Raw genomic sequence first — 55589 nt, forward strand, 5'->3', positions numbered from 1 at the left:
GTAATCAACGGTTTCACCTTCCAGCACCCGACGCCAGATGCGGGTGAATTCCACCGAGGCCTGATAGCGCTCCTCGTGACTGAGGAACAGACCGTCGCCGGCCAACTCTTCCGGGTCACCGCCGGTCACCAGATTGAACAGCGCACGGCCGCCGGACAGGCGATCCAGCGTGGCCGCCTGCCGCGCCGCGACCGTCGGGGAAATGATCCCGGGGCGCAGGGCAACGAGGAACTTCAGACGCTGAGTCACCGGGATCAACGACGCGGCCACCAGCCACGAGTCTTCGCAGGAACGCCCGGTGGGAATCAGCACACCGCCGAAACCCAGACGATCCGCCGCTTGCGCGACCTGTTGCAGATAACCGTGGTCGACGGCGCGAGCGCCTTCGGCGGTGCCAAGGTAATGGCCATCGCCGTGTGTAGGCAGGAACCAGAAGATGTTGAGGCTCATGGAGTGGTCTCCTTGGGAATTCGAATTACTGGGCTTGGGTAACCGAGCTTTGGGCCACAGCGGCTGGTGGTGTCCAGATCACATCCTTGATGCTCAGCGGCTTGGGGATCAGCTTGAGCTGGAAGAACGTGTCAGCGATTTTCTGTTGCGCGGCGACCACTTCCGGGGTCAGGAACAGCGCACCGTAGCCTTGGCGTTTCACCGAGGTCAGGGTGATATCCGCCGGCAGGCCGAGCAGCGGCGCGACCTGTTGAGTCACGTCTTCAGGGTTGGCTTTGGACCACTCGCCGACCGCGCGCACTTCCTCCACGAGGGTCTTGATCACCTGAGGATTTTTCTCTGCGTAAGGTTTGGTCGCGAGATAGAACTGGTGGTTGTCGACGATGCCTTTGCCGTCGCGCAGGGTGCGCGCTTGCAGCTGTTGCTCGGCGGCGGCCTGGTACGGGTCCCAGATCACCCAGGCGTCGACGCTGCCACGTTCGAATGCGGCGCGGGCATCGGCCGGCGGCAGGAACACGGTCTGGATGTCGGTGTATTTGAGGCCGGCATCTTCCAGCGCGCGCACCAGCAGGTAGTGGACGTTGGAGCCTTTGTTCAGGGCGACTTTCTTGCCTTTCAGATCCGCCACCGATTTGATCGGCGAGTCTTTCGGCACGAGGATCGCTTCGCTGTTCGGCGCGGGTGGCTCGTAAGCGACGTACAGCAGATCGGCGCCAGCGGCCTGGGCGAACACTGGCGGGGTTTCGCCAGTGACACCGAAGTCGATCGAGCCGACATTCAGGCCTTCAAGCAGTTGCGGGCCACCGGGGAATTCGGTCCATTGCACGTCGACGCCTTGAGCGGCCAGACGCTTTTCCAGGGTGCCTTTGGCTTTGAGCAGCACCAGCGTGCCGTATTTCTGATAACCGATCCGCAGCACGCCTTCATGGGTAGAAAGCGCTTGAGCTTGAGTGATGGCGCCGAAGGTGACAGCCGCAGCAAACAGAGCGACCAGACCACGACGCAAAAGTACAGTGCGCATAGCGCTCTCCTTTTTGCTGTTGGGTTGTGGCTGCACCTGCTTGCCCGTTGGCGGGCGAGTAAGGCCAGTACTTCAATTTCGATGAGGCTTAAATGCTCCAGCGAGCACTCAACAAACGTTCATTCAACAAGCCCGGCTCCAGCGGTTTCGGCCGGCGGGCCATGGCACTGACAAACTGGTCCAGCGCTTCATGCAGACGCTGCTCCAGCGCCGGCGCCAGTTGCGCCTGGGCACTGCCTTCGCCGTACGCGATCTGGCTGTCCTCGGCGAAAATGCCTTGCAGCATTTCCTGCGCTTTCAACGCCGACAGCACCGGTTTGAGGGCGTAATCGACCACCAGCATGTGGGCGATGCTGCCGCCGGTGGCCATCGGCAAAACAATCTTGTGGTTCAGGGCGCGCTCGGGCAGCAGGTCCAGCACGGTCTTCAGCGCGCCGGAAAACGACGCTTTGTAGACCGGGGTGGCAATCAGCAGACCGTCGGCGCTTTCAATCTGGGCCAGCAGGTCGAGCACCTTCGGGCTGTCGAAGCGGGCGTGGAGCAGGTCTTCGGCCGGGAAGTCCCTGACCTGATAACTCACCACTTCCACCCCCTGCTCCTGCAACCAGCGTTGCGAGCGCTCCAGCAACACTCCAGAGCGGGAGCGTTGGCTGGGACTGCCACCGAGCGAGACGACCAGCATTCAGACGATTCCTTGCGCGTTACAGGCGATTCGCAGGTTGCGATCTCGCTTCGATGGGGTGACCTTACCAGCTGATTTATATATCCATAAATCATATTTATTCATTTGGTTATGCATTTAAGCGATATAGGATTTGCTTTTCAGCGGGCAAAAAAACAGGCCGTGGAAACGGCCTGAAATCCCCTGCTTTGTAGTTCTGAATTCTGGATTGCCTGGACTGACGTCTTCGCGAGCAGGCTCGCTCCCACATTTGAAATGCAACCCCCTGTGGGAGCGAGCCTGCTCGCGAAAGCGCTGGCGGCTACACCGCAAATCTCACTGCCTTACTTGTTCGGCTGTGGCGTCAGGCGCAGATACGGTTTCACCGCACGATAGCCTTTCGGGAAGCGTCGCTTGATCTCGTCTTCATCCTTGAGCGACGGCACGATCACCACCTCTTCACCGTCCTGCCAGTTGGCGGGTGTAGCCACCTTGTAGTTGTCGGTGAGCTGCAACGAATCGATTACCCGCAAGATCTCGTGGAAGTTGCGCCCGGTGCTCGCCGGGTAGGTGATGGTCAGGCGGATCTTCTTGTTCGGATCAATCACGAACAGCGAACGCACGGTCAGCGTGTCGCTGGCGTTCGGGTGGATCAGGTCATAGAGATCGGAGACCTTGCGGTCGGCATCGGCCAGGATCGGGAAGTTGACGATCGTATTCTGGGTTTCGTTGATGTCCTCGATCCACTTGTGGTGCGAGTCCACCGGATCGACCGACAGCGCAATGGCTTTGACGCCGCGCTTGCTGAACTCATCCTTGAGCTTGGCGGTGAAACCCAGCTCGGTGGTGCACACCGGGGTGAAGTCGGCCGGGTGGGAGAACAGCACGCCCCAGCTATCGCCCAGCCACTCGTGGAAACGAATCTTGCCGGCGCTGGAATCCTGTTCGAAGTCGGGGGCGATGTCGCCGAGTCTGAGGCTCATGGTGCTGCTCCTGATGAGTTGTTGGAGAACTCAACTGTAGCTCGGGATTCGCCATCATGAAAAAGAATAAATAACTAGATATCTAGAACCCAAAGGAATATTAAACATCGTTCACTGGACGCTCGCCGGCATCGCGACGAACATCGCTCTCAAGGTTCGAGAAGGCCTTGAGTAGCTGCAAAGAGGGGAATTTCGGGAAGGGCTTACGGGGGTGAGTCTGACTCGAAAATGCAAAAGCCCCGCCCGGCACGGTGCCGGACGGGGCTTTTTTACATCAGCAGCTTGAACGCGCTATTACAGCAGCGGGATCGAGTAGCTGACGATCAGGCGGTTTTCGTCCTGGGAACGGGTGTTCGCCAGGTCGGTACGCCACATAGCGTTTTTCCAGGCTACGCCGAGGTTTTTCAGCGGGCCTTCAGGGATCACGTAACCAACGGTCAGGTCACGTTCCCACTCGGTTTTTTCGCCCAGCGGGGTGTCGATGTTGTTGCCACGCAGGTAGATCAGGTTGGCGGTCAGACCAGGAACGCCGATCTTGGCGAAATCGTAGCCGTAGCGAGCCTGCCAGGTACGCTCGCCAGCACGGGCGAACTTCTGGATCTGCATGTCGGTGATGGTGCTGTTGGACGAGCCGTCACCCTGGTTCAGCCAAGGGAAGTCGCTGTCGCCCTTGGTGTACTGGTAGCCGGCACCGAAGGTGTGACCTTCAACCGAGTACAGTGCCAGGTAGCTGTACAGGTCGTTGTCGACCTTGCCCTTGACGGTTTTGCCACCGTAGTAACCGCTGGTGTAGTAGGCAGAAGTATCGCCGTTGGCACCGTTGTCACGGCTGCGGTAGTAACGCAGGTCGCTTTTCAGTACGCCCGGGCCGATGCCCCAGTTGTGTACCAGACCCAGGAAGTTCTGCGAGTAGAAGTCTTTCAGCTCGCCGTAGTAGTAAGAAGCGGTCAGATCTTTGTTGATCTTGTAGTCAGCACCACCGTAGTAGAACTTGTTGCTGAACACGCCCTTGTCGTAGTTCGAACCAGCGTTCGCGCCGGCAATCGACATGTTCTCGTTGTTGCTGGAGTTACGACCTTTCACGGCCTCAACCTGACCGGCAGTCAGAGTCAGGTCCTTGAATTCGTTCGAGGTGATCGCTTCGCCCTGGAAAGTTTGCGGCAGCAGACGACCGTCGTTGTACTTGATGACCGGGTTGTTCGGCATCAGCGTACCGACCTTCAGCTCGGTCTGGGAGATCTTGACCTTGCCGGTCACGCCCAGGCTGGCGAAGTCATTCACAGCTCTGTTGCCGTTGCTTGGGAACACAGTGCCACCCGACGACGTACCAGCAGCGTTGCCGCTCTTGTCCGGGCTGGAATCCAGACGCACGCCGTACAGGCCGATCGCGTCAACACCGAACTGCACGGTGCCTTGGGTGTAACCCGAGATGAAACGCAGATCGAAGCCTTGGCCCCACTCTTCGTTCTTGTTCGGGCCAGTGCCGTCACGGTTGTCGGTGTTGATGTAGAAGTTGCGCAGGCCCAGAGTGGCCTTGCTGTCTTCGATGAAACCGGCGGCGCCTGCCTGCTGCGCCAAAACCCCTACGGCCACAGCCAGGGCCAAGGTGGACTTGTTCATGTAAAGCTCCTCTCGTTTCTAATTCTTGTGTTCCTGGTCCTGGTCGAATGCCCGGATCCGTAGGTTCGCGATTAGCGCCAGAGCGTGACTGACAAGTCAATCGTAACCTTGTGTGTCTACGACCAAGGTCTAATCGCAGTATTTGGGTCCCTGCACAGTACTGACTTTCCTGATAACCCCAAAAAGAATTATTTCATTCTTTTTTATATCATCTGAGTATATGGCCCAGTAGTGGCCACCTGCAGCGCAACACAGGATATCGGCTACTAAGCTAATTACTAAATGGTATTTGTTCGCCTATTTTTAGATCGATTAGCGTTGACGTTTCCAAATCACGTCAAACCCTATCCAAAAGGCGACGCCATCATGGCCAAACGGGCACTATCTAGTCAATTTGTTACAGTTTGTGTGTCGGTAATAATTTCTTTCTCCGCCCAAGCCGCCAACCTCACTGTTGGCTATCAAACCGGTATCGACCCGAGCAAAGTTCCTCAGGCTGATGGCACCTACGAGAAAACCATCGGCCAGCAGATCGACTGGCGACGCTTCAATAGTGGCCCGGAAGTTGTGACAGCCATTGCATCGGGCGATGTGCAGATCGGCAATCTTGGCTCCAGCCCTTTGGCAGCGGCTGCTTCGCGCAATCTGCCGATCGTCGCGTTCATTGTTTCAGCGCAGATCAATGCCGCCGAAGCCTTGGTGGTACGCAATGGCAGCGGGATCAACACCCCGCAGGATCTGGTCGGCAAGACCATCGCCACACCCTTTGTCTCCACCTCCCACTACAGCCTGCTCGGCGCACTCAAGCACTGGGGCCTGGACACCAGCAAAGTCAAAGTGGTGAACCTGCAGCCCGCGGAAATCGCCGCGGCGTGGAAGCGCGGCGACATTGACGGCGCGTTTGTCTGGTCGCCGGCATTGGGAGAAATCCGCAAGACCGGCAAGACCCTGACCGATGCTGCACAAGTCGGCCAATGGGGCGCGCCGACCTTTGAAGTCTGGGTCGCACGCAAGGACTACGCCGAGAAACATCCTGAGGTGGTGGCCAAATTTGCCAAGGTCACTCTAGACGCGTTTGCCGATTACGCCAGCCATAAAGACAGCTGGACGGCAGACTCGGAACCGGTGCAGAAAATCGCCAAACTGACCGGCGCCAATGCCGCAGACGTGCCGGAGTTGCTGGCCGGTTCGGCCTTCCCGGATGCCAAGGCGCAGCAAACTGACGCGCTGCTGGATGGCGGCACGGCGAAGGCGATTGGTGAAACGGCGAAGTTTTTGAAGGAACAGGGCAAGGTTGAGACGGTGCTGCCGGATTACTCGCCTTACGTGAGTGCAAAGTTTGTAACCGAAAACGATTGAATATGTGGTGAGGGGATTCATCCCCTCGCCACAAAAGTCCTCACATGCTGTCAGAGGGTCTTTTCGAAGATTTTCGAGTTGCGCTGATAGTTGTAAAGCGACGCCCGCGCCGCTGGCAGGCGCTCGACGCTGCTCGGCTCGAAACCGCGTTCGCGGAACCAGTGCGCGGTGCGAGTGGTGAGGACGAACAGGGTTTTCAGGCCTTGTGCCCGGGCCCGGGTTTCGATGCGTTCCAGCAACTCATCACCGCGACCGCCATGCCGGTACTCAGGGTTTACCGCCAGGCACGCCAGCTCGCCGGCATCCGAATCGGCAATCTGATACAGCGCCGCACAGGCGATGATCATGCCTTCACGCTCGACCACGCTGAACTGCTCGATCTCACGCTCCAGCACCTCACGCGAGCGACGCACCAGAATCCCCTGCTCTTCCAGCGGGCTGATCAAGTCGAGCAAACCGCCGACGTCTTCAATCGCCGCCTCGCGCACCCGTTCGAATTGCTCTTGCGCAACCAGCGTACCGCCACCGTCACGGGTAAACAGTTCGGTCAGCAGCGCGCCGTCTTCGGCATAGCTGACGATATGGCTGCGCGCGACACCGCCACGACAGGCCTCGGCGGCAGCATCCAACAGTTCTGCCTGATAGTTGCTGCTGCCCAGACGCTGCAGATGCGCCGGCACCTGTTGCGGACGCAGTTCGCGCACCAGTTTGCCGTTCTCGTCGATCAGACCGAGGTCGGCACCAAACAGCAGCAATTTGTCAGCGCCCAGGTCGATGGCGGCGCGGGTGGCGACGTCTTCGCAGGCCAGGTTGAAGATTTCACCGGTCGGCGAATAGCCCAACGGCGAGAGCAGCACGATCGAGCGCTCGTCGAGCAGACGATTGATGCCTTTGCGGTCGACCCGGCGCACCTCGCCGGTGTGGTGATAGTCGACACCTTCCAGCACGCCGATCGGCCGCGCCGTGACCAGGTTGCCGCTGGCTACCCGCAGGCGCGAGCCCTGCATTGGCGACGAGGCCATGTCCATCGACAGCCGCGCTTCGATGGCGATGCGCAACTGGCCAACCGCGTCGATCACGCACTCCAGCGTCGCCGCATCGGTGATGCGCATGCCGTGGTGGTAGTGCGGGGTCAGGCCACGGGCGGCGAGGCGGGTTTCAATCTGCGGGCGCGAACCATGGACCAGCACCAGACGCACGCCAAGGCTGTGCAACAGCACGAGGTCGTGGACGATGTTGCCGAAGTTCGGGTGCTCCACGCCGTCGCCGGGCAGCATGACGACGAAGGTGCAATCGCGGTGGGCATTGATGTAAGGGGACGCGTGACGAAGCCAATTGACGTATTCGGGCATGAACCTGGGCCTGTAATAAATAGCAGCCGGAAAAAGGGCGAAACGGAAAACGCACAGCGGGCTGATGGTTATCGTCGGAACAGGCTTGGCGACACGCGCGCTCTCCTCATGAATACGGGTTGGGGTGCTGGCAATTTACAGCGTTTGGTCAGGCAAAACACAGTCCTCCTGTGGGAGCGGGCTTGCTCGCGAAGGCGTCGTGTCAATCGACATGGATGGACCTGACACTCCGTCTTCGCGAGCAAGCCCGCTCCCACAGGGGGCATCATCGTTCGTCAGTCGTGAGGCAGTAATGTTCAATCAACTGCCGCAATAGCTGCACGGTAGGCTGCAAACGTGACATTTCAAGGTACTCGCCGGGCTGATGTGCACAGGCGATGTCGCCGGGGCCGAGCACGATGGTTTCGCAGCCAAGGCGCTGAAGATAAGGCGCTTCGGTGCCAAACGCTACTGCTTCGGCGCGGTGACCGGTGAGCTTTTCAGCGATGCGCACCAATTCGGCGTCTTCGGCCTGCTCAAACGACGGCACTTCCGGGAACAACGGTTTGTAATCGATCTTCACCTGATGCCGCTCGGCCACCGGATTGAGCTTGCGCAGAATCTCCGCACGCAGGACTTTGGGGTCCATGCCCGGCAACGGGCGCAGGTCAAACTCCAGCGAACACTGGCCGCAAATGCGGTTGGGGTTGTCACCGCCATGGATGCAGCCGAAGTTCATGGTCGGTTGCGGCACGCTGAATTGCGGGTTGTTGAACTCGCGCTGCCACAACAGGCGCAGGCCGCGCAGTTCGCCGATGGCGTCGTGCATCGCTTCGAGGGCGCTGTGGCCCAGGCGCGGATCCGACGAATGGCCGCTCTGCCCGAGAATGTCGATGCGCTCCATCATGATGCCTTTGTGCATGCGGATCGGCTTGAGCCCGGTCGGCTCGCCGATCACCGCCGCGCGCCCAATCGGACGACCGGCCTCGGCCAGCGCCCGGGCACCGGACATCGAGCTTTCTTCATCACAGGTGGCGAGGATCAGCAGCGGTTGCTTGAATGGCTGGTCAAGCAGTGGCCGCACGGCTTCGATGATCAGGGCAAAAAAGCCCTTCATGTCGCAACTGCCCAGCCCGACCCAGCGGCCGTCGACTTCGGTGAGCTTCAGCGGATCGGTCTGCCACAGCGCATCGTCATAAGGAACGGTATCGCTGTGCCCGGCCAGGACCAGGCCGCCGGGGCCGCTGCCGAAACTGGCGAGGAGGTTGAATTTACCGGGGCTGACCTGCTGGATATCGCAGCTGAAGCCCAGATCACCCAGCCAACCGGCGAGCAAATCGATCACCGCCCGGTTGGACTGATCCAGGCTCGGTTGGGTGCAACTGACCGACGGTGAGGCGATCAGTGCAGCGAACTGGTCTTGCATGGATGGCAAAGGCATCGCTGACTCCAACTCCCGATTTGAAGTCCATCATAGAGCCATCCGGCGCCAGGAATAAACCGCCGCAGGGCGTAGGACGTATCAGTCCTGTACACTGCACGGCCTTGGCAGCCACACATTCCCCCGGCTGCGCTCCCGATCCTGGATTTTCCGGCCATGCAGAAAGAAACCGAAATCAAACTCCGCGTCAGCCGCGAAACCCTCGCCGCCCTGCGCGAGCACCCGTTACTGAAAAAACGCAACAAAAATGGCTGGGAACGCCGTGAGTTGATGAACCAGTACTTCGACACCCCCGAGCGCGATCTGGCCCAGGCCAAAGTCGCCCTGCGTCTGCGCAAGGACGGTGACGAAGTGATTCAGACCCTCAAGACCCGCGGCCAGAGCGTTGCCGGCCTGTCCGAGCGTAACGAGTACGACTGGAAGTTGCCCAAAGCCAAGCTCGACGTGAAGAAACTCGACGGCGAATGCTGGCCCGAGTCGCTGGCCGAGCTCGACAAGAAAACCCTGAAGCCGATCTTCACCACCGACTTCGTCCGCGAGCGCGCCGAAATCGCCTGGGGCCGCGGCAAGGCCAAGGTGGTCATCGAAGCCGCACTGGACCTCGGCCACGTAGTGGTCGGCAAACAGAAAGAAGAAATCTGCGAGCTGGAACTGGAACTGCGTGAGGGTGAGCCGGCGGCACTGCTGGAACTGGCCGCTGAACTGGCCGAAACCCTGGCCCTGATGCCGTGCGACATCAGTAAGGCCGAACGCGGCTACCGTCTGTACGACGCCAACAGCTATTCGCTGAGCCTGCCAGCGCCGCAGCTGACGCCGGAAACCCAACTGGACGACGCCTTCGCCGCGCTCTGCTGGCACCTGCTCGGCAGCAGCCAGCGTCTGGCTGAACAATACCGTTTCAACGGCCACTGGCGCCTGCTGCTGGACTGGGTCGAGAACCTCGCGGAAATGCGCGCCCTGCTCAGCAGCCTCGGTCAGGCTGCACCGCGTCCTGCGACGCACGACTTGCGTGTGGCACTCGATGCATTGCTCGAAGACTGGCGCCCGCTGGTTCAGGTCGGCATCGAAGACGAAGACGTGCGCAAGGCGGCGCCGGAGCAGTTCCTCGAAGAACTGGAAGACCCGCGCTGGGGCCTGTTCTCGCTGACTGCGTCGCGCTGGCTGCTGGCCCGCACCTGGACCGCCGAGCGCAACACCCGTGGCAATCGTCAGGGCGCCGCGCAACTGCACAGCTGGTTGCCACGTCTGTTGGGCGAAGAGGCTACGTCCCTGCAATTGCAGCGTTATCAGCAGCAACCGGAAGATCTGGCCGAGCAACTGCCGCGCATCGAGCGCATCCAGGTCTGGCTGCACCACGCGCGCAACGTGCTGGAGATCCCGGAAATGGATCGCCTGTACGGCGAGCTGAACAAACTGGCGCAACTGGCCAACGAGCCGACGATCACTGACGAACTGCTCGATGCGCGCAAGCAGCAGGCGATTGCGGTTTACCAGAATCGTGCCTGGAAAATGCTGCTGCGCATGTAACACAGCTTTCGCGAGCAGGCTCGCGCCCACAGGGGATTGCATTCCAACGGTGGGAGCGCGCCGGCTCCGGGCGGCGATCCGACGAAGCGGCCTGCACAATCAACGCATGACTGGCAGGCTGGTTGTCGACTTGATCTCCGACAGCGCCACAATCGAGTTCACTTCCTGTATCCCCGGCACCAGCGACAGCTTCTCGAAGAAGAACCGCTCATACGCCTCGATGTCCGCCGCGACAATGCGCAACAGAAAATCCACCGCCCCCATCAGCACATAACACTCCAAAACCTCCGGAAAGCCACGAATCGCCTCGGTGAATTCGGTGAAGTTCGAACGCCCGTGGGCGTTGAGTTTGATCTCGGCGAAGATCTGCGTGTTCAGGCCGATCTTCTTGCGATCAAGCAAAGTCACCTGACCGCGAATGATCCCCTCCTCCTTCATCCGCTGAATCCGCCGCCAGCACGGCGACTGCGACAGGCCCACCTGTTCGGCGATCTGTGCGCTGGACAGCGAAGCGTCCTCTTGCAGCAGAGCGAGTATCCTGCGGTCGTAACTGTCCAGCTCGCTGTGCATAGAAAAACCTCAAATGCCAGATATTACGAATTGATCTTTTCGATCGCTCGCCAATAACACCGATTTTAGCCAAGAAATACCCGACACCGAATGTAAAAATTTCTCCAGTGATTTTGGAGACTTGCCATGCCGCACCTTGAAGCCGTGAACAGCACCCCGACCCGCGCCGACGTCTGGAACGTGAGCAATGCCCATTGCCTGGCGCAATATCAGATTCTTGCCGAGGCTGAACCGGATCTTTTGGTGCGGGTGCTGAATCTGTTTGCGCTGCAATTTCTGACGCCCGTCCAGGTCAACGCCGAGCGCCTGGACGATCTGCTGTCGATCGATATGACTATCGACGGACTGAGCTGGCATCGCGCCGAAGTGATTGCGGAAAAACTTCGTAACCTGATCAGCGTCTGCTCGGTGAACCTGCAAAACGCCGACGCGGCGTGGAATACGCCCGCGCAAGCGGCGGGCTGACAAATCCGGCAACGGCTTTGTCGGGTAGTGGCCCAACGGTCTGCGAGGCCACGACTATCCTTTGCGAACTGTCGTTCAAAAGGAGCCCGCATGTCCGTTCAACTTGCCACTCAGGACCGCTGGCTGGATCTCAACGATGTACTGCGTGAACTGGTCGCCCAGGGTTTCATCAGCCAGGACTCGGCGGAGCAGGCGCTCAACGCCCGCCGCCGCCACGCGACCCACGGCCAGCCACATCCGCTGGAGTTCATCGCCAGCCAGCAGCTGGACGACCTCAGCCGTCCGGGCAAACACCTGGACCTGGAAAGCCTGACCCTGTGGCTGGCCCAACAGGCCGGCCAGCCGTATCTGCGCATCGACCCGTTGAAGATCAACGTTGCCGCGATCACTCCGCTGATGTCTTACGCGTTTGCCCAGCGGCACAAGATCCTTGCCGTGGCGGTCGACCGCGATGCCGTGGTCGTCGCCAGCGCCCAGCCCTACGTCACCGGCTGGGAGGCCGACCTGACCCACGTGCTGAAGCTGCCGATCAAACGGGTGGTCGCCAACCCGGTGGACATCCAGCGCTTCAGCGTCGAGTTCTTCCGCCTCGCCAAATCGGTCAGCGGCGCCAACAGTGCCGACCAGCACAGCGGCAACCTCGGCAACTTCGAGCAACTGCTCAACCTCGGTGCCAGCGATCAGGAGCCGGACGCCAACGATGCGCACATCGTCAACATCGTCGACTGGCTGTTCCAGTACGCCTTCCAGCAGCGCGCCAGCGATATCCACATCGAACCGCGCCGCGAACAGGGCACGGTGCGTTTTCGCATCGACGGCGTGCTGCACAACGTCTATCAATTCCCGCCGCAGGTGACGATGGCGATCGTCAGCCGCCTGAAAAGCCTCGGGCGGATGAATGTCGCCGAGAAGCGCAAACCCCAGGACGGCCGGGTCAAGACCAAGACTCCGGACGGTGGCGAGGTCGAGTTGCGTCTGTCGACCCTGCCCACCGCGTTCGGCGAAAAAATGGTCATGCGGATTTTTGACCCGGAAGTGCTGCTCAAGGACTTCGATCAGTTGGGCTTCTCCGCCGACGACCTGCGCCGCTGGCAGGACATGACCCGTCAGCCCAACGGCATCATTCTGGTCACCGGGCCGACCGGTTCAGGCAAGACCACCACGCTCTACACCACGCTGAAGAAGCTGGCGACGCCGGAGATCAACCTCTGCACCATCGAAGACCCGATCGAAATGGTCGAGCCGGCGTTCAACCAGATGCAGGTGCAGCACAACATCGACCTGAGCTTCGCCGCCGGGGTACGCGCGTTGATGCGACAGGACCCGGACATCATCATGATCGGCGAGATCCGCGATCTGGAGACTGCCGAAATGGCGATTCAGGCCGCGCTCACCGGACACCTGGTGTTGTCGACCCTGCACACCAACGATGCGCCCAGCGCGATCAGCCGCCTGCTCGAACTAGGCGTGCCGCATTATCTGATCAAGGCCACGGTGCTCGGGGTCATGGCCCAGCGGCTGGTGCGCACTTTGTGCCCGCACTGCAAGGCGCCGCTGACGCTGGAAGAGGAAGGCTGGCAAACCCTGACCCGCCCGTGGCAAGCTCCCTTGCCGGGCAATGCGCAACGCGCGATCGGTTGCCTGGAGTGCCGCGACACCGGTTATCGCGGGCGCGCCGGGGTCTACGAAATCATGCAACTGAGCGACAGCCTCAAAGCACTCATCACCCCGGACACCGACCTCACCGCCATCCGCCGGCAAGCCTTCAAGGAAGGCATGCGCAGCCTGCGCCTGTCGGGTGCACAGAAGGTCGCGGCGGGGCTGACTACCCTTGAAGAAGTGCTGCGGGTCACACCGCAGAGCGAGCAGAAATAGGCCACGACGGAACCGGATCGGGGAAATCGCAATCCAACGCCGTAGTTAACCCCCCAGGAGTCACTCAATCATGCGTCTGAAACTTGCTGTCGCCACCCTTGCCTTGCTGTCCCTTCCCGTTGGTTCAGCGATGGCCGACAGCTTTTGGCGTAACGTCATTTCGTCCGGCGCCACCACCGGTTCGACCTACCTGACCTTCAAGGATCACAAGCTGATCGTTGCCGCGCAGGACGATGCCGGCAGCTTCGTCGCCAGCGACGGCGGCATCCGTGGGCCGTACCTGGAAGCAGCGATGCAGAAAGTCCGCGCCGACAACCCGGGCCTGCAGGCCACGGACATGGAACTGGCGAATGCGATTCTGGCGAAGAACGCGGTGGAAACCGAGTAAGCCTGGCGTCGATAAAAATGCCGCTCAGATGAGCGGCATTTTTTTGCCCGGAATGTCGAATTCACCACATCACCCTGTGGGAGCGAGCCTGCTCGCGAACACGGCGGGTCAGATACAGGTATGTCTTCTGACACGACGCCTTCGCGAGCAGGCTCGCTCCCACTCAACCTGGAAATCAGCGGTAATCATCCACCGGAACACACGCGCAAAACAGATTGCGATCCCCATAGACATTGTCGACCCGGTTCACCGCCGGCCAGTATTTATGCGCCTTGGTGTGCGCATCCGGGGTAACGCCCTGCTCGATGCTGTAAGGCCGCTCCCAGACCCCGGTAACATCCGCCAGCGTATGCGGAGCACGCTTGAGCGGATTGTCTTCCGCCGGCCAGTTGCCGTTCTGCACCTCGGTGATTTCCGCACGAATACTCAACATGGCGCCGATAAACCGGTCCAGCTCAGCCTTGGACTCGCTCTCGGTCGGCTCGACCATCAGCGTCCCCGGCACCGGGAATGACATGGTTGGCGCATGGAAGCCGTAGTCCATCAGACGCTTGGCGACGTCCTCTTCGCTGATCCCGGTCTGCGCCTTCAACGGCCGTAGATCGAGAATGCACTCATGGGCCACCCGTCCGTTGCGCCCGGTGTACAGCACCGGGAAAGCGCCGGATAAGTGTTGCGCCAGATAATTCGCCGCCAGGATCGCCACTTCGCTGGCGTCCGCCAATTGCGGCCCCATCATCGCGATGTACATCCAGCTGATCGGCAAAATGCTCGCGCTGCCCCACGGCGCCGCGCTGACCGCGCCGTTCTGCGGCAGCGGGCCGTCGATCGGCACCACCGGGTGATTGGCGACGAACGGCGCCAGATGCGCACGAATGCCGATCGGCCCCATGCCAGGCCCGCCGCCGCCATGCGGAATGCAAAAGGTCTTGTGCAGATTCATGTGTGACACGTCGGCGCCGATGTCCGCCGGCCGCGCCAGCCCGACCTGCGCATTGAGGTTGGCGCCGTCCATGTACACCTGCCCGCCGTGCTTGTGGATAACTTCGCAGATTTCGCTGATGCCTTCCTCGTACACGCCGTGGGTCGAAGGATAGGTCGCCATCAGGCACGACAACTTGTCCCCCGCCTCGGCAGCCTTGGTTTTCAGGTCATCCAGATCGACGTTGCCGGCCTCGTCGCACTCGACGATCACCACGCGCATCCCCGCCATCTGTGCCGAAGCCGGGTTGGTGCCATGGGCCGAAGACGGAATCAGGCAGATGTCCCGTGCGCCCTGATGCCGGCTCTCGTGATATTTGCGAATCGCCAGCAGCCCGGCGTACTCGCCCTGAGCGCCGGAGTTGGGCTGCATGCAGATCGCATCAAACCCGGTGATCGCGCACAACCAGCGCTCCAGCTCTTCGATCATCAAGGTGTAACCGACCGCCTGCTCCCGAGGCGCAAACGGGTGCAGGTTGGCGAACTGCGGCCAGGTGATCGGGATCATTTCGCTGGTGGCATTGAGTTTCATGGTGCAGGAGCCCAGCGGGATCATCGACTGGTTGAGCGCCAGGTCCTTGTTCTCCAGTTGCTTGAGGTAGCGCAGCATCTCGGTTTCGCTGTGATGCGCGTTGAACACCGGATGACGCAGGTAAGGCGTCTTGCGCTGGAGGGAGTCGGGGATGCCTGAAACCAGCGTTTCTGCATCCATTTCGTCGACGTTCAACCCATGATCGGCGCCGAGCAGCACATCGAACAGTTTCGCTACCGTGTTTTCATCGCAAGTCTCGTCGAGGCTCAAGCCCACTCGGCCCCGGCCAAGAATCCGCAGGTTGATCTGCGCAGCCTTGGCGCTGTCGATGATCGCGCTCTGCGCGCCACCCACGTCGAGGGTCAGGGTGTCGAAAAACTGCCCGTTGACCCGCTGGAGGCCATGGCGCTCCAGGCCCGTAGCCAGAATGCAGGTCAGCCGATGTACCCGCTGGGCGATCCGTTTCAAGCCTTCAGGCCCGTGATACACCGCGTAGAAACTGGCGATGTTGGCCAGCAGCACCTGCGCGGTACAGATGTTCGAATTGGCCTTCTCCCGGCGAATGTGTTGCTCGCGGGTTTGCAGGGCCATGCGCAACGCGACGTTGCCGCGAGCGTCCTTCGAGACGCCGATGATCCGCCCCGGGATCGCCCGTTTGTATTCGTCGCGGCTGGCAAAAAACGCCGCATGCGGGCCGCCGTAACCCATCGGCACACCAAAGCGCTGGGACGAACCGAACACCACGTCCGCGCCCAGTTCACCCGGCGGCGTCAGCAGCAACAGGCTCAGCAGGTCCGCCGCCACACAGGCCAGCGCCTGCTGCGCGTGCAGTTGATCGATGACCGGGCGCAGATCGCGGATCTCGCCGTGGGTGTCGGGATACTGCAGCAGTGCGCCAAACACCTGGTGCTGTTTCAGGTTATCCACAGCGTCGATGATCAGTTCAAAGCCGAAACCTTCGGCGCGGGTCTGCACCACGGAGATGGTCTGCGGATGACAGTTCTCGTCGACGAAAAACAGATTGCTCCTGGACTTCGCCACACGCTTGGCCAACGCCATGGCTTCCGCCGCAGCGGTGGCTTCGTCGAGCAACGAGGCGTTGGCCAGTTCAAGCCCGGTGAGGTCGATGGTCAGTTGCTGAAAATTCAGCAACGCTTCAAGACGGCCCTGGGCGATCTCCGGTTGGTACGGGGTGTACGCGGTGTACCAGCCGGGATTTTCCAGCACGTTGCGCAGGATGACCGTCGGCGTCAGCGTGCCGTGGTAGCCCATGCCGATCAGACTGGTCCACACCTGGTTCTGCTCGGCATAACCGCGCAGCCTGGCCAGCGCCGCCTGTTCGTCGAGGGCCGGCGGCAAATCCAGCGCCCGGTTCAGGCGAATGCCCGGCGGCACCGTCTGCTCGATCAGTTCGACCCGGCTGCCGAGACCGAGGCTGTCGAGCATCGCCTGCTGTTCGGCAGCGTCGGGCCCCAAATGGCGGCGCAGGAAGGCTTCAGGGTCGCGTAACTGGCTCAAGGATGGCAACTGGGACATGACGGGCTCTCTCTTGACTGGCGCTCGGCGTCAACACGGTCAAACCAGCATAGCAGCCGATACCGACGCGCACGGCTTGGCGGCACAGGGCGTTCCGGGGCATGCTGTAGCGCCTGCATCAGGCGTCCAACTTTCGGATGATCGAATCCTCATGAGCCAACTGCCGTTCCTGCCGTTTTCCAAACCTGTCATTGATGAAGCCACGATTGCCGCCGTCGGCGATGTGCTGCGCTCCGGCTGGATCACCAGCGGGCCGAAGGTCCAGGCCTTCGAAGCACAGCTGTCGGAATACTTCGGCGGGCGCCCGGTGCGCACGTTCAACTCCGGCACCTGCACCATGGAAATCGCCCTGCGCATCGCCGGCATCGGGCCGGGTGATGAAGTGATCACCACGCCGATCTCCTGGGTCGCCACTGCCAACGTGATTCTGGAAGTCGGCGCCACGCCGGTGTTTGCTGACATCGACCCGGTGACCCGCAACATCGACCTGGACCAGCTGGAAGCGGCGATCACCCCGCGCACCAAAGCGGTGATTCCGGTGTACCTCGCCGGCTTGCCAGTAGACATGGATCGGCTGTACGCCATTGCCCGCCAACATAATCTGCGCATTGTCGAAGACGCCGCCCAGGCGCTGGGTTCGAGCTGGAAGGGTCAGCGCATCGGCGCCACCGGCGATTTCGTGTCGTTCAGCTTTCAGGCCAACAAGAACGTGACCTGCTCCGAGGGCGGCTGCCTGGTGCTGAACACCCCGGAAGAAGCGCGGCTGGCGGAGAAGTATCGTCTGCAAGGCGTGACCCGCAACGGCTTCGACGGCCTCGACGTCGATGTGCTCGGCGGCAAATTCAACATGACCGACGTCGCCGCGACCATCGGCCTGGGACAGTTTGCCCACATCGAGACGCTGACCGCCCATCGCCAAGAACTGGCCCGTCACTACTTCACATGTTTTGGCGATGACTTTGAAGCGACCTATGGCGCCCAGCTGCCACCAGCGGATTTCACCCACAGCAACTGGCACCTGTTCCAGCTGGTGCTGCCAGAGCGCAAGGACGGCTTGCCGGCACGGGCCACGTTCATGGAGCAGATGCAGGCCAAGGGCATCGGCATCGGTTACCACTACCCGCCGATCCACTTGCTCAGCCTGTACCGCGAGCGCGGTTTCCAGGAAGGCATGCTGCCGGTGGCCGAGCGCGTCGGGCGACTGATTGTGTCGTTGCCGATGTTCACTACCATGACCAAGGATGACGTCGAGCGTTCGGTGGCGGCGGTGAAAGCGGTGTTGCGCGACGCCTGATCGGCGTCCACAAAAAAGCCCCGACAGGTCGGGGCTTTGCGGTGTAGCGGGCACTTACTCGCCGATGGCAGCCTTGTAGGCGGCGGCGTCGAGCAGATTGTCCAGCTCGGCCTTGTCGCTTGGCTTGAGCTTGAAGATCCATGCGCCGTACGGGTCGTTGTTCAGGTCTTCCGGCGCATCGGCCAGCGCTTCGTTGATTGCGATCACTTCACCGCTGATCGGCGAGTAGATGTCGGACGCCGCTTTCACGGACTCGACCACACCGGCCGCTTCACCGGCTTCGAACACCTTGCCCACTTCAGTCAACTCAACGAACACCACATCGCCCAGCGCTTCCTGCGCGTGATCGCTGATGCCCACGGTAACGGTGCCGTCAGCTTCCAGACGTGCCCACTCATGACTTTCGGCAAAACGCAGTTCAGCGGGGATATTGCTCATGCTCGGTGTCCTCAAGAAAATTGTCAGCGGTCATGCCCGCCGGAAAAGGTTAGATCAAGGTTTTGCCATGGCGCACGAAGGTCGGCTTGACCACTCGTACCGGATACCACTTGCCACGGATTTCCACTTCGGCGCGGTCGGCTGTGGCCATCGGTACACGCGCCAGGGCAATCGATTTGCTTAGCGTAGGAGAGAAACTACCACTGGTGATCTCCCCTTCGCCAACATCGGCGATACGAACCACCTGATGAGCACGTAAAACACCGCGCTCCTCAAGCACCAGGCCCACCAGTTTGTGCGCAACACCGGCGGCTTTTTCCGCTTCCAGCGCTGCACGACCGATAAACTGCCGCGAGGCCGGTTCCCAGGCAATGCTCCAGGCCATATTGGACGCCAGCGGCGAGACATCCTGATGAATGTCCTGGCCGTAGAGGTTCATCCCGGCTTCCACCCGCAACGTGTCACGGGCGCCGAGGCCGATCGGCGAAATGCCGGCGCCCACCAGATCGTTGAAGAACCCCGGGGCCTGATCGGCCGGCAGAGCGATTTCCAGACCGTCCTCTCCGGTGTAACCGGTGCGCGCAATGAACCAGTCGCCATCGACTTCGGCTTCGAACGGTTTGAGGTGCTGGATCAGTGCAGCGCGGGACTGGGTCACCAGTTCGGCAATCTTGTGCCGGGCCTGCGGGCCTTGGATGGCGAGCATCGCCAGCTCGGAGCGCTCGTGCAATTGCACGTCGAACCCGGCCAGTTGCGCCTGCATCCACGCCAGATCCTGATCGCGGGTGGAGGCGTTGAACACCAGCCGATAACGGTCTTCGAGGCGATAGACGATCATGTCGTCGACGATGCCGCCGCGCTCGTTGAGCATGGTGCTGTAGAGCGCGCGGCCGGGGCGGTGCAGGCGCTCGACGTCATTGGCCAGCAAATGCTGCAGCCAGGCCTTGGCCTGGGCACCGGTGACATCGATCACGGTCATGTGGGAAACATCGAATACCCCGCAATCGCGGCGCACCTCGTGGTGCTCCTCGACCTGCGAGCCGTAATGCAGTGGCATGTCCCAACCGCCAAAATCGACCATTTTCGCGCCGAGGGCGAGATGCAGGTCATACAGAGGCGTACGCTGTCCCATGGGTTTCTCCTTCCGGGCGTGGCGAAGGTGCGGGCAGCCGCTGTACGGGGTGAAAGCCGCGAAATAGAAGGCTTTCAGCCGATTTCAGCGAACGGGTCTGTCAGACGAACCGCACCGAATGCCGCGCATTGTAGCCGCATGATTCAGGACTCACTACTAAGTGTTTCGATGCGCCGAGCGGCGGATCAGGCCGATGACCGGCAATAAACCGACCAACACCAGGGTCAACGCCGGCAACGACGCACGCGCCCACTCGCCCTCGCTGGTCATTTCAAAGATCCGCACCGCCAGCGTGTCCCAGCCAAACGGGCGCATCAACAGGGTCGCGGGCATTTCCTTGAGCACATCGACGAACACCAGCAACGCGGCGCTCAGCGTGCCGGGCAACAACAACGGCAGATACACTTTGAAAAACAGTCGCGGCCCACTGACACCCAGGCTCCGTGCCGCTTCAGGCAAAGATGGCCGTATACGCGCCAGACTGTTTTCCAGCGGCCCGTAGGCCACGGCAATGAAGCGCACCAGATAGGCCATCAACAACGCCGCCAGACTGCCCAGCAGCAGCGGCTTGCCGGCGCCCCCGAGCCAGCCCGAAAGCGGAATCACCAGTTCGCGGTCGAGGTAGCTGAAGGCGAGCATGATCGACACCGCCAAGACGGAACCCGGCAGCGCATAACCGAGATTGGCCAGGCTGACGCCGGAACGGATCGCCCGGGTCGGCGCCAGTCGTCGGGCAAACGCCAGCAGCAGCGCGACGCTGACGGTAATCAGCGCCGCCATGCCGCCCAGATACAAGGTGTGCAGGATCAGCCCGGTGTAGCGTTCATCCAGATCGAAACGGCCGCGCTGCCAGAACCAGACGATCAGTTGCAGCAGCGGAATGACGAAGGCGCAGGCGAACACCAATCCACACCAGCTCGTCGCCGCGAAGGCCTTGAGTCCACGCAAGTGATACAGCGCTTTCACCCGTGGCCGCTCGTTGCTCGCCCGGTTGGCGCCGCGCGCACGCCTCTCGCCGTAGAGCACCAGCATCACCACCAGCAACAACAGGCTCGCCAGTTGTGCCGCGCTGGACAGACTGAAGAAGCCGTACCAGGTCTTGTAGATCGCGGTGGTGAAGGTGTCGAAGTTGAACACCGATACCGCCCCGAAATCGGCCAGGGTTTCCATCAGCGCCAGCGCCACACCGGCGCCAATCGCCGGACGCGCCATTGGCAACGCCACTCGCCAGAAAGCCTGCCAGGGCGATTGGCCGAGCACCCGCGCAGCTTCCATCAGGCCTTTGCCTTGCGCAAGAAATGCGGTGCGCGCCAGCAGATAGACGTAGGGATAAAACACCAGCACCAGCACCACAATCACCCCGCCTGTGGAGCGCACTCGCGGCAGGCGCAAACCGCTGCCGAACCACTCACGCAGCAGGGTTTGCACGGGACCGGCGAAGTCCAGCAGACCGACGAAGACGAACGCCAGCACATAGGCAGGAATGGCAAATGGCAGCATCAGCGCCCAGTCGAGCCAGCGACGGCCGGGAAACTCGCAGAGGCTGGTAAGCCACGCCAGACTGACACCGAGCAGCGTCACGCCGACGCCCACGCCAAGCACCAGCGTCAGAGTGTTGCCCAGCAGGCGCGGCATCTGGGTTTCCCACAGGTGCGACCAGATCTGCTGATCGATGGTTTGCCACGACAACAGCAGAACACTCAGAGGCAACAGCACCAGCGCAGCGATGGCGCAGACGATGGGGTACCAGCGGCGTTGAGCGGGGTGGGCCACTTTTGAATCTCTGGAGGGATTGGGGTGATCTTGGATTGAGTATTTCAGGTTGGGATTGTTGCCCTCTCCCTGGCCCTCTCCATGAGGAGAGGGCTGGATCTTGAAGCAGACGAACCTATCGGAAGAGACTCAGTTCCAGCCCGCCCGATCCATCATCCGGATCGCCTCAGCCTGGCGTTTGCCCGCCACTTCCACCGGCAAGGTGTCGGCAATGAACTTGCCCCACGCTGCCACTTCCTCGGAAGGTTTCACCGCCGGGTTGGCCGGGAATTCCTGGTTCACGTCGGCGAAGATCTTCTGCGCCTCCGGCGTGGTCATCCACTCCACCAGCGCCTTGGCCGCTTCCGGGTGCGGCGCATGTTTGGTCAGGCCGATGCCCGACAGGTTCACGTGCACGCCGCGATCGGCCTGATTCGGCCAGAACAGTTTCACCGGCAGCTCCGGTTTCTGCTTGTGCAGGCGACCGTAGTAGTAGGTGTTGACGATGCCGACATCACACTGACCGGCGTTGATCGCCTCCAGCACCGCAACGTCGTCGGAGAACACGTCGGTAGACAGGTTGTTGACCCAGCCCTTGAGGATCTTCTCGGTCTTCTCGGCGCCGTGCACCTCGATCATGGTCGCGGTCAGCGACTGGTTGTAGACCTTCTTCGCCGTGCGCAGGCACAGGCGCCCTTCCCAGTTCTTGTCGGCCAGCGCTTCGTAGGTGGTCAACTCGCCCGGTTTCACGCGCTCGGTGGAATAGGCGATGGTCCGCGCGCGCAGGCTCAGGCCAGTCCAGGCGTGGGTCGAGGAGCGATATTGAAGAGGAATGTTGGCGTCGATGGTCTTCGAGGTGAACGGCTGCAGGATGCCCATCTGCTCGGCTTGCCAGAGGTTGCCGGCATCGACGGTGAGCAGCAGGTCGGCGGTGGCGTTTTCACCTTCGGCCTTGATGCGCTGCATCAGCGGCGCTTCCTTGTCGGTGATGAACTTGATCTTCACCCCGGTTTTCGCGGTGTAGGCGTCGAACACCGGCTTGATCAGTTCATCGATACGCGAGGAGTAGACCACCACCTCGTCGGCGGCCTGGGCGGTGGTGCTGCCGATCAGGGTCAGGGCCAGTGCGGTCAGGAGACGCTTGGGTGCCAACATGGGAGTGATCTCTGGGTCGGAAAATGTGGGCCAAATGATAAGGACTCACATTTACCACCTCAATCGAACTCTTTTCCAAGGAGTTACCAGATGTTGCACAGCTCCGAAACTGCGGTGAATGGACTGACGCCATCGTGAGCAGGCTCACCCCTACAGTCGGAATGCGTTCCCATGCAGGAGTGAGCCTGCTCGCGAGGAGGTCATCAGCCTCAATGAAGATGTCAGGGTTTGGCGAGCGTCGGAAGGTCGCCTGTAAGGCCAAGTGCTTCACGAACAAAGAGAGCCTTGGCCTCCGGCATCTGCTCCACCAGCTTCAACCCGGCATTGCGCAGCCAGCGCACCGGCAATGGGTCCGCCTGGAACAAACGCTCGAAGCCCTCCATCGCCGCCATCAGCGCCAGGTTGTGCGGCATGCGCCGACGTTCATAGCGGCTCAGCACCTTCACGTCCGCCAGTCGCTCGCCGCGCTCGGCTGCCTGCAACAGCACTTCAGCCAGCACCGCCGCATCGAGGAACCCCAGGTTCACGCCCTGCCCGGCCAACGGGTGAATGGTGTGTGCCGCATCGCCGATCAACGCCAGGCCCTCGGCCACGTAGCGTTTGGCATGCCGTTGACGCAGCGGCACGCACAGTCGCGGGTCGGCACTGATGACGTCGCCAAGACAGCCTTCGAACGCACGCTCCAGCTCACGGCAGAACGCGGTTTCATCCAGCGCCATCAGGCGTTCGGCTTCACTCGGCGTGGTCGACCAGACGATCGAGCACCAGTCCTGCTGCCCGTCACGCTCCAGCGGCAAAAACGCCAGCGGCCCGTGATCGGTGAAACGCTGCCACGCGGTCATCCGATGCGGCTTGCTGCTGCGCACGCTGGTGACGATGGCGTGGTGCAGGTAATCCCACTCGCGGGTGGCGACACCGGTCAGGCGACGCACCGCCGAGTTCGCACCGTCCGCAGCGATCACCAGCGGCGCGCGCAACTGACGACCATCCGCCAGGGTCAGCAGCCAGTCGTCACCGGAGCGACGCATCTGCTCAAGCCGCGCATTGGCCAGCATGCCCAGATCGCAGTCGTGCAAACGATCGAGTAAGGCGTCCTGCACGACACGGTTTTCGACGATATGCCCCAGCACCTCGGCGTGCACACTGCTCGCCGAGAAATGAATCTGTCCGGTGCCGCTGCCGTCCCACACATGCATGTCGGTGTACGGGCTGCTGCGGCGCTTGGCGATGCCGTCCCACACGCCGAGGCGTTCGAGAATCCGCTGGCTGGCCGCCGACAAGGCGCTCACCCGTGGCTCGAACGGCGCGGCGGCATCGAACGGTTTGACGCTCAGCGGGCTGCCGTCGAGCAGCAGGACTTCGAGCCCGCTGTCCTGCAACGCCAACGCGAGGGCGCTGCCGACCATTCCGGCTCCGACAATCAGCAGATCTGCGCGCATTTCCATGCTTTAAGCCTGTCTCGCTTGCGGCTTGAGCCGCACGTAAAGGGTTTTTCCGACCCGCGCCACGAGGTTTCCGGCGCCGTCATGAATGTCGACCTGCAGCTGCGGCAGGTATTTCTCGCCGTTGGCGGTCTGCCGACGGATCTCGTCGAGCAGGGTGTCGTCGATGTTGAACCGGGCGAACACCGGACCTTTGCCCGGCGCAATGAAATCGATATCGGCCGCCTTGTCCCAGACGATGTACCGCGAACCGAGGTTTTCCATGAGCATCAGCATGAAGAACGGATCGACCATCGAATACAGACTGCCGCCGAACTGGGTACCGACATAGTTGCGGTTGTACCAACCCAGGCCCATCGACACCTGCACGTCGCGAAAGTCATCGCTGATGTGTCGTACCCGCACGCCGGCACCCAGGTATGGCGGGTAGAACGTCATCACCCAGCGCATCAGTCGCGCCTTGCCGAATTTCGCGGTCAACCACTTAAGCATCCGGGCGTGTTCCCAGCCCCATGGCCTGACGGGCGAACCAGCGCTTGGCCGGTGGCAGCAGATCGAGGCCGAGCAAGCCGATGTTGCGGCCCAGCGAGACCAGCGGCTGGGTGCTGCCGAACAGCCGTGTGACCTGATCGGAGAAGCCCACGGTAAGGTCCTGATCCAGACGCTGACGCTCGCGATACGCTTGCAAGGTAGCGAAGTCGCCCAGCGGTTTGTCACTGGCGAGCAACGCCGCGGCCAAGGCATCGGCGTCGCGCAGCGACAGGTTGAAACCCTGCCCGGCAATCGGGTGCAGGCTGTGCGCGGCGTTGCCGAGCACGGCCAGATGCGAGCGCACTTGCTCCTCGGCCTCGACCAGCGTCAGCGGATACAGATGCCGCGCCCCAACCTGTTTCAAGGTGCCGAGACGGTAGCCGAACACGCCTTGCAGTTCGCTGAGGAAATCGCGTTCGCTGAGGTCGGCCAGGCGTTGCGCGTCCATCCCCAGGCGGGTCCAGACCAGCGCGCAGCGGTTGTCCGGCAGCGGCAGCAGCGCCATCGGCCCTTCGTCGGTGAAGCGCTCGAAGGCCATGCCGTTGTGCGCTTCGCTCGGGGTGATGTTGGCGATCAGCGCACTCTGGTTGTACGGACGCTTGCGCACGTTGATGCCCAACTGCTCGCGCAGACCGGAGCGGCCGCCATCGGCGAGTACCGCCAGATCACACTCGATGGTGGTTTCATCATTGAGGGTCAGGCGGTAGCCATCGGGCAGCGGCTCCATGCGCGTGACTTCCGCGGGGCAGCGCCAGCTGATCACCTCTTTATCGAGGTGCTGCCACAGGCACTGGCCAAGCCAGGCGTTTTCCACCACGTAACCCAGGGCCGGTACGCCCTCTTCCATCGCCGAAAGACGGGCGGTGGAGAAGCGGCCACGGTCGGACACGTGAATCTGTTTGATCGGCTCGGCGCGGCGGGAAATCTCCTGCCACACACCCAGCCGTTGATAAATCTGCCGCGAACCGAAGGACAGCGCCGACGAGCGGGCGTCGTAGCTCGGCTGCCAGCTGTCACCGGGGGCGAACGGCTCGATCAGCACGATTTTCCAGCCGCAAGCCTTGGCCCCGGCCTGCAGGGCCAACGCCAGACTGGCGCCGACCAGGCCGCCACCGATGATTGCCAGATTGACTCGACTCATGCCGCGTGTGTCCGTGCTTGCGCCATCAGCGCTTCGATCTCGGCGACGGTTTTCGGTACGCCGCTGGTCAGGATTTCACAACCGCTCTTGGTCACTACCACGTCATCCTCGATGCGCACGCCAATGCCGCGCCATTTCTTCGCTACGTTCTGGTTGTCCGGGGCGATGTAGATGCCCGGCTCCACGGTCAGCGCCATGCCGACCTCCAGTACGCGCCATTCGCCGCCGACCTTGTATTCGCCGACGTCGTGTACATCCATGCCCAGCCAGTGGCCGGCACGGTGCATGTAAAACGCTTTATAGGCTTCGGTCGCGATCAGCTCGTCGACCTCGCCTTGCAGGATCCCGAGCTTGACCAGACCGGTGGTAATAACCCTGACCGTGGCTTCGTGCGCCTGATTCCAGTTTTTGTTCGGGGCGATTTCGGCAAAGGCGGCTTCCTGCGAGGCCAGCACCAACTCGTAAATCGCTTTCTGCTCGGCGGAAAACTTGCCGTTGACCGGCCAGGTGCGGGTGATGTCGCTGGCGTAGCAATCGATCTCGCAACCGGCGTCGATCAACACCAGGTCGCCGTCCTTGAGCAGCGCGTCATTCTGCTGGTAATGCAGGATGCAGCTGTTGCGCCCCGCCGCGACGATCGAACCATAGGCCGGCATCTTCGCCCCGCCCTTGCGGAATTCGTAATCGAGCTCGGCTTCGAGGCTGTACTCGTGGAGCCCGGCCCGACTGGCCTGCATCGCGCGGATATGAGCCTGAGCAGAAATCCGTGCGGCTTCGCGCATCACCTTCACTTCTGCCGCCGATTTATACAGACGCATATCGTGCAACAGGTGATCCAGGGCAACGAATTCGTTCGGTGGCTGAGCGCCGAGGTGCGCCTTGGAGCGGATCACGTTGATCCAGTCCATCAGGTGCCGATCGAATTCCGGGTTGCTGCCCATCGCCGAATACACCCGGTCGCGGCCTTCGATCAGGCCTGGCAGGATGTCGTCGATATCGGTAATGGGGAACGCGTCATCGGCGCCGTAATCACGGATCGCACCTTCCTGCCCTGCACGCAGGCCGTCCCACAATTCGCGTTCGGCATTACGTTCACGGCAGAACAGCACGTACTCACCATGCTCGCGCCCCGGCATCAACACGATGACGGCTTGTGGCTCGGGGAATCCGCTGAGGTACTGGAAGTCGCTGTCCTGACGGTAGACGTGCTCGACGTCGCGGTTGCGGATCGCTACCGCGGCGGCGGGCAGGATCGCGATGCTGTTGGGTTCCATCTGCGCCATCAGGGCCTTGCGGCGACGGCTGTATTCCGCTTTGGGGATATGGGTCATGGGCAGATGGCTTTCCCTGGCACGCGATTAATGCAGCGACGGCTTGGCGGCTGGCGGCACGTCGGCTTTCTTGGTTTCCGAGAACAGCAGCAGCGGCGCGACGCGCAGGTACTCCATGACTTCCATGTAGTCGGATTCGCCGTCTTCGGATTCTTCCAGGGCATCTTGCACCTGAGAGATGGCCGCAAGGTCTTGCAACACTTCGGTGGCTTCAGTGCTGAGCATACTGCTGTCGCGGCAGTTCAGGCCGAAACCGCTGAGGAAGCCCTGGCACCATTGGCCCAGCGCAGCGGCGCGGTCAGCCAGCGGCGCGTCATCGGTCGGCAGCAGCAGAACGACAGTGACGTCGTCACCGGTCAGCTCGCCCTTGACCATCTCTTGCAGGCCGATCAGGGCGTTACGGACATTGTCCTGGATGTCGCCTTCGAGCAGTTCGGCGGCGTCGATCAACCAGCCTTCGTTATCGAAGCCGGCGCCGGCGCAACTGCGGCCGAGCAGCAGGCCATGCAGTTCGGCAGGCGAGACGTTGTGGCCGCTGGCAGTCAGCAGGGTGGCAAAGGCTTGGTACGGGGAATTCGCAATGGTCATGGGCAGCTAGGCGCCAGACGGCGCTATGTCTAGAATGAAGGCCTTGTATCCTACATCGACAGACTCGCCAAGACTATTAAAGGCTGTCCGCCCGCTATCCCATCAGACAGACTCCGACTCAGTGGACACAATGGAAGACACCGACCTGCAAGCGCTGATGGCCAGACTCGAACTGCTGATTAGTCGAGTGGAGCAACTTAAGAGTCAAAACGCACTCTTACTAGCTCAGGAAAAGACCTGGCGCGAGGAACGCGCTCACCTCATTGAAAAAAACGAAATCGCCCGGCGTAAGGTCGAATCGATGATTTCGCGCCTCAAGGCCCTGGAGCAAGACTCATGAGTTCAAGCAATAGCGTTACCGTGCAGATCCTCGACAAAGAATATTCGATCATCTGCCCGCAGGAAGAACGCAGCAATCTGGTCAGTGCCGCACGCTATCTGGACGGCAAGATGCGCGAGATTCGCAGCAGCGGCAAAGTCATCGGTGCCGACCGTATCGCCGTGATGGCCGCGCTGAACATCACCCATGACCTCTTGCACAAAGAAGAGCGCCCGGACATCCAGGCCAGCGGCTCGACCCGTGAACAGGTGCGCGACTTGCTCGATCGTGTCGATCTGGTGCTGGCCACCGATCCGGACGTCACCAAGGGCTGATTCGCCAGGCCGCTTGAGGTATACTCGCGGCACTCCCTGGGGTGCTTGCCAGTTGACGATGTCCCTGAGCCGATTCGCACTACCCTGGAGGTTGCACGTTGGGCTGGTGTGCATGTCCGCCAGACGGAAAGCCTTAAAGTCTACTGCATCCTCCACCTTGAACTTTCGGGTTCAAGGGCTAAGTTGACAGCGGTTCATCCGGGGAGCCTGATTCGAATCCGATGCCGGTTTTTGCCGGCATCGGATTTTTTATGCGTGCGTTTTCGCCCTCACCTGCCGAAGCCGAACCATGACCGAACCTGCGCTGCTGCCCCGCCCGCAACTCCGTCGCCTGCTACGCAAGGCGCGCCGCGCGCTGACGCCGAGCGAGCAACGTCAGGCCGCCAAAGGCCTGTTCCGCCAACTGGCACAAGACCCGCACTTCCGCCGGGCAAAACACATTTCTCTGTATCTGCCCACCGACGGTGAAATCGACCCGCGCCTGCTGCTGCGCGAAGCCCAGCGTCGCGGCAAGGCGACCTACCTGCCGGTGCTCAGCGCCTGGCCGCGAACCAAAATGGTCTTCCAGCGCATTCGCCCCGCCGACAAGCTCAAGCCCAATCGCTTCCGCATTCTCGAACCGCGCGCCAACCTGGCCCGCCAACGCAAGATCTGGACGCTGGATCTGGTGTTGCTGCCACTGGTGGGGTTTGACGATGTCGGCGGACGCCTGGGGATGGGCGGTGGTTTCTACGACCGCAGCCTGGCGTACCTGGCCCGGCGCAAAAACTGGCGCAAGCCGACACTGTTGGGACTGGCCCATGAATGTCAGAAGGTCGGACGCCTGGCGCAGGCAAGCTGGGATGTACCGTTGCAGGGCACGGTGACGGACAAGGCGTGGTATTTCGCAGACTAGACGCCGCGCAGATCAGCGGCGTCGGGGAGGCCGTTTCAGCGCTTGAAGGCGGTCGACTGCTGAACCTGTTGCGCGACTTCAACTGGAGCATCGGTCTTGCTTGTCCACAGACTTTGCGCATAACCGGTGGTCACGACGCCCAGGCCGAACAAAATAACCAAAGTCCATAGCAAATCCGGTTTGCGTTTCATCGATTGCCCCCCTCAAGGCACATCATCACGATGACAGCAGCGGTTTCCGTTCGTAGGCCGTGCAGCAGCGTCAAGCTTTAAAGGCCGGCATTTTGCGACAACGTGAACCCGGGCGCAAACGCTGACGTCAACCGACCGTCGGTTTGTCATAAAATTGCCCGACAACCTGCCCAATGACCGCTTGAGGAGCAAAAGACATGGCCTACTGGCTGATGAAATCCGAGCCCGACGAACTCTCGATCAAAGGTCTGGAGAAACTTGGCACAGCGCGCTGGGACGGGGTTCGCAACTATCAGGCACGCAATTTCCTGCGGGCGATGGCGGTGGGGGATGAGTTCTTTTTCTACCATTCCAGCTGCCCGGAGCCGGGAATTGCCGGAATCGGCAGAATTATCGAGGCGGCGTACCCGGATCCCACCGCACTGGAGCCGGAGAGTCATTACTTCGATCCGAAGGCTACCCCGGAGAAAAACGCCTGGAGCGCGATTGATGTCGAGCACGTCGAGACGTTTGTGCGGGTGTTGAAGCTGGATTATCTGAAGCAGCAGACGGCGCTGGCGGAAATGCCATTGGTGCAGAAGGGTTCGCGGCTGTCGGTGATGCCGGTAACGGCAGAGCAGTGGGCGGCAGTGATCGCGCTCAAACCCTGATTCATTGGGCGACTGATCAATTGCTTTCGCGAGCAAGCCCGCTCCTACAGGGTGACGCGGTGATCACATATTTATGTGCCACCGCAAAACACTGTGGGCGCGGGCTTGCTCGCGAAAAGGACAGCCCGGACAACAAAGGGCTTACTGAATGATCAGGTTGTTGAACAACAGATCCTCAACCACCGGCTTGCCGGTTTCGTCATTCATGACTTGCTGAGTCTGCTTCAGGGCTTCCTGACGCAGCTTTTCCTTGCCTTCGATGCTGCTCATCGCCTCGGCAGTCTGCTGGGTGAACAGCGCCACCAGCTGATTGCGGATCAGCGGCTCGTTGGCCTTGACCAGCTTGGTCGCCTCGTCACCGGTCACACGCAGCGCCACGTCGGCCTTGTAAACCTTGAGCTTGGGCGTGCCGTCCAGCCCGTAGTTGCCCACGAACGGCGGGCTAAGAGTGATGTAGTTGACCTTCGGCGCCTCGCCTTCTTTGGCTTCTTCGGCCAGCGCTGCCACAGGCAGAGACAGGGCCAGCAACAACATGATCCACGCTTTCACAATTCGCTCCTTATCCGGTTTGCGGCCTAGCATAACGACCCGCCGCACAAGCACAAGCTTATGGCTGACTATCAGGGCCGGGCATGCTCGTTGACCCGTTGACTGACACACCTACACTTATCGGCCATCACTCCCAAAGGAATAGCCCTGATGAAAGCCGTGCTGTGCAAAGCCTTCGGCCCTGCCGAATCGCTGGTGCTGGAAGACGTCGCCAGTCCTGTCGCGAAGAAGAACGAGATCCTGCTGGACGTGCACGCCGCCGGGGTCAACTTTCCGGACACGCTGATCATCGAGGGCAAATACCAGTTCAAGCCGCCCTTCCCGTTTTCCCCCGGTGGCGAGGCGTCCGGCGTGGTCAGCGCCGTGGGCGAAAAGGTTGGCCACTTGAAGGTCGGCGACCGGGTCATGGCCCTGACCGGTTGGGGCAGCTTTGCCGAACAGGTCGCGGTGCCGGGCTATAACGTCCTGCCGATCCCGCCGTCGATGGACTTCAATACCGCCGCTGCGTTCAGCATGACCTACGGCACCTCGATGCACGCCCTTAAACAACGGGCCAACCTGCAACCGGGCGAAACCCTGCTGGTGCTCGGCGCCTCCGGCGGTGTCGGCCTGGCAGCGGTGGAAATCGGCAAAGCCATGGGCGCCCGCGTCATCGCCGCCGCCAGCAGCGCAGAAAAACTCGCAGTGGCCAAGTCTGCCGGCGCCGACGAACTGATCAACTACAGCGAAACCAGCCTCAAGGACGAAATCAAACGCCTCACCGACGGCCAGGGCGCCGACGTGATCTACGACCCGGTGGGTGGCGACCTGTTTGACCAGGCCATCCGCGCCATCGCCTGGAACGGCCGCCTGCTGGTGGTGGGTTTTGCCAGCGGGCGCATCCCCGAACTCCCGGTCAACCTCGCCCTGCTCAAGGGCGCAGCGGTACTCGGCGTGTTCTGGGGCTCTTTCGCCCAGCGCCAGCCACAGGACAACGCGGCGAACTTCCAGCAACTGTTCGGCTGGTTTGCCGAAGGCAAGCTCCACCCTTTGGTGTCGCAGGTGTATCCGCTGAGCAATGCGGCGCAGGCGATCAATGACCTGGGCCAGCGCAAAGCGGTGGGCAAGGTGGTGGTGCAGGTACGCTGACTTGTTGTTCAGGCCGGACTTTTCCCCGAAGTCCGGCTTGAGCCCGAAAGGCAGCAACCCGGCGTCACCTATAGCGGCGTGGCGTTGCTGCCGTTCATAGCAACTCACGAACCTCCGCCGGCAGAAAGCTCATGTATCTGCGCATAGGGTTTTCCCGGCAACCTCTGACGATCAAGGGTACGCGCCGGTTCATCTTTGCGATGATCGCCAGACGCTGCTCATCGGCCAGTTGACTCTTGTGGATCACGTTCGACACGTACGCACGGGTGTAATCGAATACCTGTGCATCGACCCACGCGTACTCGGGCGTGTGCGTGAGGCCGTCATTGATGACGCGACACTTCACGGTCTTCAGCCACTGGTTGATGTGGATCGGCTGATGCAGATCAAGTCGAAAGAGCATTGGCGCGAGCACTGACTGCTGCGCAAGCCGACCTTCATCGACCGACCAAGGCTTGAATCGCCACTGCGTAACCGCCTCCTTGACCGCCCCCGCCAGATCGGGATGGTCACTGTGCACGATGCTGATCGCGCTGACCGAACCATCCGCTTTAACGATGAAGCTGACCCTGACCTCGCCATCGATCCCGGCCCTGTACAACGCTCTGGGGTAAATCGGCCTGGGATTGTGTTCAGGGATGAGCAGCCCTTCTGCCGCCAGCGCCAAGCTGAAGATCGTCAACAGAAGCCCAGCAAAAAACCACCGCATGATCGTGCCCCGTCCCTAGTGAGATGCCTTATCCGGCAACAGCACAAAGGTTACGGAGCGCGGCCTTTAAACTGAATGGCGCAACGTCGCTGTTGGACGCAGGATATTTCCTGATCCCGAGCGGAAACCTGACGAAACCGCTGAGTAAGTGGCGTCAGGTAAGTTTTCTGACAGACGTTTAGCCGCTGTTTGATCCTGCAATATCGCCCGGCAACAGATGCTCTTGCACCTTCAGGCTGCGAGACGGAATGAGCCGGCCTTTGTCATCGAAGCGCAGGACAATCAACCAGTCGAAGACATCATCCGGCCATTTTTCCTGGCCCATCAATGCGCTGGCATCACCGCCAAAGGCTTTGAGCAGTTTATTGATGTGCCCATGGTGCCAGGCGATCAGCACCGTTGGCGCCTGATTGCTCTTGCGCAACAGTTTGACCAGTTGATGCAGATCGCCATTGACGTAGGGCTGCTCAATCGGCAGGCCAAGCCGCTGGGCCAACGGGGTCAGAGTCAGGCGCGAGCGAGCGCTCTCCGGGGTGTCGCCGGCAGCAATCAAACGCTGGGGGGTGAGCGTCTGGCCGTCGAGTTTCAGCAAACTGAAATAGTCGACGTAGGCGGCCGCACGCTGTTCGCCTCGGGCATTGAGCACCGAGCCCACGTCGGGCTTTTCCGCATGGCGAATGATCAACACGGTCGTGTTGCGCAGACCGGAATGGGCAGGATGGTCGGTGAAAATCAAGGCCAGCATCACAACGGCGAGTCCCGCCGCCACCAAGAATCTCGGCACCAACATGCGAACCTTCACTGGCATTTCTTATCTCTGCTGATCAATAGGCTGAACTGACCGCGAGTCTAAGCCCCCACATGTTCACAGGTGGTGAAAACGCCCTGTTCTTACAGCTGAGCGACAGGTTCGTAAAGGAACATGCGACTTCCAACATTTTCCACTGTTTTGCTGATGCGAACCGGTGCTATTTTCGGTAACGAAACTGTAACATTCGCATCCGCAGTCAAAACAAGAAATCTGGAGCTCTTGAATGTTTGCTTTCTTTCGTCCTGCCGCACATCAGGCTCCATTGCCTGAAGAAAAAATAGACAGTACTTACCGACGCCTGCGCTGGCAGATCTTCGCCGGTATCTTCTTTGGTTATGCGGGTTACTACCTGCTGCGCAAAAACTTCTCGCTGGCCATGCCGTACCTGATCGACGAGGGCTACACCCGGGGTCAACTGGGCGTGGCAATGTCGGCCATCGCGATCGCTTACGGCCTGTCGAAATTCTTGATGGGCCTGGTGTCCGATCGTTCCAACCCGCGTTTCTTCTTGCCGTTCGGCTTGCTGATCTCGGCAGGCGTGATGTTCGTCTTCGGTTTTGCACCGTGGGCGACGTCCAGCGTGACCATGATGTTCATTCTGTTGTTCATCAACGGCTGGGCTCAGGGCATGGGCTGGCCGCCGAGCGGTCGGACCATGGTGCACTGGTGGTCGCAGAAAGAGCGCGGCGGCGTAGTTTCGGTGTGGAACGTGGCGCACAACGTGGGGGGCGGCCTGATCGGTCCGTTGTTCCTGCTCGGCATGGGCCTGTTCAATGACTGGCATGCGGCATTCTACGTGCCGGCTGCAGTGGCCCTGGGCGTGGCGGCGTTCGCGTTCATGACCATGCGCGACACCCCGCAGTCGGTTGGCCTGCCGCCGATCGAGCAGTACAAGAACGATTACCCCGAAGGCTACGATGCCAGCCACGAAGACGAATTCAGCACCAAGGAAATCTTCGTCAAGTATGTGCTGCGCAACAAAATGCTCTGGTACGTGGCCATGGCCAACGTCTTCGTCTACCTGCTGCGCTACGGCGTACTGGACTGGGCCCCGACGTATCTGAAGGAAGCCAAGCACTTCACCGTGGACACCACCTCGTGGGCGTACTTCTTCTACGAGTGGGCCGGTATTCCAGGCACGCTGCTCTGTGGCTGGATGTCAGACAAGATCTTCCGTGGCAATCGTGGCCTGACCGGCATGGTATTCATGGCGCTGGTCACCGTGGCGACGCTGGTCTACTGGCTCAACCCGCCGGGCAACCCGACCATCGACATGATCGCGCTGTTCTCCATTGGTTTCCTGATCTATGGCCCGGTGATGTTGACCGGTTTGCAGGCGCTGGAACTGGCACCGAAGAAAGCCGCCGGCACTGCAGCAGGCTTCACCGGTCTGTTTGGTTATCTGGGTGGGTCGGTCGCGGCCAGTGCAGCAATGGGCTACACCGTGGACCATTTCGGCTGGGACGGCGGCTTCGTGCTGTTGGTGGGCGGCTGCATCATGGCGATGGTTTGCCTGGCTCCCACGTTGTGGCACAAGAAAGTCGCCAGTCAGGGCCGAGAATCGCTCGCCTGATCGACCTTTGACTTGCAGCGCTTGAGCCGCGCCTCCAGATTCCGGTCTGGCATGGCGTGGCTGCGCAGGGCGTGGACGGTCTGCTCGACATAATCGCGAGTCGTGCCGTAGCGCCCGCAAGCGCTTTCGAACACCTGGCTCAGCACATGATCCGGCAAGTTGCCGGCATAGCTGGGCAGGTGTCGCTCCAGAACAAATCCCAACGCCTGTACCTGACTGCCATCTTCAAGCCGGCAGTTGAGCCAGTGTGGGCGATAGGACGGGAACGGCATCTCGCGTTTCCACAGCGCGTACAACGCGCCGTCAAGGTTCTCTTCCGGCAGCCGATAGGCGAAGCCGCTGCATGAACCGCCGCGATCCAGACCGAACACCAGCCCGGGCATCTCCGGCGTCCCGCGATGTTCATGCGACCACAGATACAGGCCGCGGTGGTAGCCGTGGACGCGTCCGCGCACCCGCTCCACAGCCGAACACTCCGGACGCCAGATCAGCGAACCGTAGGCGAACAGCCATACCGGGCCGCCCTTGTGGCGCGCCATGGTCGATTGCATCGAGACGAGAAGTTGTTCGTGGGTCAGCTGCGGCCCCAGATCGAGCCGCGGAGGGTAAGCCAGATTCACAAAAGCAGATTCAATGGCTGTCATGACGGAAGTGTTCGGCCCCGCAAGTATTACAAGATGTAAGCACAATTCGCTTGATAGAACATATAGCAGTAACTGTAAAACGAAAAGTGCTAAAGGATGTATGACCTGTTCAATAGCGCTAAAGCGCGATTATCAGCTTCGGCCAACGGCTTTTATATAGCCTAATACCCTTGCCAAAATATCTTAAATACCCGAATGAAATATGCATAAGCCTTCGCTTGTTCAGGATCGGTTCAAGAAAATGCAGGAATCTTCCTACTAAAATGTCGGACTTTCTGTCTTTCCCGTCGCTGAACGCCTACGTATAACGGCCTTCCTCTGGCGCAAGCCATCCGTTTAACCGAGGCTGCATCATGAAAAAACCAAGGCTTTTGGCCGCACTGTTATTGATCCAGACCGGCCAGGCTTTGGCCGAGGAGGACTCACAGAAGGACAAGGGGTTCTGGTACGCACAGACCAGTGTCTATACCCGCCATTATTCGCCCGACCCCGAGCACAATAATCATCAGGACTTGATCGGCATCGAACGCAATCAGGCTTCCGGCTGGGTATTTGGCGGGGCAACTTTCCGCAATTCGTTCCGCCAGCGCTCGAACTATGCCTATCTCGGCAAACGCTATGACAGCAGCGAATATCCGCTGTATCTGAAAGTTACCGGTGGGCTGTTGCAGGGCTATCGCGGTGATTACAAAGACAAGATCCCGTTGAATCGCTACGGCGTTGCGCCGGTGATCATTCCGTCCGTCGGCACTCACTATGGCCCATTGGCCGCCGAGCTGGTGTTTCTCGGCGCCAATGCGGCGATGGTGACAACCGGGGTGCGTTTCTAGGGACGGGGACTCAGGCTCGGCTCAATTCACATGGCTCAATTCGCGCGGCTCAATTCGCGCGGCTCAAGAGCGCGGCTCAAGAGCGCGGCGCATAGGCAAACACGTCGGCGCGCATCTGGTGCGCATCCATGCCGGCTTCCACTAGCGCATCCAGCGTACCGTAGACCATCGCCGGCGAGCCGCTGGCGTAGACGTGCAGGGACTTCAGATCCGCGAAGTCCTCACATACCGCCTGATGCAACATCCCGCAGCGTCCTTCCCAACCGCACTGGTCGCTGACCACTTTGTGCAGGAACAGGTTAGGCAGCTTCAGCCATTCATCCCAGTGTTCGATTTCGTAGAAATCTTCCGGACGACGCACCCCCCAATACAAATGCACCGGGTGTTTGAAGCCGTTGGCGCGGCAGTGTTCGATCAGGCTGTGGATCTGGCCCATGCCGGTGCCGGCGGCAATCAGCACCAGCGGCCCGTCGGGCAATTCGGCGAGGTGCGTGTCGCCGAACGGCAGTTCGACGCGCACCAGCGGGTTGCGTTGCAGTTGCTCGATCAGGCTTAGCGCACTGGGCTCACGCGCCAGTACGTGGATTTCCAGATCACGTCCGCCATGCGGCGCCGAGGCCATGGAGAACGCCGACTTCTCGCCGCTCTCGCGCTCGATCATCAGGTACTGCCCGGCGTGATAGCGCGGCGGCTTGCCGGCCGGCGCCCGCAGGCGCACGCGCCAGGTGTCGCCGCCGACGTCCCGGCATTCGATGACCTGACACGACAGGCTGCGCACCGGCAGTTCTCCCAGCGCGAGCACGCCATCCCACAGCAGGATGCAGTCTTCCAGCGGCTCGGCTATGCAAGTGTAGAACTCGCCGTGGTCGTGCACCTTGCCGGCCTGCTCGACCCGACCTTCCACCAGCAGCGCGGCACACACGTGACAATTGCCGTTGCGACAGCTTTGCGGGCATTCGTAGCCCAGGCGCCGCGCACCATCGAGAATCCGCTCGCCGGGCCGTATCTCAAGCACCGCTCCGGAGGGCTGCAGGGTTACACGCATCAATCTATTCCTAACTGATTCCAGATGGCATCGATCCGCTGGGTAACGGCGTCGTCCTTGACGATCACGCGACCCCATTCGCGAGTGGTTTCGCCTGGCCACTTGTGGGTGGCATCCAGGCCCATTTTCGACCCCAGGCCGGAGACCGGCGAGGCAAAGTCGAGGTAGTCGATTGGCGTGTTGTCGATCATCACCGTGTCGCGCTTGGGGTCCATGCGCGTGGTAATGGCCCAGATCACGTCGTTCCAGTCGCGGGCGTTGATATCGTCGTCGGTGACGATAACGAACTTGGTGTACATGAACTGTCGCAAAAACGACCAGACACCGAGCATCACGCGCTTGGCATGCCCCGGATACGACTTCTTCATCGTCACGATGGCCATGCGGTACGAGCAGCCTTCGGGCGGCAGGTAGAAGTCGGTGATTTCCGGGAATTGCTTCTGCAGGATCGGCACGAACACTTCGTTCAGCGCCACGCCGAGGATTGCCGGCTCATCCGGCGGACGGCCGGTGTAGGTGCTGTGGTAGATCGGTTTGATCCGGTGGGTGATGCGCTCGACAGTGAACACCGGGAAGCTGTCGACTTCGTTGTAGTAACCGGTGTGGTCGCCGTACGGGCCTTCGTCGGCCATCTCGCCCGGATGGATCACGCCTTCGAGGATGATCTCGGCAGTGGCCGGCACTTGCAGGTCGTTGCCGCGGCATTTGACCAGTTCGGTGCGGTTACCGCGCAGCAGGCCGGCGAAGGCGTACTCGGAGAGGCTGTCCGGCACTGGCGTCACGGCGCCAAGGATGGTCGCCGGGTCAGCGCCCAACGCGACAGACACCGGGAACGGCTGGCCCGGATGCTTCTCGCACCACTCGCGATAGTCCAGCGCACCGCCACGGTGGCTGAGCCAGCGCATGATCACCTTGTTACGGCCGATCACTTGCTGACGGTAGATGCCGAGGTTCTGGCGATCCTTGTTCGGACCTTTGGTGACGGTCAGCCCCCAGGTGATCAGCGGGCCGACGTCGCCGGGCCAGCAGGTCTGCACAGGCAGCATCGCCAGGTCGACGTCGTCGCCTTCGATGACCACTTCCTGGCACACCGCATCTTTGACGACTTTGGGTGCCATCGAGATGATCTTGCGGAAGATCGGCAGTTTCGACCACGCATCCTTCAAGCCCTTCGGCGGCTCCGGCTCCTTGAGGAAGGCCAGCAGCTTGCCGATTTCGCGCAGCTCGCTGACCGACTCGGCGCCCATGCCCATCGCGACCCGCTCGGGGGTGCCGAACAGGTTGCCGAGCACCGGAATGTCGTAGCCGGTCGGCTTTTCGAACAACAGCGCCGGGCCCTTGGCCCGCAGTGTGCGGTCGCACACCTCGGTCATCTCCAGCACCGGCGAGACGGGAATCTGGATGCGTTTCAACTCTCCGCGCTGCTCAAGCTGCTGCACGAAATCCCGAAGATCCTTGAATTTCATTGACGATGGCACCCTCAAAATAGGCGTACATCCTACCTGCTATGCCGGCCTGTGGCAGCCTGTCGCTGCTTACTTGGCTGCATTCGTCTGCGCTTTGCCAAGGTTTTCCCGGGCTTGCAGGCCGATAAACAGCGGCTCGAGGATCGGTGCCACAAAGCGTGCACCGACTTCGGACAGGTGATTGTCATCGGTGTACAGCGAATAACCGCCCAGTTCGGCGTGGCACAGGCCCTTGTCATCACACAGGCGCGGCGCCGGATCGACCACCCGCACCGCCGGATCATCCTGCGCGAGCTGGGCGAACAGCTGACTGATGAATACCTGGCGCTTGTGGTGCGCCTCGACGTCCAGCCCGACTTCATCGACCGGACGATCGAGCATCGCCAGACGCGTCAGGCGATACGGCGGGCTGAAGGCTTGCAGCGGCGCCTCTTTCACCAGCCATACGCGATGCCCGGCGGCGCGTAATTGCGCCACCCGTGCCCGCAGACCTTCGGCCAGCCGCCGTTCGGCGTCGGCGCGATCATAGCGGCCGTCGGTCGTTCTCAGCACATGACCCAGATCGCCTTTGGCATCGCCGTACAGATACAGGCTCCACCGCGCGACCAGCACCACATCGCTGACCGACTGCGCCTTCAGCCCCTGCTCGACCCGCTTATTGAACCGCGCACACACACCGTCATGCTCCAGCCCATCGACCGGAATGCATCCCGGGGAACTGGCCAGGATCACGCTGACGCCGTGGGCCTTGGCACCGTCATCGAACACCGGGATCAGCGCGGTGGCGTGACTGTCGCCCCAGACCAGCGCGCGAGTCGGCAGATCCGTCACGCCGTAATGGCAGAACAGCTTGTCGTCCGGGGTCTTGTCGTCCGCCAGGCACGCCATCAACTCCGGCCGCCACTCGCGGCCCTTGGCGTATTGCAGTGCCTGCTCGGAAAGGCGCCATGGCAGGCCATCGGTCCAGCGCAAGGCTTGCCCGGCCAGACCAAGCACCAGAATGCCGCAGAAACCGGCCAGCAGCACCTGGCGACGCCCAGCGAGCAAACGCCGCTCGCGGAACGGGGTTTCGACGAATTTCCACGACAGATAACCGAGCACCAGCGTCAGCAGGATCAAACCGGCGGTGTCGAGCGCACCCGGCTCATCGACACTGGCGTAGCTGGAAAACACGAACACCGGCCAGTGCCACAGATACCAGGAATAGGAAATCAGGCCGAGGCCGACCATCACTCGGCTGCTCAATAATTGACCCACCAGGGTCTCGCGATGACCGTTGGCCAGAATCAGCAGCACTACGCCCAGCACCGGCAACAAGGCCGTGGCCCCCGGGAACGGCGTCGACTTGTCATAGACGAACACCGCCAGCAGGATCAGCCCCATGCCCAGGATGCTCAACGCTTGTGCAGCCAGCGGCTTCAAGCGCCAGGCGTGTTTCGGCGCAATCGCCAGCATCGCCCCGGCCAGCAACTCCCAGGCCCGCATCGGCAGCAGGAAGAAGGCTTTTTCCGGGTGATGATTGATCGCCCACACACTCAACCCGAACGACACCAGCAGTACGCCGAACAGCGCCAGCCGCCAGTGTTTCAGCCGACTCGAGAGCAGCGTCAGCAACAGCGGGAAGACAATGTAGAACTGTTCTTCCACCGCCAGCGACCAGGTGTGCAGCAGCGGTTTCAGGTCAGAGGCGACATCGAAGTAGCCGTCCTGGCGCATGAACAGAAGGTTCGAGACGAACGTCACCTGATAACGCACCGAGCGCCCCAGTTCCTCGTAATCCTTGGGTGCGAGCAGGAACCAGCCTACCGCCAGCACCGCGATGATCATCGCGAACAGCGCCGGCAGAATTCGCCGCGCACGCCGCGCCCAGAACTCGACGAAGCTGAAACGACCCGCCTGACGCTGGTTCCAGATGATCGACGTGATGAGGTAGCCGGAAATCACGAAGAACACGTCCACGCCGACAAATCCGCCGGTAAACCCCGGGACGCCAAAGTGGAACAGCACCACGGCGATCACTGCGACTGCGCGCAGGCCGTCGATATCCCTTCGATAAGCGAGTGTGCTCATAAATCTTTAATGCCAATCAGATGGTTGTTTTTTGTACAGCTTGAGCCTATGACTCGAAAAGGCTCACAAATGCTGCTGGTTATTTTGCCCAGTCACAGACCTTAACAGATCACGAACCTCCCATAATTCAGGCAAAAAAAATGGCACCCCGTGCGGGATGCCATTTTCGGGCACTGCCTGCGATGTTACTTACGCTTCATCGACAGGAAGAACTCGTCGTTGGTCTTGGTCGTTTTCAGCTTGTCGACCAGGAACTCGATGGCGGCAACTTCGTCCATCGGGTGCAGCAGCTTGCGCAGAATCCACATGCGCTGCAGTTCGTCGTCGGCGGTCAGCAACTCTTCGCGGCGGGTGCCGGAACGGTTGATGTTGATGGCCGGGAACACGCGCTTCTCGGCGATCTTGCGATCCAGAGGCAGTTCCATGTTGCCGGTACCCTTGAACTCTTCGTAGATCACTTCGTCCATCTTCGAACCGGTTTCAACCAGTGCGGTGGCGATAATGGTCAGCGAGCCGCCTTCTTCGATGTTGCGCGCAGCGCCGAAGAAACGCTTCGGTTTCTCCAGGGCGTGAGCATCGACACCACCGGTCAGGACCTTGCCGGAGCTCGGGATCACGGTGTTGTAGGCACGGGCCAGACGGGTGATGGAGTCGAGCAGGATCACCACGTCCTTCTTGTGTTCGACCAGGCGCTTGGCCTTCTCGATCACCATTTCGGCAACCTGCACGTGACGGGTCGGCGGCTCGTCGAAGGTCGAGGCAACCACTTCGCCGCGCACGGTGCGCTGCATTTCGGTAACTTCTTCCGGACGCTCGTCGATCAGCAGCACGATCAGGTGCACTTCAGGGTTGTTACGGGCGATGTTCGCGGCGATGTTCTGCAGCATGATCGTTTTACCGGCTTTGGGCGGTGCAACGATCAGACCACGCTGGCCTTTGCCGATCGGGGCGCACAGGTCGATCACACGACCGGTCAAGTCTTCAGTGGAACCGTTACCGGCTTCCATCTTCATGCGCACGGTCGGGAACAGCGGGGTCAGGTTCTCGAAGAGAATCTTGTTTTTCGCGTTCTCGGGACGATCGAAGTTGATCGTGTCGACCTTGAGCAGGGCGAAGTAACGCTCGCCTTCCTTTGGAGGGCGGATCTTGCCAACGATGGTGTCACCGGTGCGCAAGTTGAAACGACGGATCTGGCTCGGCGAGACGTAGATATCGTCCGGGCCGGCCAGGTAGGAAGCGTCAGCGGAGCGCAGGAAGCCGAAGCCGTCCTGGAGAATCTCCAGCACGCCATCACCGGAGATTTCCTCGCCGCTTTTCGCGTGCTTTTTCAGCAGGGAGAAAATCACGTCCTGCTTGCGCGAACGGGCCATATTTTCTATGCCCATCTGTTCGGCCAATTCGAGCAGTTCGGTAATCGGCTTTTGCTTGAGTTCAGTCAGATTCATATAGGAATGACGTAATCATTTATGGAGGGGGGGAAATTAAGCTTTTGGCTTAATGAGGCCGCGCCGCGGAGAAGGCGACAGGATCGCGAACTTGTTCGAAAAGGAGTGCGTCGGCGACGGCTAGCAGGGGGCAGTGGAGAAACCAGTGCGGGGCCGAATGTACCACCTGAGTTTCGGAGCGTCTAGCCCTGAATACGCAAAAAGCCCTGCAATTTGCGGGGCTTTTTCAGGGCACTTTACGGCGACGCTTAGATGTTGGCGTCGAGGAAAGCGGCCAGTTGCGACTTGGACAGGGCGCCGACTTTGGTCGCTTCAACGTTACCGTTCTTGAACAGCATCAACGTCGGGATACCACGCACGCCGTGCTTGGCCGGAGTTTCCTGGTTTTCGTCGATGTTCAGTTTGGCAACGGTCAGCTTGCCTTTGTAGGTCTCGGCAATCTCGTCCAGAACCGGAGCGATCATTTTGCAAGGGCCGCACCATTCAGCCCAGTAGTCGACCAGTACAGCGCCTTCGGCCTTGAGTACGTCGGCTTCGAAGCTGGCGTCGCTAACGTGTTTGATAAGATCGCTGCTCATGGAATTCTCCAGGTTGTAAGCAAAAAAACGTGGCCCATCATATCCGCCCTTCCCTTGTTCAGGAAGCCGCAGATGATTGAGTCTTGCTATGGCGCCCCATGAGTCTGGGTATAGCTCAACTCACGCGCTGGCGGGGGCGATAAAGGCGATGCCGGTGCGCAGTGCTGCGTTGCGCACGTGCTCCTGCATGGCTTTCTGGGCAGCGGCGGACGACCGGCGGGCCAGTGCGCGGAGAATCTTGCGGTGCTCCTGCCAGGTTTCCATCGCCCGTTCGGCGCGGATGAACGGTAGCTTCTGGCTTTCCAGAAAAATCTCGGCACTGGCGGTGAGGATGCTCAGCATCGCCTGATTGCCGCTGGCCAGCAGAATCCGCTGGTGGAATTCGAAGTCGAGCCTGGCTGCCGCCTCGAAGTCACCCGCCTTCAACTGCTCACGCATCGCCGCGACGTTGTCCTCCAGCGCATCCAGATCGAACGTGCTCAAGGTCACCGCCGCCAGCCCTGCCGCAAACCCTTCCAGGGCATAGCGCAGCTGAAAAATATCGAGCGGCGAGGCCTGCGCCGCAAACGGCCAGCCCGGAGCGCTATCACTGCGCGCCAACTCCACCGGCACCTGCACGAACACGCCTTTGCCCGGCTGGATGCTGACCACGCCCAGTGCGCTGAGCGACGACAGCGCCTCACGCAATGACGCCCGACTGACCCCCAGTTGCACCGCCAGATCCCGTTGCGAGGGCAACGCCTCGCCCGGGCCGAAACCCTGTTCAGTGATCAGTTTGCGAATCGCTTGCAGCGCCACTTCAGGTACGGCGCGAGAGATCGAGTTCATGGTTGTTCAGACGAGCCAGGCCAAGGTGCGGCTAGTTGTAAAGCTATTCGCCGGATCCGGCAAGTCGTGCCCCAGCGGGGTTCGGCGCCTTGGCGCGATGCGCTATCGGGGTGCGAAAAACACCCTGACTGTTCAGACCAGTAAGACCGAACAAACCCAAGGAAACCGCGGCCTGCCGGGAACAGACCGGGCTGTTGGCATGGCCCGTGCTCTGTCCGATCGCAGAAATCACTTCCCGCCGATCCGGAGATTGTCCATGACCAAGCGTTACAGTGCCCTCCTCGCCGCCCTGTTTGCCAGCCTGATGCTGAGCCAGGTGCCCGCCCACGCCGACGGTCTGGACGACGTGGTCAAACGCGGCACGCTGAAAGTTGCCGTGCCCCAGGACTTCCCGCCGTTCGGCTCGGTCGGCCCGGACATGAAGCCTCGCGGCCTGGACATCGACACGGCAAAACTGCTGGCCGACCAGTTGAAGGTCAAACTCGAACTGACCCCGGTCAACAGCACCAACCGCATCCCGTTCCTCACCACCGGCAAGGTCGACCTGGTGATCTCAAGCTTGGGCAAGAACCCCGAGCGCGAGAAAGTCATCGACTTCTCCCACGCCTACGCGCCGTTCTACCTCGCGGTGTTTGGCCCGCCTGATGCCGCAATCTCCACGCTCGACGACCTCAAGGGCAAAACCATCAGCGTCACCCGTGGCGCCATCGAAGACATCGAGCTGACCAAGGTCGCCCCGGAAGGCGTGACCATCAAGCGCTTCGAAGACAACAACTCGACCATCGCCGCCTACCTCGCAGGCCAGGTCGACCTGATCGCCAGCGGCAACGTGGTGATGGTCGCGATCAGCGAGAAAAACCCGAAACGCGTGCCGGCGCTGAAAGTGAAGCTCAAGGACTCTCCCGTCTACGTCGGCGTGAACAAAAACGAGCCGGCGCTGCTGGCCAAGGTCAATGACATCCTGACCACCGCCAAGGCTGACGGCGCGCTGGAAAAGAACTCGCAGACCTGGCTCAAAGAGCCGCTGCCGGCCGATCTCTGATCGACTGCGCGGGAGATTTTCATGGCTTACCAGTTCGATTTCTTGCCGGTGCTGGAAAACACCGACCTGCTGCTGCGTGGGGCGCTGTTTACCCTTGAGCTGACGGCCATCGGTGCGCTGCTCGGCGTTGGCGTGGGGATTGTCGGCGCGCTGGTGCGGGCGTGGAACATCCGCCCGTTCTCGGCGATCTTCGGCGTCTACGTCGAGTTGATCCGCAACACGCCATTTCTGGTGCAGTTGTTCTTCATCTTCTTCGGCCTGCCCTCACTCGGGGTGCAGATTTCCGAGTGGCAGGCGGCAGTGCTGGCGATGGTGATCAACCTCGGCGCGTATTCGACCGAGATCATTCGCGCCGGCATTCAGGCGATCCCGCGTGGGCAATTGGAGGCCGCTGCCGCACTGGCGATGAGCCGTTTCGAAGCGTTCCGCCACGTGGTCCTGCTGCCGGCACTGGGCAAGGTCTGGCCGGCCCTGAGCAGCCAGATCATCATCGTCATGCTCGGTTCGGCGGTGTGCTCGCAGATCGCCACCGAGGAGTTGAGCTTCGCCGCCAACTTCATTCAGTCGCGCAACTTCCGCGCCTTTGAAACCTATGCGCTGACCACCCTGATCTATCTGTGCATGGCGCTGCTGATCCGCCAATTGCTGAACTGGGTCGGCCGCCGTTATATCGCGAGGAGCAGCCGATGAGCGACTTCACCTTCTGGGACATCCTGCGCAACCTGCTCACCGGTCTGCAGTGGACGCTGGCACTGTCGCTGGTGGCCTTCATCGGCGGCGGGATCGTCGGGTTGCTGATTCTGATCATGCGCATCTCGAAGAATCCCTTGCCGAGCAGCATCGCCCGCACCTGGATCGAGCTGTTCCAGGGCACGCCGCTGCTGATGCAGCTGTTTCTGGTGTTCTTCGGTGTGGCGCTGGCCGGGATCGAAATCTCGCCGTGGATGGCCGCGGCGATTGCCCTGACGCTGTTTACCAGCGCCTATCTGGCGGAGATCTGGCGCGGTTGCGTCGAAGCAATTCCCCATGGCCAATGGGAAGCCTCTTCAAGCCTGGCGCTGAACCCTCTGGAGCAATTGCGCTACGTGATTCTGCCGCAGGCGCTGCGCATCGCCGTGGCGCCGACCGTGGGTTTCTCGGTGCAAGTGGTCAAAGGCACAGCGGTGACCTCAATCATCGGCTTCACCGAGCTGACCAAAACCGGCGGCATGCTCGCCAATGCCACTTTCGAACCGTTCATGGTCTACGGCCTCGTCGCCCTCGGCTACTTCCTGCTCTGCTACCCCTTGTCGCTCAGTGCGCGCTACCTGGAAAGGAGACTGCATGCCTCTGCTTAGAATTTCCGCCCTGCATAAATACTACGGCGATCACCACGTGCTCAAAGGCATCGACCTGAGTGTCGAGGAAGGCCAGGTGGTGGCCATCATCGGCCGCAGCGGCTCGGGCAAATCGACCCTGCTGCGCACCCTCAACGGTCTGGAATCGATCAACGACGGAGTGATCGAAGTCGACGGCGAATACCTCGACGCCGCCCGCGCCGACCTGCGCAGCCTGCGGCAGAAAGTCGGCATGGTGTTCCAGCAGTTCAACTTGTTCCCACACCTGACCGTGGGCGAAAACGTGATGCTCGCCCCGCAAGTGGTACAGAAAGTCCCTAAGGCCAAGGCTGCCGAACTGGCGCGCAAGATGCTCGAGCGCGTGGGCCTGGGGGAAAAATTCGATGCATTTCCGGATCGCCTTTCCGGCGGTCAGCAGCAGCGTGTAGCGATTGCCCGAGCCTTGGCGATGTCGCCGAAAGTGCTGCTGTGCGACGAGATCACCTCGGCGCTGGACCCGGAGCTGGTCAATGAAGTGCTGGCCGTGGTGCGCCAACTGGCCCGGGAAGGCATGACGCTGATCATGGTCACCCACGAAATGCGCTTCGCCCGGGAGGTCGGCGACAAACTGGTGTTCATGCACCATGGCAAAGTGCATGAGGTGGGGGATCCGAAGGTGTTGTTTGCCCATCCGCAGACGCCGGAGCTGGCGAATTTCATTGGTACCGTCGAAGCGACAGCCTGATGAGTTTGCAGAGACTGTAGAGGCCTCTTCGCGAGCAAGCCCGCTCCCACATGGGAATGCGGTCACCTGTGGGAGCGGGCTTGCTCGCGAATGGCCGCGCCGCGGTCTCCAGCTTTTATGCGCAGGATCAAGGGTTTGAACCATGCGCGTTGGCGCCAGCGTTTGATCGTGGCACGATGTCGGGGTTATCGACCGAGACCCCCAGACCATGCCGCAATCCAAAGCCAAGAATCTGTCCCTGATCGCCGCAATCGACCTGGGCTCCAACAGCTTTCACATGGTCGTGGCCAAGGCCCAGAACGGTGAAATCCGTATTCTGGAGCGCCTCGGAGAGAAGGTTCAGCTCGCCGCTGGCATCGACGATGAGCGCCATCTCAACGAAGAATCCATGCAGCGCGGGCTCGATTGCCTCAAGCGCTTTGCCCAACTGATCAACGGCATGCCACTGGGCGCCGTGCGCATCGTTGGCACCAACGCCCTGCGTGAAGCGCGCAACCGTCTGGAGTTCATCCACCGCGCCGAAGAAATCCTCGGTCACCCGGTGGAGGTCATCTCCGGCCGTGAAGAGGCGCGCCTGATCTATCTGGGTGTCTCGCACACCCTGGCCGACACCCCGGGCAAGCGCCTGGTGGCTGACATCGGCGGCGGCAGTACCGAGTTCATCATCGGGCAGCGTTTTGAACCGCTGCTGCGCGAAAGCCTGCAAATGGGCTGCGTCAGCTTCACCCAGCGTTACTTCAAGGACGGCAAGATCACCCCGGCGCGCTACGCCCAGGCTTACACCGCAGCGCGGCTGGAGATCATGAGCATCGAACACGCCCTGCACCGCCTGACCTGGGATGAAGCCATCGGCTCCTCGGGTACCATCCGCGCCATCGGCCTGGCGCTGAAGGCCGGTGGCCATGGCACCGGCGAAGTCAACGCCGAAGGCCTGGCGTGGCTCAAGCGTCGCCTGTTCAAGCTTGGCGATGTCGACAAGATCGATTTCGAAGGCATCAAGCCAGATCGTCGGGCGATTTTCCCCGCAGGCCTGGCAATTCTCGAAGCGATCTTCGACGCCCTCGAACTGCAACGCATGGATCACTGCGAAGGCGCGCTGCGTGAAGGCGTGCTCTACGACCTGCTCGGTCGCCATCATCACGAAGACGTGCGTGAACGCACCCTGACTTCGCTGATGGAGCGTTATCACGTCGACCTGGAACAAGCTGCACGGGTCGAGCGCAAGGCGCTGCACGCGTTCGATCAGGTCGCGGCCGACTGGGAGCTGGACGACGGTATCTGGCGCGAACTGCTGGGATGGGCGGCGAAAGTCCACGAAGTCGGCCTCGATATCGCGCACTATCACTACCACAAGCACGGCGCCTATCTGATCGAGCACTCGGACCTCGCCGGGTTCTCCCGTGAAGACCAGCAGATGCTCGCGCTCCTGGTGCGTGGCCACCGCCGCAACATTCCCAAGGACAAGTTCGCCGAGTTCGGTGACGACGGCGACAAGCTGATCCGCCTGTGCGTGCTGCTGCGCTTTGCGATCCTGTTCCACCACATCCGTGGCACCCAGGCGATGCCGCAGGTGGTGCTGCATGCCAAGGGCAACAACCTTGACGTGGAATTCCCGGAGAACTGGCTGGATGAGAATCAGCTGACCCAAGCGGATTTCGGGCTTGAAGCCGAGTGGCTGACGCGGGTGGGGATTGTCCTCACTGTTCACTGAGTTAAATCTCAGGCACAAAAAAGGCGATCCGCAGGGATCGCCTTTTTTATTGGGCTTGAGCGTTCGGCTACAAGCCTGTGGTGTTTCTTGAATCCATCCCAGCCCTCTCCCAATGGGAGAGGGTGAGGGGCTTTTGGCTTTTAAGACCTCAGCTGCTCACCGGCAAAATCGGGCTACCCAACCGCTCCAGCAACGTCGCCTGCGCACTACGCGGGTTCTGGTTGCCGGTAGGCGTGTTGCGAATGTAACGGCCATCCGACTGCAGGCTCCAGCTGTGGGTGTTGTCGGTCAGGTACAACTCCAGCTCTTTCTTCACGCGGGTCAGCAGCTTTTTGCCTTCGACCGGGAAGCAAGTCTCGACGCGTTTGTCGAGGTTGCGCTCCATCCAGTCGGCACTGGAAAGGAACATCTGCTCCTCGCCACCGTTGAGGAAGTAGAACACCCGGGTGTGCTCGAGGAAGCGACCAATGATCGAGCGCACATGGATGTTGTGCGAAACCCCGGCAATCCCAGGACGCAGGCAGCACATGCCACGCACCACCAGATCGATGCGCACGCCCGACTGGCTGGCCTTGTACAGCGCGCGGATGATCTTCGGATCGGTCAGCGAGTTGAACTTGGCGATGATGTGCGCCGGTTTGCCGTCGAGGGCGAACTGGGTCTCGCGGGCAATCATGTCGAGCATGCCCTTCTTCAGGGTGAACGGCGCATGCAGCAGCTTCTTCATGCGCAGGGTTTTACCCATGCCGATCAACTGACTGAACAGCTTGCCGACGTCTTCGCACAACGCGTCGTCGGAGGTCAGCAGGCTGTAGTCGGTGTACAGACGGGCGTTGCCGGCGTGGTAGTTACCGGTACCGAGGTGCGCGTAACGCACAATCTCGCCGGCCTCGCGACGCAGGATCAACATCATCTTGGCGTGGGTCTTGAAGCCGACCACGCCGTAGATCACCACCGCACCGGCCGCTTGCAGACGACTAGCCAGTTGCAGGTTGGACTCTTCGTCGAAACGTGCGCGCAACTCGATGACCGCCGTCACTTCCTTGCCGTTACGTGCGGCGTCCACCAGCGCGTCGACGATTTCCGAGTTGGCGCCAGAGCGGTACAGCGTCTGGCGCACGGCCAATACATGCGGGTCTTTCGCCGCCTGACGCAGCAGGTCGACCACTGGCGTGAACGACTCGAACGGGTGCAGCAGCAGGATGTCCTGCTTGCTGACGACGCTGAATATGTTCTCGCTGTTCTGCAGCAGTTTCGGGATCTGTGGGGTGAACGGCGTGTATTGCAGCTCCGGGTGGCTGTCCAGACCGGTGATGCTGAACAGACGCGTCAGGTTGACCGGACCGTTGACCTGATACAGCTCGGTCTCGCTCAGGTTGAACTGCTTGAGCAGGTAGTCCGACAGGTGTTTCGGGCAGGTGTCGGCAACTTCCAGACGCACGGCATCACCGTAGCGCCGCGAGAACAGCTCGCCACGCAGGGCGCGCGCAAGGTCTTCGACGTCTTCGGAGTCGAGCGCCAGGTCAGCGTTTCGGGTCAGGCGGAACTGGTAGCAGCCCTTCACCTTCATGCCCTGGAACAGGTCATCGGCGTGGGCGTGAATCATCGACGACAGGAACACATAGTTGTCGCCCGGGCCGCCGACTTCTTCCGGAACCTTGATGATCCGTGGCAGCAGGCGCGGTGCGGGGATGATCGCCAGACCGGAATCGCGGCCGAAGGCGTCGATGCCCTCCAGCTCGACGATGAAGTTCAGGCTCTTGTTCACCAGCAACGGGAACGGGTGCGTCGGGTCGAGGCCGATCGGGGTGATGATCGGTGCGATCTCATCGCGGAAATAACGGCGCACCCAAGTCTTGAGTTTGGTCGTCCAGTTGCGGCGACGAATGAAGCGCACCTGGTGCTTTTCCAGCTCCGGCAACAGGATGTCGTTGAGGATCGCGTACTGGCGGTCAACGTGACCGTGCACCAGCTCGCTGATCCGCGCCAGCGCCTGATGCGGCTGCAGGCCGTCGGCACCGGCCTGTTCACGGGCGAAGGTGATCTGTTTCTTCAGGCCGGCGACGCGAATCTCGAAGAATTCGTCGAGGTTGCTGGAGAAGATCAGCAGGAACTTCAACCGCTCCAGCAACGGATAGGACTCGTCCAGCGCCTGTTCCAGCACGCGGATGTTGAATTGCAGTTGCGAGAGCTCGCGGTGGATGTACAGGCTGCTGTCATCCAGGCCGGGAATCGCGATCACCGGTGCCGCCGCTGCGGCCTCGGCAACCGGCGCGGGTGGCGCAGGCTCCAGTTCCGGCGGGGTTTCGGTGATTTGTTCCACCACCGGCTGAGCTTCTTTTACTGCAACTTCTGTGAGTCCTTCGGTATTCATCGAATGTTCCTGGGAGGGCTATTTCTGCTCTCGTAACAATTGAGCGGCACGGACAGCAAAGTAAGTCAGGATGCCATCAGCACCGGCACGTTTAAAGGCGGTCAGTGATTCGACAATCACCGCCTCGCTCAACCAGCCATTCTGGATCGCCGCCATGTGCATGGCGTATTCGCCGCTAACCTGATAGACGAAGGTCGGCACTTTGAAGGCATCTTTTACCCGCAAAAGAATGTCCAAGTACGGCATGCCGGGTTTGACCATGACCATGTCCGCGCCTTCAGACAAGTCCGCGCCGACTTCGTGCAGCGCTTCGTCGCTGTTGGCCGGGTCCATCTGATAAGAGGCTTTGTTGGCTTTGCCCAGGTTCGACGCCGAACCGACCGCATCGCGGAATGGACCGTAGTAGGCGCTGGCGTACTTGGCCGAGTAGGCCATGATCCGCACATTGACGTGACCGGCGATTTCCAGCGCTTCGCGAATCGCCTGAATGCGACCGTCCATCATGTCCGACGGTGCCACGACCTGAGCGCCGGCTTCGGCATGGGACAGTGCCTGTTTGACCAGTGCATCGACGGTGATGTCGTTCTGCACGTAGCCTTCTTCGTCGAGAATGCCGTCCTGACCGTGGGTGGTGAACGGGTCGAGCGCAACGTCGGTGATCACGCCGAGTTCAGGGAAGCGCTCACGCAGGGCACGGGTGGCGCGCTGGGCGATGCCTTCAGGGTTCCACGCCTGGGCGGCGTCGAGGGTTTTCAATTCAGGAGGAGTGACCGGGAACAGCGCCAGCGCCGGGATACCCAGATCGACCCATTTCGCCGCTTCTTCGAGCAGCAGATCGATGGTCAGGCGCTCGACACCGGGCATCGAGGCCACGGCTTCGCGACGGTTTTCACCGTCGAGCACGAACACCGGCAGGATCAGGTCATCGACCGTCAGCACGTTTTCCCGTACCAGCCGACGCGAAAAATCATCACGACGATTGCGGCGCAAACGGGTGGCGGGGAACAAACGGTTGGCAGGGGTAAAGCTCACGGCAGACTCCTGAGCCCGCGCAAACGGGCGAGCGTGACAGTTATAGACGGCCATTATGACGAACAGATTACAGTTGTGCGTACCCCGTGACACGTAGCCGCATTCCATTGTTAGTGTAGGAATTGTTCACGTCGAGACACATTTGGACACTTTCATGAATGTGTCCGAAGGGTTAGGCTGCGCGTTCATTTCGCCAGCACCCAGACAATGCTCCAACAATTTCTGCATGACTTTGGCTACTTTGCCTTGTTCCTCGGCACGTTCTTCGAAGGCGAAACCATCTTGGTGCTCGCAGGCTTCCTCGCGTTCCGTGGATACATGGACATCAACCTGGTGGTGGTCGTGGCGTTCTTCGGCAGTTATGCCGGCGATCAGCTGTGGTACTTCCTGGGGCGCAAGCACGGGCGCAAATTGCTGGCGCGCAAACCGCGCTGGCAGATGATGGGCGACCGCGCGCTGGAACACATTCGCAAGCATCCGGACATCTGGGTCCTGAGCTTCCGCTTCGTTTATGGTCTACGCACGGTGATGCCGGTGGCGATCGGCCTGTCGGGTTATCCGCCGGGACGTTATCTGCTGCTCAACGGCATCGGTGCGGCGATCTGGGCCACTGCCCTGGCAGCCGCCGCCTACCACTTCGGCGCAGTGCTTGAAGGCATGCTCGGCAGCATCAAGAAGTACGAACTGTGGGTACTCGGCGCGCTGCTGGTACTGGGTGTCGGCCTGTGGCTGCGTCGCCGGTTCAAGAATGCGCGCCTGGCCAAGCAGGTTTACGCCGACGAGCAAGCCGCACACGCCGCGCGTCTGCATCAGGCAGAAGCAGCCAAACCCGCCGAACCTAAGACGCCAGCCGAGTAACGCGCTGGCGACAGCCATACAGCCCGAGGCCGCTGAGCAAGCTGTAACCGAGCAAGCCAGCCCAGGCCAACGGGCTGGCCGGCCATAATCCGAGCAATGGCGCCAGCCACACCAGCGGTACGTTTGACCCCAGCCGCAGCAGCTCCACCTTCAACGCCCACGGGCGATTCTCAAGAGCCACGCCCAGCGCAAACAGACCCGATGCGACCGCGACCCAGCCGAGCACCAGCGCGGCGATCGGCAGCTGCGGCGCCTGCCCCATCAGGTAACTGCCCAACGCGATATAGACGCAGAACTGCAGCGCCACGTAGCCCTTTCGACGGCTGTCGAGCGGCACCTCGAACTTGCGAAAGCGGCGCAGATCCGGCTTGTTCAGCGGATACTTCAACGCGACATCCGCCGGACGCCAGCCGGTGCGCATGAACCAGATCCGCAGTGTGTCCCAGCGGCTTTCGGCGCGGCGCGCGTCGTCCCACAACTGCGCATAGAACTGCACATTGGCCCACAGCGGATTCCAGCTCGCCAGCGGCGTGGTCACGCCGAAAATCACCGGTTCATTGTCGTCCTCTTCCTGAAACGTGCCGAACAGCCGATCCCAAAGAATGAACACCCCGCCGTAGTTGCGATCCATGTAGAGAGCGTTCTGTGCATGGTGGGCCCGATGATTGGATGGCGTGACGAAGAACCACTCGAACCAGCCGAGCTTGGGAATGTGCCGGGTGTGGACCCAGAACTGATACAGCAGATTCATCGCCGCGACGCTGACGAACACCAGCAGCGGCACGCCGAGCACCGCCATCGGCAAGTAGAAGATCCAGCCCAGCAGGAACCCGGTACTGGTCTGGCGCAACGCCGTGGAGAGGTTGTACTCCTCGCTCTGGTGATGCACCGAGTGTGCCGCCCAGAGGATGTTGCGCTCATGACCCAGGCGGTGCAGCCAGTAATAGCAGAAGTCATAGAACACAAAGGCAAACACCCAGACCCAGACACTGTCCGCCGGCAGCCTGAGCAGCGCCAGGTGTTCCAGAGCAAACGCATAGGTCACCAGCCCCAGACCCTTGGTCAGCAGCCCGGTGGTCGTCGACAACACCCCGGCGCTGAGGCTGTTCACCGAGTCGGCGAGGCGATAGTGGCGCACTCCGCGCCAGCGGTCGGCGAGCAGTTCGGCGGCGATCAGCACGAAGAAAAACGGCACTGCATACAGAATGAAGTCCATGGCGCGCCCCGGTCGGATTCTATGGACAGATCCTAGGTGTAGCCGCCCAATCACCCTATGGCAACGCGCGACAAATTAGTGGACATTTAGCGCCATGAATCTGGAGAGAAACCCATGAGCAAAAAAGTTGCAGTGATCCTGTCCGGCAGCGGCGTGTACGACGGCGCCGAGATCCACGAGAGCGTCATCACCCTGCTGCGCCTGGATCAACGCGGCGCGCAGGTGCAGTGCTTCGCCCCGAACATTGCGCAATTGCATGTGATCAATCACCTGACCGGCGAAGAAATGCCCGAGACGCGCAACGTCCTGGTGGAATCGGCGCGCATTGCCCGCGGCAATATCAAGGACATCCGCGAAGCCAACGTCGACGACTTCGACGCGCTGATCGTGCCGGGCGGTTTCGGTGCGGCGAAAAACCTCTCGAACTTCGCCGTCGAAGGCGCCGGTTGCAGCGTGCAGCCGCAGGTGCTGGAACTGGCCGAAGCGTTTGCCGAAGCGGGTAAACCGGTAGGCCTGATGTGCATCTCGCCGGCGCTGGCGGCGAAGATCTACGGCCCGGGCGTGACCTGCACCATCGGCAACGATGCCGACACCGCGACGGCGATGAACAAGATGGGTGCCACCCACGAAGACTGCGCGGTGAGCGACATCATCGAAGACAAGGCACGCAAACTGGTGACCACCCCGGCTTACATGCTGGCGCAGAACATCAGTGAGGCGGCTTCGGGGATCAACAAACTGGTCGACCGCGTTCTGGAATTGACCCACGAAAAAGATGCCTGATCTCTGACGGCATGCAGAACAAATGTGGGAGCGGGCTTGCTCGCGAAAACGGTGCGTCATGCAAATCAATGTTGGCTGATACGACGCCTTCGCGAGCAAGCCCGCTCCCACAAGGGATCTGTGTAATGTTCAGGGTTTGCGGGTGAGCCGGGTGAGGATGCGATCCAGCGCATTGGCAAAGGCCTGCTTCTCGCGCTCGCCGAAAGGCGCCGGGCCGCCACTGATCTGGCCCTGTTCGCGCAGGTCGGTGAACAGATTGCGCACCGCCAGCCGCTCGCCCATGTTCTGTGCGTCGAACTCCTTGCCGCGCGGGTCCAGCGCCGCCACGCCTTTCTTCACCAGACGATCGGCCAGCGGAATATCGCTGCAGATCACCAGTTCACCGGGCACTGCGTGCTCCACCAGATAATCGTCCGCCGCATCCGGGCCGCTCGGCACCACGATCAGTTTGACGATCGCCAGCCCCGGTTTGATCTGCGGCTGCCCCGCCACCAGCACCACTTCGAACTTGCGCTTGAGGGCGAACTTCACCACCAGATCCTTCGCTGCCCGGGGGCAGGCGTCGGCATCGATCCATACACGCATTTTTTCTTGCCTCCAAAAAACAATTCGCGAGCGGGCTCGCTCCCACAGGTTACGCGCAACTCCTGTGGGAGCGAGCCCGCTCGCGAATGTGAGCGCGCCGAATGCTCTTAAGCAGTCACGCGCTTTTTCTCGGCCATCCGACTACGCCCGTACAACACGACAATCGCCACAATCGCCACCGCCTGCGCCGTCAGCGAATAGGCATCGGCATGAATCCCCAGCCAGTCGAAGTCAAAGAACGCCACCGGCCGCGTGCCGAAGATCCCGGCTTCCTGCAACGCTTTCACGCCATGGCCGGCGAACACCACCGACAACGC

54 protein-coding genes and 1 other RNA gene (2 of these 55 cut by a window edge) are annotated in these 55589 nt (G+C 61.1%); 21 read left to right on the forward strand and 34 right to left on the reverse strand.

Translation table 11 applies throughout. From position 1 onward, the window contains the following. The 5 genes from ssuD to AC1UK9_RS27020 all read right to left on the reverse strand — a co-directional run. Nucleotides 1–450, reverse strand: partial view of an FMNH2-dependent alkanesulfonate monooxygenase gene (ssuD, locus tag AC1UK9_RS27000; protein WP_025112025.1) — the 5' end (the start) only. Its footprint begins 699 nt before the window's first position; only the first 450 of its 1149 coding nucleotides appear in the window; the start codon lies at nucleotides 448–450; the stop codon falls past the left edge of the window. Nucleotides 451–475: 25 nt separating this feature from the next. Then, on the reverse strand, nucleotides 476–1471 hold the full coding sequence (locus tag AC1UK9_RS27005; protein WP_473013865.1) for a sulfonate ABC transporter substrate-binding protein: 996 nt from the start codon (nucleotides 1469–1471) through the stop codon (nucleotides 476–478). An 88-nt stretch (nucleotides 1472–1559) separates the two neighbouring features. Continuing rightward, nucleotides 1560–2153, reverse strand: a complete 594-nt coding sequence (gene ssuE, locus AC1UK9_RS27010) for an NADPH-dependent FMN reductase (protein ID WP_025112023.1) — start codon at nucleotides 2151–2153, stop codon at nucleotides 1560–1562. A 323-nt stretch (nucleotides 2154–2476) separates the two neighbouring features. Beyond that, nucleotides 2477–3115 carry a peroxiredoxin gene (locus AC1UK9_RS27015; protein WP_025112022.1) on the reverse strand — a complete coding sequence of 213 codons (639 nt, stop codon included), beginning with the start codon at nucleotides 3113–3115 and terminating at the stop codon, nucleotides 2477–2479. A 294-nt stretch (nucleotides 3116–3409) separates the two neighbouring features. After that, nucleotides 3410–4735, reverse strand: coding sequence for an OprD family porin (locus AC1UK9_RS27020; protein ID WP_482578815.1), 1326 nt, complete (start codon nucleotides 4733–4735; stop codon nucleotides 3410–3412). 366 nt (nucleotides 4736–5101) lie between these two features. Between AC1UK9_RS27020 and tauA the strand changes: the two genes are divergently transcribed. Then, nucleotides 5102–6094, forward strand: a complete 993-nt coding sequence (gene tauA, locus AC1UK9_RS27025; RefSeq protein ID WP_482578816.1) for a taurine ABC transporter substrate-binding protein — start codon at nucleotides 5102–5104, stop codon at nucleotides 6092–6094. 50 nt (nucleotides 6095–6144) lie between these two features. Here the strand turns inward: tauA and argA are convergent, their stop codons facing one another. Next, nucleotides 6145–7446: an amino-acid N-acetyltransferase gene (gene argA / locus AC1UK9_RS27030; protein WP_025112019.1), complete on the reverse strand. Its 1302-nt coding sequence runs from the start codon at nucleotides 7444–7446 to the stop codon at nucleotides 6145–6147. A gap of 265 nt (nucleotides 7447–7711) precedes the next feature. After that, nucleotides 7712–8866 (reverse strand): acetylornithine deacetylase, encoded by a 1155-nt coding sequence (gene argE / locus AC1UK9_RS27035; protein ID WP_482578817.1) that lies wholly within the window; start codon nucleotides 8864–8866, stop codon nucleotides 7712–7714. 156 nt (nucleotides 8867–9022) lie between these two features. Between argE and AC1UK9_RS27040 the strand changes: the two genes are divergently transcribed. Next, nucleotides 9023–10393 carry a CYTH domain-containing protein gene (locus AC1UK9_RS27040; protein ID WP_025112017.1) on the forward strand — a complete coding sequence of 457 codons (1371 nt, stop codon included), beginning with the start codon at nucleotides 9023–9025 and terminating at the stop codon, nucleotides 10391–10393. A gap of 99 nt (nucleotides 10394–10492) precedes the next feature. Here the strand turns inward: AC1UK9_RS27040 and AC1UK9_RS27045 are convergent, their stop codons facing one another. After that, on the reverse strand, nucleotides 10493–10963 hold the full coding sequence (locus AC1UK9_RS27045; protein WP_025112016.1) for an Lrp/AsnC family transcriptional regulator: 471 nt from the start codon (nucleotides 10961–10963) through the stop codon (nucleotides 10493–10495). A gap of 126 nt (nucleotides 10964–11089) precedes the next feature. Between AC1UK9_RS27045 and AC1UK9_RS27050 the strand changes: the two genes are divergently transcribed. The 3 genes from AC1UK9_RS27050 (at nucleotide 11090) to AC1UK9_RS27060 (ending at nucleotide 13691) form a co-directional block, all read left to right on the forward strand. Continuing rightward, nucleotides 11090–11428 carry a hypothetical protein gene (locus AC1UK9_RS27050; protein WP_025112015.1) on the forward strand — a complete coding sequence of 113 codons (339 nt, stop codon included), beginning with the start codon at nucleotides 11090–11092 and terminating at the stop codon, nucleotides 11426–11428. A gap of 90 nt (nucleotides 11429–11518) precedes the next feature. Further along, nucleotides 11519–13303: a type IV pilus assembly ATPase TfpB gene (tfpB, locus tag AC1UK9_RS27055; RefSeq protein WP_482578819.1), complete on the forward strand. Its 1785-nt coding sequence runs from the start codon at nucleotides 11519–11521 to the stop codon at nucleotides 13301–13303. A gap of 70 nt (nucleotides 13304–13373) precedes the next feature. Next, nucleotides 13374–13691, forward strand: coding sequence for a DUF2388 domain-containing protein (locus AC1UK9_RS27060; protein ID WP_102354863.1), 318 nt, complete (start codon nucleotides 13374–13376; stop codon nucleotides 13689–13691). A 175-nt stretch (nucleotides 13692–13866) separates the two neighbouring features. Here AC1UK9_RS27060 and gcvP read toward each other — a convergent pair whose 3' ends face one another. Continuing rightward, nucleotides 13867–16740 (reverse strand): aminomethyl-transferring glycine dehydrogenase, encoded by a 2874-nt coding sequence (gene gcvP, locus AC1UK9_RS27065; RefSeq protein WP_482578820.1) that lies wholly within the window; start codon nucleotides 16738–16740, stop codon nucleotides 13867–13869. Nucleotides 16741–16891: 151 nt separating this feature from the next. Between gcvP and AC1UK9_RS27070 the strand changes: the two genes are divergently transcribed. Beyond that, a complete protein-coding gene (locus AC1UK9_RS27070) occupies nucleotides 16892–18034 on the forward strand; it encodes a DegT/DnrJ/EryC1/StrS family aminotransferase (protein ID WP_025112011.1) in 1143 nt (380 codons plus the stop codon). A 54-nt stretch (nucleotides 18035–18088) separates the two neighbouring features. On the opposite strand, the gene gcvH is transcribed toward AC1UK9_RS27070, so the two are convergent. The 9 genes from gcvH to AC1UK9_RS27115 form a co-directional block, all read right to left on the reverse strand. After that, nucleotides 18089–18472: a glycine cleavage system protein GcvH gene (gene gcvH, locus AC1UK9_RS27075; RefSeq protein ID WP_025112010.1), complete on the reverse strand. Its 384-nt coding sequence runs from the start codon at nucleotides 18470–18472 to the stop codon at nucleotides 18089–18091. A gap of 49 nt (nucleotides 18473–18521) precedes the next feature. Continuing rightward, entirely contained in the window at nucleotides 18522–19604 is a 1083-nt protein-coding gene (gcvT, locus tag AC1UK9_RS27080) for a glycine cleavage system aminomethyltransferase GcvT (RefSeq protein ID WP_482578821.1), read from the reverse strand. Nucleotides 19605–19760: 156 nt separating this feature from the next. Further along, nucleotides 19761–21377 carry an ABC transporter permease gene (locus tag AC1UK9_RS27085; RefSeq protein WP_482578822.1) on the reverse strand — a complete coding sequence of 539 codons (1617 nt, stop codon included), beginning with the start codon at nucleotides 21375–21377 and terminating at the stop codon, nucleotides 19761–19763. A 129-nt stretch (nucleotides 21378–21506) separates the two neighbouring features. Further along, complete coding sequence (locus AC1UK9_RS27090) at nucleotides 21507–22511, reverse strand: extracellular solute-binding protein (protein WP_473013873.1); 1005 nt, start codon at nucleotides 22509–22511, stop codon at nucleotides 21507–21509. Between the two features lie 221 nt (nucleotides 22512–22732). Continuing rightward, the gene (locus AC1UK9_RS27095; RefSeq protein WP_482580530.1) at nucleotides 22733–23950 is read right to left on the reverse strand and encodes a 2-octaprenyl-3-methyl-6-methoxy-1,4-benzoquinol hydroxylase; all 1218 of its coding nucleotides are present in this window, start codon (nucleotides 23948–23950) and stop codon (nucleotides 22733–22735) included. Between the two features lie 9 nt (nucleotides 23951–23959). Further along, nucleotides 23960–24445 (reverse strand): DUF4442 domain-containing protein, encoded by a 486-nt coding sequence (locus tag AC1UK9_RS27100; protein WP_025112005.1) that lies wholly within the window; start codon nucleotides 24443–24445, stop codon nucleotides 23960–23962. Next, a complete protein-coding gene (gene ubiH / locus AC1UK9_RS27105) occupies nucleotides 24438–25625 on the reverse strand; it encodes a 2-octaprenyl-6-methoxyphenyl hydroxylase (RefSeq protein WP_025112004.1) in 1188 nt (395 codons plus the stop codon). Before ubiH ends, AC1UK9_RS27100 begins: the two co-directional genes overlap by 8 nt. After that, nucleotides 25622–26956: a Xaa-Pro aminopeptidase gene (pepP, locus tag AC1UK9_RS27110; protein WP_473013875.1), complete on the reverse strand. Its 1335-nt coding sequence runs from the start codon at nucleotides 26954–26956 to the stop codon at nucleotides 25622–25624. Before pepP ends, ubiH begins: the two co-directional genes overlap by 4 nt. A gap of 27 nt (nucleotides 26957–26983) precedes the next feature. Further along, nucleotides 26984–27544: a YecA/YgfB family protein gene (locus tag AC1UK9_RS27115; protein WP_473013876.1), complete on the reverse strand. Its 561-nt coding sequence runs from the start codon at nucleotides 27542–27544 to the stop codon at nucleotides 26984–26986. A gap of 130 nt (nucleotides 27545–27674) precedes the next feature. Here AC1UK9_RS27115 and AC1UK9_RS27120 point away from each other — a divergent pair, with 130 nt between their 5' ends. The 4 genes from AC1UK9_RS27120 (at nucleotide 27675) to AC1UK9_RS27135 (ending at nucleotide 29093) form a co-directional block, all read left to right on the forward strand. Next, a complete protein-coding gene (locus tag AC1UK9_RS27120) occupies nucleotides 27675–27884 on the forward strand; it encodes a TIGR02449 family protein (RefSeq protein WP_025112001.1) in 210 nt (69 codons plus the stop codon). Next, on the forward strand, nucleotides 27881–28198 hold the full coding sequence (locus AC1UK9_RS27125; RefSeq protein WP_008055229.1) for a cell division protein ZapA: 318 nt from the start codon (nucleotides 27881–27883) through the stop codon (nucleotides 28196–28198). Before AC1UK9_RS27120 ends, AC1UK9_RS27125 begins: the two co-directional genes overlap by 4 nt. Nucleotides 28199–28228: 30 nt before the next feature. Beyond that, nucleotides 28229–28407, forward strand: a non-coding RNA gene (gene ssrS, locus AC1UK9_RS27130) — 6S RNA. A gap of 80 nt (nucleotides 28408–28487) precedes the next feature. Further along, the gene (locus AC1UK9_RS27135; protein WP_473013877.1) at nucleotides 28488–29093 is read left to right on the forward strand and encodes a 5-formyltetrahydrofolate cyclo-ligase; all 606 of its coding nucleotides are present in this window, start codon (nucleotides 28488–28490) and stop codon (nucleotides 29091–29093) included. Between the two features lie 35 nt (nucleotides 29094–29128). Here AC1UK9_RS27135 and AC1UK9_RS27140 read toward each other — a convergent pair whose 3' ends face one another. Then, nucleotides 29129–29284, reverse strand: coding sequence for a hypothetical protein (locus AC1UK9_RS27140; RefSeq protein WP_003229308.1), 156 nt, complete (start codon nucleotides 29282–29284; stop codon nucleotides 29129–29131). Nucleotides 29285–29481: 197 nt separating this feature from the next. On the opposite strand from AC1UK9_RS27140, the gene AC1UK9_RS27145 reads away from it, so the two are divergent. Then, the gene (locus AC1UK9_RS27145; RefSeq protein ID WP_025111999.1) at nucleotides 29482–29934 is read left to right on the forward strand and encodes an EVE domain-containing protein; all 453 of its coding nucleotides are present in this window, start codon (nucleotides 29482–29484) and stop codon (nucleotides 29932–29934) included. A 141-nt stretch (nucleotides 29935–30075) separates the two neighbouring features. On the opposite strand, the gene AC1UK9_RS27150 is transcribed toward AC1UK9_RS27145, so the two are convergent. Next, nucleotides 30076–30483: a flagellar basal body-associated protein FliL gene (locus tag AC1UK9_RS27150; RefSeq protein WP_025113295.1), complete on the reverse strand. Its 408-nt coding sequence runs from the start codon at nucleotides 30481–30483 to the stop codon at nucleotides 30076–30078. Nucleotides 30484–30633: 150 nt separating this feature from the next. Here AC1UK9_RS27150 and AC1UK9_RS27155 point away from each other — a divergent pair, with 150 nt between their 5' ends. Next, nucleotides 30634–31611, forward strand: a complete 978-nt coding sequence (locus tag AC1UK9_RS27155; RefSeq protein ID WP_482578823.1) for an NADPH:quinone oxidoreductase family protein — start codon at nucleotides 30634–30636, stop codon at nucleotides 31609–31611. 94 nt (nucleotides 31612–31705) lie between these two features. Here AC1UK9_RS27155 and AC1UK9_RS27160 read toward each other — a convergent pair whose 3' ends face one another. Both AC1UK9_RS27160 and AC1UK9_RS27165 read right to left on the reverse strand, forming a co-directional pair. Further along, nucleotides 31706–32320: an energy transducer TonB gene (locus tag AC1UK9_RS27160; protein ID WP_482578824.1), complete on the reverse strand. Its 615-nt coding sequence runs from the start codon at nucleotides 32318–32320 to the stop codon at nucleotides 31706–31708. A gap of 178 nt (nucleotides 32321–32498) precedes the next feature. Beyond that, nucleotides 32499–33128 carry a flagellar basal body-associated protein FliL gene (locus AC1UK9_RS27165; RefSeq protein ID WP_025113292.1) on the reverse strand — a complete coding sequence of 210 codons (630 nt, stop codon included), beginning with the start codon at nucleotides 33126–33128 and terminating at the stop codon, nucleotides 32499–32501. A gap of 226 nt (nucleotides 33129–33354) precedes the next feature. On the opposite strand from AC1UK9_RS27165, the gene glpT reads away from it, so the two are divergent. After that, nucleotides 33355–34704, forward strand: a complete 1350-nt coding sequence (gene glpT, locus AC1UK9_RS27170; protein ID WP_482578825.1) for a glycerol-3-phosphate transporter — start codon at nucleotides 33355–33357, stop codon at nucleotides 34702–34704. Here glpT and AC1UK9_RS27175 read toward each other — a convergent pair. Continuing rightward, complete coding sequence (locus tag AC1UK9_RS27175; RefSeq protein ID WP_025113290.1) at nucleotides 34680–35348, reverse strand: gamma-glutamylcyclotransferase; 669 nt, start codon at nucleotides 35346–35348, stop codon at nucleotides 34680–34682. The genes glpT and AC1UK9_RS27175 overlap by 25 nt on opposite strands. A 353-nt stretch (nucleotides 35349–35701) precedes the next feature. Between AC1UK9_RS27175 and AC1UK9_RS27180 the strand changes: the two genes are divergently transcribed. Further along, entirely contained in the window at nucleotides 35702–36178 is a 477-nt protein-coding gene (locus AC1UK9_RS27180; protein WP_482578826.1) for a sn-glycerol-3-phosphate transporter, read from the forward strand. A 76-nt stretch (nucleotides 36179–36254) separates the two neighbouring features. Here AC1UK9_RS27180 and AC1UK9_RS27185 read toward each other — a convergent pair whose 3' ends face one another. The 6 genes from AC1UK9_RS27185 to AC1UK9_RS27210 all read right to left on the reverse strand — a co-directional run bounded on the left by AC1UK9_RS27185 (nucleotide 36255) and on the right by AC1UK9_RS27210 (nucleotide 43610). Beyond that, entirely contained in the window at nucleotides 36255–37223 is a 969-nt protein-coding gene (locus AC1UK9_RS27185) for a CDP-6-deoxy-delta-3,4-glucoseen reductase (RefSeq protein ID WP_025113288.1), read from the reverse strand. Further along, nucleotides 37223–38689: a 4-hydroxy-3-polyprenylbenzoate decarboxylase gene (ubiD, locus tag AC1UK9_RS27190; RefSeq protein ID WP_008048693.1), complete on the reverse strand. Its 1467-nt coding sequence runs from the start codon at nucleotides 38687–38689 to the stop codon at nucleotides 37223–37225. Before ubiD ends, AC1UK9_RS27185 begins: the two co-directional genes overlap by 1 nt. Nucleotides 38690–38758: 69 nt before the next feature. Then, complete coding sequence (locus AC1UK9_RS27195; protein WP_473013881.1) at nucleotides 38759–40759, reverse strand: acyltransferase family protein; 2001 nt, start codon at nucleotides 40757–40759, stop codon at nucleotides 38759–38761. A gap of 185 nt (nucleotides 40760–40944) precedes the next feature. Further along, the gene (gene rho, locus AC1UK9_RS27200; RefSeq protein WP_003229334.1) at nucleotides 40945–42204 is read right to left on the reverse strand and encodes a transcription termination factor Rho; all 1260 of its coding nucleotides are present in this window, start codon (nucleotides 42202–42204) and stop codon (nucleotides 40945–40947) included. Between the two features lie 248 nt (nucleotides 42205–42452). After that, nucleotides 42453–42782 carry a thioredoxin TrxA gene (gene trxA / locus AC1UK9_RS27205; RefSeq protein ID WP_003206727.1) on the reverse strand — a complete coding sequence of 110 codons (330 nt, stop codon included), beginning with the start codon at nucleotides 42780–42782 and terminating at the stop codon, nucleotides 42453–42455. 120 nt (nucleotides 42783–42902) lie between these two features. Beyond that, nucleotides 42903–43610, reverse strand: coding sequence for a FadR/GntR family transcriptional regulator (locus AC1UK9_RS27210; protein ID WP_482578827.1), 708 nt, complete (start codon nucleotides 43608–43610; stop codon nucleotides 42903–42905). Between the two features lie 256 nt (nucleotides 43611–43866). Here AC1UK9_RS27210 and AC1UK9_RS27215 point away from each other — a divergent pair, with 256 nt between their 5' ends. From AC1UK9_RS27215 to ppx, 5 genes are all read left to right on the forward strand, one after another. After that, a complete protein-coding gene (locus AC1UK9_RS27215; protein WP_025113285.1) occupies nucleotides 43867–44652 on the forward strand; it encodes a transporter substrate-binding domain-containing protein in 786 nt (261 codons plus the stop codon). 21 nt (nucleotides 44653–44673) lie between these two features. Next, the gene (locus AC1UK9_RS27220; RefSeq protein WP_473013884.1) at nucleotides 44674–45342 is read left to right on the forward strand and encodes an amino acid ABC transporter permease; all 669 of its coding nucleotides are present in this window, start codon (nucleotides 44674–44676) and stop codon (nucleotides 45340–45342) included. Further along, nucleotides 45339–45989, forward strand: coding sequence for an amino acid ABC transporter permease (locus tag AC1UK9_RS27225; RefSeq protein ID WP_025113283.1), 651 nt, complete (start codon nucleotides 45339–45341; stop codon nucleotides 45987–45989). Before AC1UK9_RS27220 ends, AC1UK9_RS27225 begins: the two co-directional genes overlap by 4 nt. Further along, nucleotides 45976–46713 carry an amino acid ABC transporter ATP-binding protein gene (locus tag AC1UK9_RS27230; protein ID WP_025113282.1) on the forward strand — a complete coding sequence of 246 codons (738 nt, stop codon included), beginning with the start codon at nucleotides 45976–45978 and terminating at the stop codon, nucleotides 46711–46713. Before AC1UK9_RS27225 ends, AC1UK9_RS27230 begins: the two co-directional genes overlap by 14 nt. Nucleotides 46714–46921: 208 nt before the next feature. Further along, nucleotides 46922–48424: an exopolyphosphatase gene (gene ppx, locus AC1UK9_RS27235; protein ID WP_025113281.1), complete on the forward strand. Its 1503-nt coding sequence runs from the start codon at nucleotides 46922–46924 to the stop codon at nucleotides 48422–48424. 148 nt (nucleotides 48425–48572) lie between these two features. Here ppx and ppk1 read toward each other — a convergent pair whose 3' ends face one another. Further along, nucleotides 48573–50798, reverse strand: a complete 2226-nt coding sequence (gene ppk1, locus AC1UK9_RS27240; protein ID WP_025113280.1) for a polyphosphate kinase 1 — start codon at nucleotides 50796–50798, stop codon at nucleotides 48573–48575. An 18-nt stretch (nucleotides 50799–50816) separates the two neighbouring features. Beyond that, nucleotides 50817–51830 (reverse strand): porphobilinogen synthase, encoded by a 1014-nt coding sequence (gene hemB, locus AC1UK9_RS27245; RefSeq protein ID WP_025113279.1) that lies wholly within the window; start codon nucleotides 51828–51830, stop codon nucleotides 50817–50819. Between the two features lie 207 nt (nucleotides 51831–52037). On the opposite strand from hemB, the gene AC1UK9_RS27250 reads away from it, so the two are divergent. Then, a complete protein-coding gene (locus AC1UK9_RS27250; protein ID WP_025113278.1) occupies nucleotides 52038–52688 on the forward strand; it encodes a DedA family protein in 651 nt (216 codons plus the stop codon). Here the strand turns inward: AC1UK9_RS27250 and AC1UK9_RS27255 are convergent. Next, nucleotides 52669–53904 (reverse strand): sterol desaturase family protein, encoded by a 1236-nt coding sequence (locus AC1UK9_RS27255; protein WP_473013885.1) that lies wholly within the window; start codon nucleotides 53902–53904, stop codon nucleotides 52669–52671. The genes AC1UK9_RS27250 and AC1UK9_RS27255 overlap by 20 nt on opposite strands. A gap of 114 nt (nucleotides 53905–54018) precedes the next feature. On the opposite strand from AC1UK9_RS27255, the gene elbB reads away from it, so the two are divergent. Next, on the forward strand, nucleotides 54019–54687 hold the full coding sequence (elbB, locus tag AC1UK9_RS27260; RefSeq protein WP_025113276.1) for an isoprenoid biosynthesis glyoxalase ElbB: 669 nt from the start codon (nucleotides 54019–54021) through the stop codon (nucleotides 54685–54687). A gap of 129 nt (nucleotides 54688–54816) precedes the next feature. Here the strand turns inward: elbB and AC1UK9_RS27265 are convergent, their stop codons facing one another. Next, nucleotides 54817–55272 (reverse strand): YaiI/YqxD family protein, encoded by a 456-nt coding sequence (locus AC1UK9_RS27265; protein WP_025113275.1) that lies wholly within the window; start codon nucleotides 55270–55272, stop codon nucleotides 54817–54819. Nucleotides 55273–55379: 107 nt separating this feature from the next. Next, nucleotides 55380–55589, reverse strand: the 3' end of a protein-coding gene (locus tag AC1UK9_RS27270) for an FTR1 family protein (protein ID WP_482578828.1). The gene runs 1686 nt beyond the window's last position; the window shows 210 of its 1896 coding nt (coding positions 1687–1896); its start codon lies beyond the right edge, outside the window — the gene reads right to left on this strand; its stop codon occupies nucleotides 55380–55382.

It is taken from the genome of Pseudomonas sp. AK-TSAG1-1, assembly GCF_056821665.1.

What these genes read in the sequence shown, in the direction of transcription:
- argA (WP_025112019.1), bottom strand. Translation starts at nt 7,446, where the DNA reads ATGCCCGAATACGTCAATTGGCTTCGTCACGCGTCCCCTTACATCAAT.
- pepP (WP_473013875.1), bottom strand. Translation starts at nt 26,956, where the DNA reads ATGACCCATATCCCCAAAGCGGAATACAGCCGTCGCCGCAAGGCCCTG.
- gcvH (WP_025112010.1), bottom strand. Translation starts at nt 18,472, where the DNA reads ATGAGCAATATCCCCGCTGAACTGCGTTTTGCCGAAAGTCATGAGTGG.
- AC1UK9_RS27255 (WP_473013885.1), bottom strand. Translation starts at nt 53,904, where the DNA reads ATGGACTTCATTCTGTATGCAGTGCCGTTTTTCTTCGTGCTGATCGCC.
- ppx (WP_025113281.1), top strand. Translation starts at nt 46,922, where the DNA reads ATGCCGCAATCCAAAGCCAAGAATCTGTCCCTGATCGCCGCAATCGAC.
- AC1UK9_RS27180 (WP_482578826.1), top strand. Translation starts at nt 35,702, where the DNA reads ATGAAAAAACCAAGGCTTTTGGCCGCACTGTTATTGATCCAGACCGGC.
- elbB (WP_025113276.1), top strand. Translation starts at nt 54,019, where the DNA reads ATGAGCAAAAAAGTTGCAGTGATCCTGTCCGGCAGCGGCGTGTACGAC.
- AC1UK9_RS27250 (WP_025113278.1), top strand. Translation starts at nt 52,038, where the DNA reads ATGCTCCAACAATTTCTGCATGACTTTGGCTACTTTGCCTTGTTCCTC.
- glpT (WP_482578825.1), top strand. Translation starts at nt 33,355, where the DNA reads ATGTTTGCTTTCTTTCGTCCTGCCGCACATCAGGCTCCATTGCCTGAA.
- AC1UK9_RS27135 (WP_473013877.1), top strand. Translation starts at nt 28,488, where the DNA reads ATGACCGAACCTGCGCTGCTGCCCCGCCCGCAACTCCGTCGCCTGCTA.
- ssuE (WP_025112023.1), bottom strand. Translation starts at nt 2,153, where the DNA reads ATGCTGGTCGTCTCGCTCGGTGGCAGTCCCAGCCAACGCTCCCGCTCT.
- gcvT (WP_482578821.1), bottom strand. Translation starts at nt 19,604, where the DNA reads ATGGGACAGCGTACGCCTCTGTATGACCTGCATCTCGCCCTCGGCGCG.
- AC1UK9_RS27070 (WP_025112011.1), top strand. Translation starts at nt 16,892, where the DNA reads ATGAGCCAACTGCCGTTCCTGCCGTTTTCCAAACCTGTCATTGATGAA.
- AC1UK9_RS27210 (WP_482578827.1), bottom strand. Translation starts at nt 43,610, where the DNA reads ATGAACTCGATCTCTCGCGCCGTACCTGAAGTGGCGCTGCAAGCGATT.
- AC1UK9_RS27095 (WP_482580530.1), bottom strand. Translation starts at nt 23,950, where the DNA reads ATGCGCGCAGATCTGCTGATTGTCGGAGCCGGAATGGTCGGCAGCGCC.
- AC1UK9_RS27045 (WP_025112016.1), bottom strand. Translation starts at nt 10,963, where the DNA reads ATGCACAGCGAGCTGGACAGTTACGACCGCAGGATACTCGCTCTGCTG.
- AC1UK9_RS27185 (WP_025113288.1), bottom strand. Translation starts at nt 37,223, where the DNA reads ATGCGTGTAACCCTGCAGCCCTCCGGAGCGGTGCTTGAGATACGGCCC.
- AC1UK9_RS27040 (WP_025112017.1), top strand. Translation starts at nt 9,023, where the DNA reads ATGCAGAAAGAAACCGAAATCAAACTCCGCGTCAGCCGCGAAACCCTC.
- AC1UK9_RS27160 (WP_482578824.1), bottom strand. Translation starts at nt 32,320, where the DNA reads ATGCGGTGGTTTTTTGCTGGGCTTCTGTTGACGATCTTCAGCTTGGCG.
- AC1UK9_RS27060 (WP_102354863.1), top strand. Translation starts at nt 13,374, where the DNA reads ATGCGTCTGAAACTTGCTGTCGCCACCCTTGCCTTGCTGTCCCTTCCC.
- AC1UK9_RS27265 (WP_025113275.1), bottom strand. Translation starts at nt 55,272, where the DNA reads ATGCGTGTATGGATCGATGCCGACGCCTGCCCCCGGGCAGCGAAGGAT.
- tfpB (WP_482578819.1), top strand. Translation starts at nt 11,519, where the DNA reads ATGTCCGTTCAACTTGCCACTCAGGACCGCTGGCTGGATCTCAACGAT.
- AC1UK9_RS27100 (WP_025112005.1), bottom strand. Translation starts at nt 24,445, where the DNA reads ATGCTTAAGTGGTTGACCGCGAAATTCGGCAAGGCGCGACTGATGCGC.
- AC1UK9_RS27220 (WP_473013884.1), top strand. Translation starts at nt 44,674, where the DNA reads ATGGCTTACCAGTTCGATTTCTTGCCGGTGCTGGAAAACACCGACCTG.
- AC1UK9_RS27225 (WP_025113283.1), top strand. Translation starts at nt 45,339, where the DNA reads ATGAGCGACTTCACCTTCTGGGACATCCTGCGCAACCTGCTCACCGGT.
- trxA (WP_003206727.1), bottom strand. Translation starts at nt 42,782, where the DNA reads ATGAGCAGCGATCTTATCAAACACGTTAGCGACGCCAGCTTCGAAGCC.
- AC1UK9_RS27195 (WP_473013881.1), bottom strand. Translation starts at nt 40,759, where the DNA reads ATGAGCACACTCGCTTATCGAAGGGATATCGACGGCCTGCGCGCAGTC.
- AC1UK9_RS27230 (WP_025113282.1), top strand. Translation starts at nt 45,976, where the DNA reads ATGCCTCTGCTTAGAATTTCCGCCCTGCATAAATACTACGGCGATCAC.
- AC1UK9_RS27090 (WP_473013873.1), bottom strand. Translation starts at nt 22,511, where the DNA reads ATGTTGGCACCCAAGCGTCTCCTGACCGCACTGGCCCTGACCCTGATC.
- ppk1 (WP_025113280.1), bottom strand. Translation starts at nt 50,798, where the DNA reads ATGAATACCGAAGGACTCACAGAAGTTGCAGTAAAAGAAGCTCAGCCG.
- AC1UK9_RS27175 (WP_025113290.1), bottom strand. Translation starts at nt 35,348, where the DNA reads ATGACAGCCATTGAATCTGCTTTTGTGAATCTGGCTTACCCTCCGCGG.
- AC1UK9_RS27115 (WP_473013876.1), bottom strand. Translation starts at nt 27,544, where the DNA reads ATGACCATTGCGAATTCCCCGTACCAAGCCTTTGCCACCCTGCTGACT.
- AC1UK9_RS27005 (WP_473013865.1), bottom strand. Translation starts at nt 1,471, where the DNA reads ATGCGCACTGTACTTTTGCGTCGTGGTCTGGTCGCTCTGTTTGCTGCG.
- AC1UK9_RS27015 (WP_025112022.1), bottom strand. Translation starts at nt 3,115, where the DNA reads ATGAGCCTCAGACTCGGCGACATCGCCCCCGACTTCGAACAGGATTCC.
- AC1UK9_RS27020 (WP_482578815.1), bottom strand. Translation starts at nt 4,735, where the DNA reads ATGAACAAGTCCACCTTGGCCCTGGCTGTGGCCGTAGGGGTTTTGGCG.
- AC1UK9_RS27120 (WP_025112001.1), top strand. Translation starts at nt 27,675, where the DNA reads ATGGAAGACACCGACCTGCAAGCGCTGATGGCCAGACTCGAACTGCTG.
- ubiH (WP_025112004.1), bottom strand. Translation starts at nt 25,625, where the DNA reads ATGAGTCGAGTCAATCTGGCAATCATCGGTGGCGGCCTGGTCGGCGCC.
- gcvP (WP_482578820.1), bottom strand. Translation starts at nt 16,740, where the DNA reads ATGTCCCAGTTGCCATCCTTGAGCCAGTTACGCGACCCTGAAGCCTTC.
- AC1UK9_RS27145 (WP_025111999.1), top strand. Translation starts at nt 29,482, where the DNA reads ATGGCCTACTGGCTGATGAAATCCGAGCCCGACGAACTCTCGATCAAA.
- argE (WP_482578817.1), bottom strand. Translation starts at nt 8,866, where the DNA reads ATGCCTTTGCCATCCATGCAAGACCAGTTCGCTGCACTGATCGCCTCA.
- ubiD (WP_008048693.1), bottom strand. Translation starts at nt 38,689, where the DNA reads ATGAAATTCAAGGATCTTCGGGATTTCGTGCAGCAGCTTGAGCAGCGC.
- AC1UK9_RS27140 (WP_003229308.1), bottom strand. Translation starts at nt 29,284, where the DNA reads ATGAAACGCAAACCGGATTTGCTATGGACTTTGGTTATTTTGTTCGGC.
- tauA (WP_482578816.1), top strand. Translation starts at nt 5,102, where the DNA reads ATGGCCAAACGGGCACTATCTAGTCAATTTGTTACAGTTTGTGTGTCG.
- AC1UK9_RS27155 (WP_482578823.1), top strand. Translation starts at nt 30,634, where the DNA reads ATGAAAGCCGTGCTGTGCAAAGCCTTCGGCCCTGCCGAATCGCTGGTG.
- rho (WP_003229334.1), bottom strand. Translation starts at nt 42,204, where the DNA reads ATGAATCTGACTGAACTCAAGCAAAAGCCGATTACCGAACTGCTCGAA.
- AC1UK9_RS27050 (WP_025112015.1), top strand. Translation starts at nt 11,090, where the DNA reads ATGCCGCACCTTGAAGCCGTGAACAGCACCCCGACCCGCGCCGACGTC.
- AC1UK9_RS27215 (WP_025113285.1), top strand. Translation starts at nt 43,867, where the DNA reads ATGACCAAGCGTTACAGTGCCCTCCTCGCCGCCCTGTTTGCCAGCCTG.
- AC1UK9_RS27165 (WP_025113292.1), bottom strand. Translation starts at nt 33,128, where the DNA reads ATGCCAGTGAAGGTTCGCATGTTGGTGCCGAGATTCTTGGTGGCGGCG.
- AC1UK9_RS27125 (WP_008055229.1), top strand. Translation starts at nt 27,881, where the DNA reads ATGAGTTCAAGCAATAGCGTTACCGTGCAGATCCTCGACAAAGAATAT.